The 55897-nt window shown below is 68.2% G+C and carries 55 protein-coding genes, 1 tRNA gene and 2 pseudogenes; 42 read left to right on the top strand and 16 right to left on the bottom strand.

Going from position 1 to position 55897, the window contains the following annotated elements:
- Positions 1-181: 181 nt before the first annotated feature.
- Positions 182-389: pseudogene (locus tag F572_RS15870) on the top strand (hypothetical protein).
- A gap of 261 nt (positions 390-650) precedes the next feature.
- Here F572_RS15870 and F572_RS0101775 read toward each other — a convergent pair.
- The 8 genes from F572_RS0101775 to F572_RS0101810 are packed head-to-tail and all read right to left on the bottom strand — an operon-like array spanning position 651 to position 9114.
- A complete protein-coding gene (locus F572_RS0101775) occupies positions 651-1484 on the bottom strand; it encodes a symmetrical bis(5'-nucleosyl)-tetraphosphatase (RefSeq protein ID WP_017940522.1) in 834 nt (277 codons plus the stop codon).
- 14 nt (positions 1485-1498) lie between these two features.
- Positions 1499-1897, bottom strand: coding sequence for a Co2+/Mg2+ efflux protein ApaG (gene apaG / locus F572_RS0101780; protein ID WP_017940523.1), 399 nt, complete (start codon positions 1895-1897; stop codon positions 1499-1501).
- A gap of 56 nt (positions 1898-1953) precedes the next feature.
- Positions 1954-2931 carry a glucokinase gene (locus tag F572_RS0101785; protein WP_017940524.1) on the bottom strand — a complete coding sequence of 326 codons (978 nt, stop codon included), beginning with the start codon at positions 2929-2931 and terminating at the stop codon, positions 1954-1956.
- A gap of 34 nt (positions 2932-2965) precedes the next feature.
- Positions 2966-3769 (bottom strand): 16S rRNA (adenine(1518)-N(6)/adenine(1519)-N(6))-dimethyltransferase RsmA, encoded by an 804-nt coding sequence (gene rsmA / locus F572_RS0101790; RefSeq protein ID WP_017940525.1) that lies wholly within the window; start codon positions 3767-3769, stop codon positions 2966-2968.
- The gene (gene pdxA / locus F572_RS0101795) at positions 3766-4824 is read right to left on the bottom strand and encodes a 4-hydroxythreonine-4-phosphate dehydrogenase PdxA (RefSeq protein ID WP_017940526.1); all 1059 of its coding nucleotides are present in this window, start codon (positions 4822-4824) and stop codon (positions 3766-3768) included. Before pdxA ends, rsmA begins: the two co-directional genes overlap by 4 nt.
- The gene (locus F572_RS0101800) at positions 4790-6232 is read right to left on the bottom strand and encodes a peptidylprolyl isomerase (protein ID WP_017940527.1); all 1443 of its coding nucleotides are present in this window, start codon (positions 6230-6232) and stop codon (positions 4790-4792) included. Before F572_RS0101800 ends, pdxA begins: the two co-directional genes overlap by 35 nt.
- A complete protein-coding gene (locus tag F572_RS0101805; protein WP_017940528.1) occupies positions 6216-8465 on the bottom strand; it encodes an LPS-assembly protein LptD in 2250 nt (749 codons plus the stop codon). The genes F572_RS0101800 and F572_RS0101805 overlap by 17 nt, the downstream gene beginning before the upstream one ends.
- A gap of 7 nt (positions 8466-8472) precedes the next feature.
- Positions 8473-9114 (bottom strand): adenylate kinase, encoded by a 642-nt coding sequence (locus tag F572_RS0101810; RefSeq protein ID WP_017940529.1) that lies wholly within the window; start codon positions 9112-9114, stop codon positions 8473-8475.
- Positions 9115-9378: 264 nt separating this feature from the next.
- Here F572_RS0101810 and ppa point away from each other — a divergent pair, with 264 nt between their 5' ends.
- The 10 genes from ppa (at position 9379) to F572_RS15875 (ending at position 18823) form a co-directional block, all read left to right on the top strand.
- Positions 9379-9915 (top strand): inorganic diphosphatase, encoded by a 537-nt coding sequence (gene ppa, locus F572_RS0101815; protein ID WP_017940530.1) that lies wholly within the window; start codon positions 9379-9381, stop codon positions 9913-9915.
- Positions 9916-10028: 113 nt separating this feature from the next.
- Positions 10029-11906, top strand: coding sequence for a penicillin-binding protein 2 (gene mrdA, locus F572_RS0101820; RefSeq protein WP_017940531.1), 1878 nt, complete (start codon positions 10029-10031; stop codon positions 11904-11906).
- A complete protein-coding gene (rodA, locus tag F572_RS0101825; protein ID WP_017940532.1) occupies positions 11903-13021 on the top strand; it encodes a rod shape-determining protein RodA in 1119 nt (372 codons plus the stop codon). The genes mrdA and rodA overlap by 4 nt, the downstream gene beginning before the upstream one ends.
- Positions 13018-14049 carry a lytic murein transglycosylase B gene (gene mltB / locus F572_RS0101830; protein ID WP_017940533.1) on the top strand — a complete coding sequence of 344 codons (1032 nt, stop codon included), beginning with the start codon at positions 13018-13020 and terminating at the stop codon, positions 14047-14049. Before rodA ends, mltB begins: the two co-directional genes overlap by 4 nt.
- Positions 14006-14998, top strand: coding sequence for a septal ring lytic transglycosylase RlpA family protein (locus F572_RS0101835; RefSeq protein ID WP_017940534.1), 993 nt, complete (start codon positions 14006-14008; stop codon positions 14996-14998). The genes mltB and F572_RS0101835 overlap by 44 nt, the downstream gene beginning before the upstream one ends.
- A gap of 86 nt (positions 14999-15084) precedes the next feature.
- Positions 15085-16344 (top strand): D-alanyl-D-alanine carboxypeptidase family protein, encoded by a 1260-nt coding sequence (locus tag F572_RS0101840; RefSeq protein WP_017940535.1) that lies wholly within the window; start codon positions 15085-15087, stop codon positions 16342-16344.
- A 14-nt stretch (positions 16345-16358) separates the two neighbouring features.
- Positions 16359-17255, top strand: a complete 897-nt coding sequence (locus F572_RS0101845) for a D-amino acid aminotransferase (RefSeq protein WP_017940536.1) — start codon at positions 16359-16361, stop codon at positions 17253-17255.
- On the top strand, positions 17252-17515 hold the full coding sequence (locus tag F572_RS0101850; RefSeq protein WP_017940537.1) for a YbeD family protein: 264 nt from the start codon (positions 17252-17254) through the stop codon (positions 17513-17515). The genes F572_RS0101845 and F572_RS0101850 overlap by 4 nt, the downstream gene beginning before the upstream one ends.
- Positions 17512-18216, top strand: coding sequence for a lipoyl(octanoyl) transferase LipB (lipB, locus tag F572_RS0101855; RefSeq protein ID WP_017940538.1), 705 nt, complete (start codon positions 17512-17514; stop codon positions 18214-18216). The genes F572_RS0101850 and lipB overlap by 4 nt, the downstream gene beginning before the upstream one ends.
- Positions 18217-18607: 391 nt before the next feature.
- The gene (locus F572_RS15875; RefSeq protein WP_081601993.1) at positions 18608-18823 is read left to right on the top strand and encodes a hypothetical protein; all 216 of its coding nucleotides are present in this window, start codon (positions 18608-18610) and stop codon (positions 18821-18823) included.
- Between the two features lie 351 nt (positions 18824-19174).
- Here F572_RS15875 and lipA read toward each other — a convergent pair whose 3' ends face one another.
- The 6 genes from lipA to F572_RS0101885 form a co-directional block, all read right to left on the bottom strand.
- Positions 19175-20131, bottom strand: coding sequence for a lipoyl synthase (gene lipA / locus F572_RS0101860; RefSeq protein ID WP_017940943.1), 957 nt, complete (start codon positions 20129-20131; stop codon positions 19175-19177).
- A 62-nt stretch (positions 20132-20193) separates the two neighbouring features.
- Positions 20194-21399 (bottom strand): HDOD domain-containing protein, encoded by a 1206-nt coding sequence (locus F572_RS0101865; protein WP_017940944.1) that lies wholly within the window; start codon positions 21397-21399, stop codon positions 20194-20196.
- Positions 21400-21405: 6 nt separating this feature from the next.
- Positions 21406-22617: an HDOD domain-containing protein gene (locus tag F572_RS0101870; protein ID WP_017940945.1), complete on the bottom strand. Its 1212-nt coding sequence runs from the start codon at positions 22615-22617 to the stop codon at positions 21406-21408.
- Positions 22618-22698: 81 nt separating this feature from the next.
- Positions 22699-23256 carry a hypothetical protein gene (locus F572_RS0101875; protein WP_017940946.1) on the bottom strand — a complete coding sequence of 186 codons (558 nt, stop codon included), beginning with the start codon at positions 23254-23256 and terminating at the stop codon, positions 22699-22701.
- A complete protein-coding gene (locus F572_RS0101880) occupies positions 23253-23657 on the bottom strand; it encodes a hypothetical protein (RefSeq protein WP_017940947.1) in 405 nt (134 codons plus the stop codon). The genes F572_RS0101875 and F572_RS0101880 overlap by 4 nt, the downstream gene beginning before the upstream one ends.
- A 20-nt stretch (positions 23658-23677) precedes the next feature.
- On the bottom strand, positions 23678-23917 hold the full coding sequence (locus F572_RS0101885) for a BolA family protein (RefSeq protein ID WP_017940948.1): 240 nt from the start codon (positions 23915-23917) through the stop codon (positions 23678-23680).
- A gap of 250 nt (positions 23918-24167) precedes the next feature.
- On the opposite strand from F572_RS0101885, the gene F572_RS0101890 reads away from it, so the two are divergent.
- Genes F572_RS0101890 through F572_RS0101900 form a run of 3 tightly spaced genes read left to right on the top strand, consistent with a single transcriptional unit; the run spans position 24168 to position 26621 of the window.
- Complete coding sequence (locus F572_RS0101890) at positions 24168-24920, top strand: MBL fold metallo-hydrolase (protein ID WP_018158334.1); 753 nt, start codon at positions 24168-24170, stop codon at positions 24918-24920.
- A gap of 43 nt (positions 24921-24963) precedes the next feature.
- Positions 24964-25896 (top strand): nucleoside triphosphate pyrophosphohydrolase, encoded by a 933-nt coding sequence (gene mazG / locus F572_RS0101895; RefSeq protein WP_026142911.1) that lies wholly within the window; start codon positions 24964-24966, stop codon positions 25894-25896.
- Complete coding sequence (locus F572_RS0101900) at positions 25893-26621, top strand: ferredoxin--NADP reductase (protein WP_017940951.1); 729 nt, start codon at positions 25893-25895, stop codon at positions 26619-26621. Before mazG ends, F572_RS0101900 begins: the two co-directional genes overlap by 4 nt.
- Before the next feature lie 204 nt (positions 26622-26825).
- On the opposite strand, the gene nadB is transcribed toward F572_RS0101900, so the two are convergent.
- Positions 26826-28466, bottom strand: a complete 1641-nt coding sequence (nadB, locus tag F572_RS0101905; RefSeq protein WP_017940952.1) for an L-aspartate oxidase — start codon at positions 28464-28466, stop codon at positions 26826-26828.
- A gap of 144 nt (positions 28467-28610) precedes the next feature.
- Between nadB and rpoE the strand changes: the two genes are divergently transcribed.
- The 18 genes from rpoE (at position 28611) to F572_RS0101995 (ending at position 44536) form a co-directional block, all read left to right on the top strand.
- A complete protein-coding gene (gene rpoE / locus F572_RS0101910; protein ID WP_017940953.1) occupies positions 28611-29192 on the top strand; it encodes an RNA polymerase sigma factor RpoE in 582 nt (193 codons plus the stop codon).
- Between the two features lie 12 nt (positions 29193-29204).
- A complete protein-coding gene (locus tag F572_RS0101915; RefSeq protein WP_017940954.1) occupies positions 29205-29768 on the top strand; it encodes a sigma-E factor negative regulatory protein in 564 nt (187 codons plus the stop codon).
- 6 nt (positions 29769-29774) lie between these two features.
- Positions 29775-30749, top strand: coding sequence for a MucB/RseB C-terminal domain-containing protein (locus F572_RS0101920; protein WP_017940955.1), 975 nt, complete (start codon positions 29775-29777; stop codon positions 30747-30749).
- Positions 30750-30769: 20 nt separating this feature from the next.
- Positions 30770-31258 carry a SoxR reducing system RseC family protein gene (locus F572_RS0101925; RefSeq protein ID WP_017940956.1) on the top strand — a complete coding sequence of 163 codons (489 nt, stop codon included), beginning with the start codon at positions 30770-30772 and terminating at the stop codon, positions 31256-31258.
- An 81-nt stretch (positions 31259-31339) separates the two neighbouring features.
- The gene (locus F572_RS0101930) at positions 31340-32764 is read left to right on the top strand and encodes a DegQ family serine endoprotease (RefSeq protein ID WP_017940957.1); all 1425 of its coding nucleotides are present in this window, start codon (positions 31340-31342) and stop codon (positions 32762-32764) included.
- Between the two features lie 85 nt (positions 32765-32849).
- Positions 32850-33089 (top strand): glutaredoxin family protein, encoded by a 240-nt coding sequence (locus F572_RS0101935; protein ID WP_017940958.1) that lies wholly within the window; start codon positions 32850-32852, stop codon positions 33087-33089.
- Positions 33086-34894: a translation elongation factor 4 gene (lepA, locus tag F572_RS0101940; RefSeq protein ID WP_017940959.1), complete on the top strand. Its 1809-nt coding sequence runs from the start codon at positions 33086-33088 to the stop codon at positions 34892-34894. Before F572_RS0101935 ends, lepA begins: the two co-directional genes overlap by 4 nt.
- Before the next feature lie 67 nt (positions 34895-34961).
- Complete coding sequence (lepB, locus tag F572_RS0101945) at positions 34962-35732, top strand: signal peptidase I (RefSeq protein WP_017940960.1); 771 nt, start codon at positions 34962-34964, stop codon at positions 35730-35732.
- 62 nt (positions 35733-35794) lie between these two features.
- Positions 35795-36151: a DUF4845 domain-containing protein gene (locus tag F572_RS0101950; RefSeq protein ID WP_017940961.1), complete on the top strand. Its 357-nt coding sequence runs from the start codon at positions 35795-35797 to the stop codon at positions 36149-36151.
- Positions 36152-36199: 48 nt separating this feature from the next.
- Positions 36200-36877, top strand: coding sequence for a ribonuclease III (rnc, locus tag F572_RS0101955; protein ID WP_017940962.1), 678 nt, complete (start codon positions 36200-36202; stop codon positions 36875-36877).
- Entirely contained in the window at positions 36874-37794 is a 921-nt protein-coding gene (gene era, locus F572_RS0101960) for a GTPase Era (protein WP_017940963.1), read from the top strand. The genes rnc and era overlap by 4 nt, the downstream gene beginning before the upstream one ends.
- 16 nt (positions 37795-37810) lie before the next feature.
- On the top strand, positions 37811-38470 hold the full coding sequence (locus F572_RS0101965) for a DNA repair protein RecO (protein WP_017940964.1): 660 nt from the start codon (positions 37811-37813) through the stop codon (positions 38468-38470).
- A gap of 36 nt (positions 38471-38506) precedes the next feature.
- Positions 38507-39274 carry a pyridoxine 5'-phosphate synthase gene (gene pdxJ, locus F572_RS0101970; RefSeq protein ID WP_017940965.1) on the top strand — a complete coding sequence of 256 codons (768 nt, stop codon included), beginning with the start codon at positions 38507-38509 and terminating at the stop codon, positions 39272-39274.
- 7 nt (positions 39275-39281) lie between these two features.
- Complete coding sequence (acpS, locus tag F572_RS0101975; RefSeq protein ID WP_017940966.1) at positions 39282-39674, top strand: holo-ACP synthase; 393 nt, start codon at positions 39282-39284, stop codon at positions 39672-39674.
- Between the two features lie 142 nt (positions 39675-39816).
- Positions 39817-41034, top strand: coding sequence for an FtsH protease activity modulator HflK (gene hflK, locus F572_RS0101980; protein ID WP_017940967.1), 1218 nt, complete (start codon positions 39817-39819; stop codon positions 41032-41034).
- Entirely contained in the window at positions 41034-41918 is an 885-nt protein-coding gene (gene hflC, locus F572_RS0101985) for a protease modulator HflC (protein ID WP_017940968.1), read from the top strand. The genes hflK and hflC overlap by 1 nt, the downstream gene beginning before the upstream one ends.
- Before the next feature lie 132 nt (positions 41919-42050).
- Positions 42051-43235 (top strand): ATP phosphoribosyltransferase regulatory subunit, encoded by a 1185-nt coding sequence (locus F572_RS0101990; protein WP_017940969.1) that lies wholly within the window; start codon positions 42051-42053, stop codon positions 43233-43235.
- Positions 43235-44536 carry an adenylosuccinate synthase gene (locus F572_RS0101995; RefSeq protein ID WP_017940970.1) on the top strand — a complete coding sequence of 434 codons (1302 nt, stop codon included), beginning with the start codon at positions 43235-43237 and terminating at the stop codon, positions 44534-44536. Before F572_RS0101990 ends, F572_RS0101995 begins: the two co-directional genes overlap by 1 nt.
- 164 nt (positions 44537-44700) lie before the next feature.
- Here F572_RS0101995 and F572_RS0102000 read toward each other — a convergent pair.
- Positions 44701-44787 (bottom strand) — tRNA-Leu (locus tag F572_RS0102000).
- Between the two features lie 244 nt (positions 44788-45031).
- On the opposite strand from F572_RS0102000, the gene rnr reads away from it, so the two are divergent.
- The 10 genes and pseudogenes from rnr to F572_RS14680 all read left to right on the top strand — a co-directional run.
- Positions 45032-47668 carry a ribonuclease R gene (rnr, locus tag F572_RS0102005; protein ID WP_017940971.1) on the top strand — a complete coding sequence of 879 codons (2637 nt, stop codon included), beginning with the start codon at positions 45032-45034 and terminating at the stop codon, positions 47666-47668.
- A gap of 109 nt (positions 47669-47777) precedes the next feature.
- Positions 47778-48554, top strand: a complete 777-nt coding sequence (gene rlmB, locus F572_RS0102010; RefSeq protein WP_017940972.1) for a 23S rRNA (guanosine(2251)-2'-O)-methyltransferase RlmB — start codon at positions 47778-47780, stop codon at positions 48552-48554.
- A 180-nt stretch (positions 48555-48734) separates the two neighbouring features.
- Positions 48735-49139, top strand: a complete 405-nt coding sequence (rpsF, locus tag F572_RS0102015) for a 30S ribosomal protein S6 (protein ID WP_017940973.1) — start codon at positions 48735-48737, stop codon at positions 49137-49139.
- 42 nt (positions 49140-49181) lie between these two features.
- Entirely contained in the window at positions 49182-49406 is a 225-nt protein-coding gene (gene rpsR / locus F572_RS0102020; protein ID WP_017940974.1) for a 30S ribosomal protein S18, read from the top strand.
- A gap of 31 nt (positions 49407-49437) precedes the next feature.
- On the top strand, positions 49438-50358 hold the full coding sequence (locus F572_RS0102025; protein WP_017940975.1) for a hypothetical protein: 921 nt from the start codon (positions 49438-49440) through the stop codon (positions 50356-50358).
- 69 nt (positions 50359-50427) lie between these two features.
- A complete protein-coding gene (rplI, locus tag F572_RS0102030; protein ID WP_017940976.1) occupies positions 50428-50877 on the top strand; it encodes a 50S ribosomal protein L9 in 450 nt (149 codons plus the stop codon).
- A gap of 79 nt (positions 50878-50956) precedes the next feature.
- A complete protein-coding gene (dnaB, locus tag F572_RS0102035) occupies positions 50957-52321 on the top strand; it encodes a replicative DNA helicase (RefSeq protein WP_017940977.1) in 1365 nt (454 codons plus the stop codon).
- 8 nt (positions 52322-52329) lie between these two features.
- The gene (alr, locus tag F572_RS0102040) at positions 52330-53439 is read left to right on the top strand and encodes an alanine racemase (RefSeq protein ID WP_017940978.1); all 1110 of its coding nucleotides are present in this window, start codon (positions 52330-52332) and stop codon (positions 53437-53439) included.
- A 348-nt stretch (positions 53440-53787) separates the two neighbouring features.
- A complete protein-coding gene (locus F572_RS0102045; RefSeq protein ID WP_017940979.1) occupies positions 53788-54978 on the top strand; it encodes an O-succinylhomoserine sulfhydrylase in 1191 nt (396 codons plus the stop codon).
- Positions 54979-55008: 30 nt separating this feature from the next.
- Positions 55009-55713 (top strand): annotated as a pseudogene (locus F572_RS14680) (cardiolipin synthase); the annotation flags it as partial.
- Positions 55714-55897: the final 184 nt, after the last annotated feature.

Consider the following 55897-nt stretch of genomic DNA (forward strand, 5'->3'; position numbering starts at 1 on the left):
GCTGCGCGGGCCGGGGTTTCCCTCGCTCCGAGGCTTTTCGCGGGCGGCGCTGAACTCGCTACGCCTTCGGCTCCGCTCAGACATCCAGCGCCTCTCCTCCCGCGAAAAGCCTCTCCACTCGGCGCGACGACAACGGGGAGGGAGGTCAAGACAACGGCTATCCCGTTGTTATTGCCAGTGGATGATGGCTAGGTCTTCGAACATCCTGGGCACGCTCGGCCTGCGGCCGTTGCGTGCCGCGCCCGCGTAGCGGGCGCCGGGGGCGTTCAGGTCGCGATGCCTGTGGTCAGGCAGCAGTGCGGGGATACCGCCTGTTTGGACCTGCCCATCCCGATATGAGCCCCTTGCGGAGGGCGTGCCAGGCCGGAGACAAGGCGCTGGATGTCTGAGCGAAGCGCAGCGTAGCGAGTTCAGCGCCGCCGGCCTGGTGCGTCCGGAGCAAGGTCCCCGGGCGAATTGCGGGTGTCCTTCTTTGGGTCCTTTCTTGGACAAGCAAGAAAGGACCTCGCGGCGCGCTGGCGAGTCAGCGCCTGGCAGGCGGCCGGACGAAGGCACGTAAACACCCGATGCGGAACCAGAACCAGCCACAACAAGGAAGACGGCCGGACGTAGGGCGAGTGCCCGGAGGGTGGCGCGCGGTAGCAGCCGGGTCAGGCGGGGCAGGGCGTCTGCCAGGTGGTGACGCGGGCCGGATCGCCCCCGGTGTCGTCCAGGCGCGCGAGAGTCATGCAGTTGCCCCAGACACAGCCACTGTCCAGCGCCAGCCAGTCCGCCCCCACCCGATGGCCGAGCGCCGCCCAGTGGCCAAACACGATCGGATGCCCGGCCGCCGCGCGGTCCGGCATCCGGAACCAGGGCGTAAGGTCGGGAGAGGCCTCCTCGGGCGGCCCGTTGCCGCTGAACTCCAGGGCCCCGTCCTCGGCGAGGTAGCGCATGCGGGTGAAGGCGTTGACGCTGTAGCGCAGGCGATCAAAGCCCTCGAGACCGCGGCTCCACTGCGCCGGCTCGTTGCCGAACATGACCTCCAGAAAGGCGCATCGGCGAGACGGGTCGCTCAGTTCGGCCTCGACCCGCCGCGCCTCGGCCTGCGCGGTATCCAGGTCCCAGGCGGGCGGGATCCCGGCGTGTACCATCGTCCAGCCGCTGGCCGCGTCGGAATGCATCAACGGGCGCCGCGCCAGCCAGTCCAGTAACTCGCCGGCGTCCGGGGCGTCCAGCACCGCGCGCAGGGTGTCCTTGCCGCCGGGCGTGCGTACGCCCTGGGCGGTGGCGAGCAGGTGGAGGTCATGGTTGCCGAGAACCGTCGTGGCGGCATCGCCCAGAGCCATGACCCGGCGCAGGCAGCCCAGCGAATCGGGCCCCCGGTTGACCAGGTCGCCGACCAGCCAGAGGTGATCCACTGCCGGGTCGAACCGGACCTGCTCCAGAAGCCGGTCCAGCGGGGCCAGGCAGCCCTGGAGATCGCCAACGGCGTACAGTGCCATCGTGTCCGTCCGACCTAGTGCAGGGTGCGCGGGACGGAGAGGGTGAACGGCGGGATCGGCGCGTCGAAGGTGTTGCCGCGTTCGTCGCGCATGCCGTAGGTGCCCTCCATGGTGCCCACCGGGGTCTCGATGACGGTGCCGCTGGTGTATTCGAAGCTGTCACCGGGCTCGATGCTCGGCTGTTCGCCGACTACGCCCTCGCCGCGGACCTCCTGGGTCTGGTCGCGTCCGTCGCGGATGATCCAGTGGCGGTTGAGCAGCTGTACGGTCAGCGCTCCCGCGTTGCGGATTACCACGTGATAGGCGAACACGTAGCGATCGTCATCCGGCTCGGACTGGTCTTCCACATAGGCGGTGGAGACCTCGATCTCGATGGTATGGGCTTCGGCGTCGTGCTCTTGGGGCTGATTCATGCGGTTGGGGCTCCGGGTTCGTGAGCGGGAAACGCCTGTGCGCGGGCCGCCCCGGCTCAGGGTTTCACGGACCGGCTGGCGCAGACGGCTGCGCCGAGCAGGCCCGGTTCGGGATGCATGATAAGGGCCACGGGCAATTGCTCAAGCAGGTGGGTCATCGGTGGGCGATTACGGAAGGCGCTGCGAAAGCGCGGCCCACGAAAGGTGTCGACCCAGCGTGGGGCGATGCCGCCGGCCAGGTACACCCCGCCGGTGGGCAGGGCGGTCAGGGCCATATCCGCCAGCTGGCCGGCATAGAGGCCCACGAAACGCTCGATTACGGCCGCGGCGGCGGGGTTGCCGGCGTGCGCCAGTTCGCCGATGGCGGCAGCGGGATCCGGGGTGCCCAGGGCCTTTGCCAGATCCGGGTCCGGCTGCCGGTCCAGTTCGAAGTGGCCGATACGGGCGATCCCGCGCCCGCTCAGCAGGTGCTCGCGCGTGCAGTATCCCAGTTCGCGGGCGACGAAGTCGGCCAGCGCGGCCTCTTCCGGCCCGCTGGGCGAGAAGCGGGCGTGGCCGCCTTCCCCGGGGTAGATGGTGGTGGCCCCGGGAGGCCCCACCAGGCAGGTGCCCAGGCCGGTGCCGGCCCCCACGACCAGGCGCAGCCCGGCCGGGTCGGGCGTGGCCGCCTGCAGGGTCTCGCAGTCGCCGGGCTGCAGGGCGTCGAGGCTGGCCCCGATGGCGGCGAAGTCGTTGACCAGGGTGACCGGCATGTCCAGGCGCTCGGCCAGGGCGGCCGCTTCCAGCGGTGGCCAGCTCAGGTTGGTGAGGCGTGCCCGGCCCTGATGCACGGGCCCGGCGACCGCGAGACCGGCGGCCGCGAAGGCATCCACCGTCGCAACCTCGGCACGCCATCGCTCGAGGATGCTGGCGAGGTCCGGATGCTCGCGGCTGGGGTAGCGCCGGGTGTCGTGCAGGGACCAGCCATCCGCTTCGCGGTGGGCGCGGGCGACGCGAGTATTGGTTCCGCCGACATCGGCAACGATCAGGTCCATGGGGTCATGGTAGCCGATCGGGGGCGCCGGCTGTTCAGTTGACCGCGTCGTGCAGGCGCCGGGCCAGGGCCTCGAACCCGCCGATGTCGATGTTCTCGGGGCGTTCTCCCGGATCCAGGCCGGCGGCCTCGAGGTCGGCGATCTCGGCCAGGCCGGAGAGTCCGCGGCGCAGCGTCTTGCGGCGGCTGGAGAACGCCTGGTTGACCACCCGGGCGAAGGTCGGGTACAGCGCGGGCGCGACCCGTGGCTCGGCCAGGGGCGTGATGCGCACCACGCTGGAGTAGACCTTGGGCGGGGGGTGGAAGGCCCCGGGCGGCACGGTGAACAGGGCCGTCGCCGAGGCGCGGGCGGCCAGCATCACGGTCAGGCGTCCGTAGCGCTTGCTGCCGGGCACGGCGGTCATGCGCTCGACGACCTCGCGTTGCAGCAGGAAGTGCATGTCGCGGATCGCGCCGACTTGCTCCAGAAGGTGGAACATCAGTGGCGTAGAGATGTTGTAGGGCAGGTTGCCGACCACGCGCCAGCCCCGCTCGGGCAGTGCGCCGAGTTCGGCCAGCTGCATGTCGAGGGCGTCGCCGACGTGCAGCTCCAGGCGCTCCGGCGGGAAACCGGCGCGCAGCCCGGCGGCCAGGTCGCGGTCGATCTCCACCGCCACCAGGTGGTCCAGGCGTTCCAGCAGCGCGGCGGTCAGGGCCCCGCGGCCGGGGCCGATCTCGAGCACTGCGTCCCCTGGCTGCGGGTCGATCGCCGCGACGATGCGCGCGAGGACGCCGGTATCGTGGAGAAAGTTCTGGCCGAAGCGCTTGCGGATCGGCGACGAGGTCTTGATGCGGGTCATGCCCTGGTGGTGCTCCGGCGGGCGGCGGCGCGGGCCGCAAGCGTCTCGGCCAGGCGCTCGGCGGCCTGGAAGCTGCCGACCTCGGCGCGCCCCGTGCCGGCCAGGTCGAGTGCCGTGCCGTGGTCCACCGAGGTGCGGATGAAGGGCAGGCCCAGGGTGACGTTGATCGCGCCGCCGAAGCCAGAGTGCTTGAGGACCGGAAGCCCCTGGTCGTGATACATGGCCAGTACCGCGTCGACGCCTTCGAGCGCGCGCGGGGTGAATGCGGTGTCGGCCGGGAGCGGGCCGCGCAGGTGCATGCCGGCCTCCCGCAGGCGATCCAGGGTGGGGCCGATGATCTCGATCTCCTCGTGTCCGAGGACGCCGTCCTCGCCGGCATGCGGGTTCAGGCCGCAGACCGCGATCACGGGTTCCGCGATGCCGAAGTCGCGCCGCAGGTCGTGGTGGAGGACGCGGGTCACGGCCTCCAGGCGTTCGGGCGTAATGGCGTCGGGGACCGCGCGCAGGGGCAGGTGAGTGGTGACCAGCGCGACCCGCAGGCCCTCGGTGGCCAGCATCATCACCGGCGTCAAAGCCCCGGCGCGTTCGGCCAGCCACTCGGTGTGCCCGCTGAACGCGATCCCGGCGCGGTTGATCACGCCCTTGTGGACCGGGCCGGTGACCATGGCCTCGAAGCGGCCGTCCAGACAGCCGTCGGCGGCCGTGGCCAGCAGGTCCAGCACGTGTTCGGCATTGGCGGGGTCCAGGGTGCCCGCGACCACCGGGGCCGCTACGGGCACCGGAAGGATCTCCAGGGTGTGGGCCGGAGTGGCCTCGCGCGGGCGTTCCGGGTCGAAGTGCACCAGGCGCAGGGACTCGCCGAGCTGGCGGGCACGGGCCTCCAGGACGCCGGGATCGGCGATCGCGACACGCTGGGCCTGGCCGCGCTGCCGGGCCATGGCGATCAGGAGATCGGGCCCGATCCCGGCGGGATCACCGGCGGTCAGGGCCAGGCGCGGGACCGGGTGGGCCCCGCGCGGATCAGGAGCCGAAGCCGTCAACCCGGTATTCGACATAGGCCTCGTCCCGCAGGCGGCGCAGCCACAGCTCGAGCTCTTCCTCGCGCTTGCGGTTCTGCAGGATCTCGCGGGCGCGGGCCCGGATCTGCTCGCGCGAGGTGTCCACCTCGCGGCGCTCCAGGACCTCGATGATGTGCCAGCCGAACTGGCTCTCTACCGGCTCGCTGACCACGCCCGGCTCCAGCGCCTGCATGGCCTCCTCGAAGGCGGGTACCAGCTCGCCCGGGCTGACCCAGCCGAGGGCGCCGCCCTGGGCGGCCGAGCCGGGATCGTCCGAGTTGGCGCGCGCCAGGTCCTCGAAGCTCGCGCCCTCGCGGATGCGGTTGTACAGGGACTGGGCCTGGCGGCGGGCGTCCTCGTCGCTGCGCACCTGGTCCGGACTGATCAGGATGTGGCGCACGCGGGTCTGCTGCACGCGGGTCTGGTCACCGCCCTCGCGGTCCAGCAGCTTCATGATGTGGAAACCGCTGGGCGAGCGCAGGACCTCGCTGACCTCGCCGGTGCGCATCAGCACGGCCTCGCGGGCGAATACCGTGGGGATCTCGCCGGCGGAGCGCCAGCCGAGATCGCCGCCTTCCAGGGCGTGGGGCCCTTCCGATTCGCTGATGGCAACGGTGGCGAAGTCCTCGCCCTCGCGCACCCGCTGGCGCAGTGCCTGAGCCTTTTCGCGGGCCTCGGCGATCTGCCCGGCATCGGCGCCCTGCGGCAGGGCCACCATGATCTGTGCGATGCGGTAGCGCACGCCGCGGTCGATGGCGCCGCTCTCGGAGGCGATCAGGTCGGCGATCTCCTGGTCGGAGACGCGGACGCGCTGGTCCACCTGGCGGCGCTGCAGCTGGTTAACGGTCAGCTCGTGGCGGATCTGCTCGCGAAAGGCATTGAAGTCCACGCCATCCTGCATCAGCGCCCGGCGCAGCTGCGGCAGGGTCATGCGGTTCTCGCGGGCGATGTTCTCCATCGCGCGGTTCAGGGTCATCTCGTCGATGTTGATGCCGACGCGCTCGGCCTCCTGCAGCTGCACGCGCTCGACGATCAGGCGCTCCATCACCTGGCGCGCGAGCGTGTCCTGATCCGGTGGGCGGTTGCCGCGCTCCATCATTTGCTGGGCGACCAGGTTCATGCGCTCCACCAGCTCGCGCTGGGTGATCACGTCGTCGCCGACGACCGCCAGGATGCGGTCGGTGAAGCGGTCGCCCTCGGGGGTAATGGGGGCGGCCGGGGCCCCGCTGTCGCGGGCGGCACCGGGCGTGACCGGGGCCTCGACCGCGCCCTGCGAGAGACCGCCAGTCGCGGGCCCGCTGGTCTGGGCCATGGCCGGCAGGCCGATGCCGTACAGCAGGACGGCCAGCAGCGGCAGCAAGGTGCGGGCCTTGCCGCGGCGGCGTTGTTCAGGGACGTGCGTCATATCCGGCAATACCCTCGCGCAATAGCGAATCCACACCGGAATCGAACCGTGCCAGGCCGTCCAGTGTGAGTTGGAAATAGATCGAGTTGTCGTAGGTCTCGTCGAAGGCGTACGCGCGGCGCGCCACCACGCGGATACCATAGCAGCAACTACGATACTGAAGCCCGGCCAGAAGTTCGAGGTCGCGCTCTTCCTGCAGGCTGTAGTTCCAGCGACCGATGGCGTCGATGCGCTCGGTGACCGGCCACATCACGGAGACATCGGTCTGGTCGATGGAGCGCGCGCCGGCCTCGCGCTGGCGATAGCCCAGGTTGATCCGGGCGCGTTCGCTGGGGCTGTAGCCGACCGAGACCGCCGCCAGGGTGGTCTCGCCGGCGTCCTGGTTGTAGAGGATGGAACCGCGCCCGCTCCAGGCGTCGCCGATGCGCACGCGTCCCTCCAGCGCGAGGTCCGATCGCGAGTCGGTCAGCGGGTCCTGTCCCGGGCTCCGGCGGACCTCGCGGTCCTCGAGGTAGTGGATCTGGCCGACGGACAGGCTCAGGCGTTCGCGGCCGGTCTGCTGGTCGAAGATGCGGGTGGTCAGGGCGGTGGTGACCTGGTGGGTGTCGCCCACGCGGTCGGCGCCGACGAAGCGGTCCAGGCTGAACAGGTTGTCGAAGCTGAAGTCGGCCTCGCCGGTATCGAAAATCGGGATGTCGTCCTGGTTCCGGTAGGGCACGTAGCCGTAAAAGATGCGTGGCTCCACGGTCTGCAGGCGGCCATTGGCGATGGAACGTTCGAAGATCAGCCCGGTGTCGATGGAGGCGCGCGGCACGGTGCGGCTGATCGATTCCGGACGGTCGTCCTGGGCGCGGCGGTCCAGTTCGTAGCGGGTATGGCGGACCCCGGCGGCGGGTTCGAAGAAGAAGCCGCCGGTGTCATGGCGCCAGCGCACCTCGGGATTCAGGTCGAGGCGGGTGCCCAGCGGGCGCCCGGACTGGTCCTCGCTGCGCTCGAAGCGCACCAGCTCGGTGTCGAGGTCCCAGGACAGGCCGTGGCCCAGGTATTCCCCCGCCTCCAGGGTGATCTGCGGCAGGCGCTGGTAGGGCTCGCCGGCGGCGCTCAGCTCGGGGTCGACGATCTGGTAGTCCTCGATGCGCGTGCGCAGGCGGTAGGCGGGCTGGTTCCAGGTCAGATCGGCGGAGCGCCGCAGGAAGGGCGTGGAGCCTCCATAGCGGTCCGAGTTGCCGAAATCGAAGAAATATTCGCGGTCGGAGACGTCCGCGGCGTCGAGGCGCAGGTTCAGGTTAGAGGTGATCCGGGTCTGGTGGCGCCACTGGGCGAAGTGCCGGTCCTCGCCGGTTTCGCGGTCGTCCGGCAGGTAGCGCACGTCGAGTACGCCATTGTGCCGCGGCTGGAGGTAGCGGAACTCGGTGCCGAGCATCACGCCGCGGTCCTGCATGATGCGCGGCGTGAAGGTGGCGTCGTAGTTGGGCGCGATGTTCCAGTACCAGGGCGTCGCGAAATCGAACCCGGTGCGTCCGCCGGTGCCTGCGCTGGGCAGCAGGAAGCCACTCTTGCGGCGGTCGTCCAGCGGGAAGTTGATGTACGGGGTGTAGGCGATGGGTACGCCCTTGAAGCGAATCGTCGCGTTGCGGGCCACGCCCACGCCGGTCTCGCGATTGAGTTCCAGATCGCGGGTGCGCAGCCACCAGGAGTCGTTGCCGACCGGGCAGGTGGTGTATTCGGCATCCTCGAAGTCGTGAAGGTGCGGGGCCTGCTGAACGCCCAGCGCCGCGCTGCCCCGGGCCGGGATGGACTGCACCAGGAAATCGATTCTCCGGAACTCGCCGGTCTCGGCATCCAGGCGATACTCGCCGCCCTGGGTGTGCAGCAGCAGGTCCCCGTCGAACAGCCGGGTGTCGCCCTCGGTGCGGGCGGTGCCGGAGGCGCGATCGTATTCGAGGAAGTCGGTGTCCAGGCGCTGTCCGCCTTCGAACAGCTGGACGTTGCCCGAGGCCGATACGCGTTCGCCTTCGCGGCGAACGTGATCGGCATCAATCTCGGTCAGGCCACCCTTCAGGGTGCGCAGTTCGGGCCATTCGACGTCCGGGGCGAACTCGCATCCCGAAGGGCGTTCTTCCGCGGACAGCGCCAGCGGGAGCAGTGCGGCGGTCACCAGGCCAAGGCCCACCGCGATCTGCCGCGCGATCAGGCGAGGCCGCGGCACGGGGCTTGCGGGGCGGCGGCTCATCCCGGGTTCAGGACAGCATTTGGCGGATCTCGTCGAAGATCAGCTCGATGTCGCGGGTGCCATTGACGTGCCTGAGCAGGCCGTGACGATCGTAGTATTCGATCAGCGGCTGGGTCTGTTCCTCGTAGACCTTGAGGCGATTGACCACGGTCTCTTCGTTGTCGTCCGCGCGGTGGATCAGTTCGCCGCCGCACAGGTCGCACACGCCTTCCTTCTGTGGCGGGAAGGTATGGGTGTTGAATACCGCGCCGCAGTCCCCGCAGGAGACGCGGCCGGTCAGGCGCTGCTTGAGCTCCTCGAACGGGACGTCGATCTGGATCGCGCGGTCCAGCGGCGATTCGATGTCGGCCAGCATGGTGTCCAGGGCCTCGGCCTGGGCGACATTGCGCGGGAAGCCGTCGAGGATGAAGCCCTTCTGCGCATCGGGCTCCTGCAGGCGGTCGCGAATCAGGCCCAGGACCAGGTCATCGGGTACCAGATTACCGGACTCCATGGCGTCCTCGACTTGCTTCCCGAGTTCGGTCTGGGCGGCGACCGCAGCGCGGAGCAGGTCACCGGTGGAGATCTGGGGGATACCGAAGGTGGCGACCATTTTCTTGGCCTGGGTGCCCTTGCCGGACCCCGGTGCACCCATCAGGACGATGCGCATGATTCACTCCTGCTGCCCGGTGCCGCGCGCGAACCGCGGCACAAGCCGGGTATCGAGCGGCACGGTGAATGGCTCCGGTGAACGGTTGGCAGAAAACCAGCACAAACCGTTTCCCGAGCGCGGTCTTATACCGCCTGAGGCCGATGCGCCGCAACCGCGCGATCCCGCCGGTGTCTCCTGGGTCGGTCGGACGACGGGTGCCATTGCGGGGGCTCTCCCCTGTATAATCCAGCGCTCTTCAAAGCAATCGGAAACTACTCAAGCATGGACCTTAACCAGATCGAAGCCGGCAAGGATCTCCCCAACGACATCAACGTGGTGATCGAGATCCCCACCCAGGGCCAGCCCGTCAAGTACGAGATGGACAAGGACAGCGGCGCCCTGGTGGTCGATCGCTTCATGGCGGTCGCGATGTTCTACCCGTGCAACTACGGATTCATTCCGAACACGGAGTCGGAAGACGATGACCCGGTGGACGTGCTGGTCATCACCCCGGTGCCGCTTCTGCCGGGCTCGGTCGTGCGCTCGCGTCCGATCGGCATGCTGAAGATGACCGACGAGGCCGGGGTGGACGCGAAGATCCTGGCGGTGCCGGTGGACAAGCTGTGCACGCAGTCCAAGAGGTTCCAGGGCCCGGAAGACGTGCCGCAGGAATTGCTCGACTCGATCAAGCACTTCTTCGAGCGTTACAAGGAGCTGGAGAAGGGCAAGTGGGTCAAAGTGGAAGGCTGGGTTGGCGCCGAGGAAGCCAAGGCGGAGATTGTTGCCAGCTACAAGCGTTACCAGAAGAGCAAGATCTGACGCCGCGACGCGCTGCATGCAGCGGTCGGCAGGTGCCGGGCCGTCCCTGTGGGACGGTTCGGCTTTCGCGTGGGCGCTCGCCGGGCCGGGTCGTGGCGTCGTGACCTCCTGAGATGGCCGAACGCGACGCCTACGGCGAGGAACAGCAGGATCGCGAGCGTTTCGTTGTGCGCATCCTGCTGGCGCTGGTGGTGCTGGCGGCCATCCTGCTGGCGCTGGGCTGGCGGCTGTCGGGGCTGCAGGTGGGCGCGCATTCGCACTTCACCACGCTGTCGGAGAACAACCGCCTGCGGGTGGAGCCGATCGCCCCCACGCGGGGGGTTATCCGCGACCGCAATGGTGTCCTGCTGGCGGGGAATCGCGCGTCCTATCAGCTGGAGATCACCGTCGAGCAGGCGGGCAATCTCGATTCCCTGCTGGCCCGGCTGCGGGGGTATCTGGAGCTGAGCGAGGCGGATGTCGAGCGCTTTCGCCGCGGCGTGCGCCAGCGCCGGCCGTTCCAGCCGGTGCTGCTGAAGGCCGGGCTGGACGACGAAACGGTGGCGCGCATTGCGGTCTCGCGCCACGAGCTGCCAGGGGTCGAAATCGAGGCGCGCCCGCTGCGTTTCTACCCGCTTGGCTCCAAGTTCTCGCACGCGGTCGGCTACGTCGGGCGCATCAATCGGCAGGATCTGCAGCGGGTGGACGGAAGCGCCTATGCCGGCACCTCGCATATCGGCAAGAGTGGCATCGAGCGCTATTACGAGGAACTGCTCCACGGTCGGCCAGGTTATCGCCAGGTGGAGGTGAACGCCCAGGGCCGGGTGATCCGCGAGCTGTCGGTGACGCCGCCGCAACCGGGTACGGACCTGACCCTGACCCTGGACGTGAATCTCCAGCAGGCGGCCTATCGTGCGCTGGCCGGGCGGGATGGCGCCATTGTGGCCATCGATCCGGACAACGGGGAGGTGCTGGCGCTGGTCAGTGCCCCCGGTTTCGATCCCGAGGCCTTTGTCCACGGGATCTCGCAGGCCGATTTTGCCGCAGTGCGCGATGACAAGCGCCGGCCGCTGTTCAATCGTGCCCTGAGCGGCCAGTATCCGCCGGGTTCGACCGTCAAGCCGCTGGTGGCGCTGGCGGCGCTTGACGAAGAAGTCACGACTGCCGAGCGCGAGATGTTCGCCCGTGGGTATTACCAGCTTCCGGGGCACGAGCGGCGCTATCGTGACTGGCGTCGCGAGGGCCATGGCAGGGTGGACATGTCCCGCGCCATCGCGGTGTCCTCGGACGTCTATTTCTACGATCTGGCCCATACCATGGGGATTGATCGCATGGTGCCGATCCTGGGCGCGTTCGGGGTAGGGCAGCGCACCGGGATCGACTCCACCGGGGAGCGCTCCGGGATTCTGCCCAGTCGCGACTGGAAACGGGCCACGCATAACGAGGTCTGGTTCCCCGGCGAGACCCTGATTACCGCGATCGGTCAGGGCTACATGCTGTCCACGCCCCTGCAGATGGCCGATTTCACCGCGGCGCTGGCCGCCCGTGGCGAGCGCTACCAGCCGCATCTGCTGCGCGCGATGGATAACGGGACCGGGGAGCCGGAATATCCGCTGCCGGTGACACGCGAGCCGGTTGTCGTCGAAGAAAAGCACTGGGACGCGATCCACGGTTCCCTGGTGGAGGCGGTCAATGCCCGTCACGGGACCGCGTGGGGCAGTGTCGGCAGCACCCGTCCGGAATACACCATTGCCGGCAAGACCGGCACCTCGCAGGTGTTCAGCCTGGGCGAGGACGAGGAGTACGACGAGGAGGAGCTGGCCCGGCGCCTGTGGGATCATGCCCTGTTCGTGGGCTACGCCCCGGCCGAGGATCCGCGGATCGCCGTCGCGGTGCTGGTCGAGCACGGGGGCTCCGGCGGCCGGGTGGCCGCGCCCGTGGCTCGCCAGGTGATGGATGCCTATCTGCTGGAGGGGGCGGGTATGACCCTCGAGGCCTCGGAGGACGAATGATCAGCGTGACCGGCCGCGAGATGTCGATCAGCCAGTGGGTCCTGCGCAGCCTGCGCCTGGACAGCGTGCTGCTGGTGCTGCTGTCCATCCTGCTGCTGCTGGGGCTGGCCGTGCTGTTCAGTGCGTCCGGGGAGAGCGTGGTGGCGGTCGAGCGTCAGCTGATGCGCATCGGCCTGGGGGTGGTTGCGATGCTGCTGGTGGCCCAGATATCGCTGCATGGCCTGCGCGCGATCTCGCCGTGGCTGTTCGTGGCCGGGGTTTTGCTGTTGCTGGCGGTGATGTGGGTCGGCGATGTCGGCAAGGGTGCGCAGCGCTGGCTGGACCTCGGCTTCATGCGCTTTCAGCCCTCGGAGATCATGAAGCTGGCCGTGCCGATGATGGTGGCCTGGTATCTGTCGCTGCGCAGTGGGCGGCCCCGTTTCCGCGATCTTGTGGTGACCGCCGCGCTGATCCTGGTTCCGGTCTACCTGATCATGCAGCAGCCGGATCTCGGGACCTCGATGCTGGTCGGGGCCGCGGGCTTTCTGGTGATCTTCCTCGCGGGGCTTGGCTGGCGCTGGTTTGTCGGGCTCGGGGTGGCGGTCGCGGGTGCGGTCCCCATCCTGTGGTCACAGATGCTGGACTATCAGCGCCAGCGGGTGCTGACCCTGTTCAACCCGGAGTCCGATCCGCTGGGGGCCGGCTATCACATCATCCAGTCGAAGATCGCGATCGGCTCCGGCGGTCTGTACGGCAAGGGCTGGCTGAACGGGACCCAGTCGCAGCTCGAGTTCCTGCCGGAGCGCTCCACCGACTTCATTTTTGCGGTCTACGCCGAGGAATTCGGCTTTATCGGTGTCGCGCTGTTGCTGCTGCTGTATTTTGCGATTGTTGCGCGCGGGCTGTGGATCGCCGCGCTGGCACAAGACCGCTATGCCCGGTTGCTGGGCGGGAGTATCAGCCTGACCTTTGCGGTCTACATGGTAGTCAATATCGGCATGGTGACCGGCCTGTTGCCGGTGGTCGGCGTGCCGCTGCCCCTCGTCAGTTACGGGGGAACGTCTCTGGTGACCCTGATGGTCGCCTTCGGTATTCTCATGAGCATAGCCTCCCAGAAACGCCTGGTGAATCGATGACTCTGACCCTGAGCCCCGTATGGACCCGCCTGGCCCGTCCGTTCCTGATGCCGGTCGGACTGGCGCTGTCCCTGGTGGCCGTGTCGCTTCCGGTGGCGGCGGAAAGTGAATTCCGCGCCGGCGATCCGCCGTATCTCGAGCGCGACGAGGTCCAGGCCTTCATTGACGAGCAGGTGGAGGCCGGCCGCGAGCGCGAGGCCCTGGAGGCGATGTTTGCCGCGGCCGACCCGCAGCAGCGCATCCTCGACCTGATCTCGAGCCCAGCCGAGGCCCGGCCGTGGAAGGATTACCGTCCGATCTTCATCACCGATGCGCGCATCGAGCGCGGGCGCGAGTTCATGCAGGAGCACGAACTCTGGCTCCAGCGGGCCGAGGACCGCTTTGACGTGGAGCCGAAGATCATTGCCGCGATCATCGGGGTCGAGACCTACTACGGCCGCAACACCGGCGGCTTCCGCGTGTTCGATGCCCTGGTGACCCTGGGCTTTGACTACCCGCCCCGGTCGGATTTCTTCCGCCGCGAGCTGGGCGAATTCCTGACGCTGGTGGACGAGGAAGGCCTCGATCCGCGCGAGACGCGCGGCTCCTACGCCGGCGCCATGGGGCGTGGCCAGTTCATCTCGTCCAGCTATCGCCACTATGCGGTGGACTTCGACGGCTCCGGCCAGCGCGACTTGCTGAATTCCTGGCCGGACGCGATCGGGTCGGTGGCCAACTACTTCCGCGAGCACCACTGGAACCACCGCGAGCCGGTGGTGGCGCAGGCCCGGGTCGAGGGCGATGCCCACGAGGCGCTGATCAGCCGCAACTACCAGGCCCGCTTCGGTCTGGACGAACTGGCCGAACACGGCATCTACCCGGACGAGGCCGTGGACGAGGATGGCCAGTACTCGTTCATCCGCCTCGAGGGTGAGGATGGCTACGAGTACTATCTGGGGTATCCCAATTTCTACGTGATTACCCGCTACAACCGGAGCCCGCTGTATGCAATGGCCGTCCATCAGCTGGCCGAGGCGCTGGCGGAATAACCCACGCCGGGCGGGTGCGGGCTGCGCCGCGTTCGCGGCTTCGCTGGCGCTGATTCTGGCGGGTTGTTCGTCCACGCCCGACCGCGAGGCCGACCCGGATCGCCCGCTGGGCGATGCCGCGTATGACAGCTACCCCGACCCTGCGGATGTGCCACAGGATCTGGCCCTGATCCCGGAACCGGAACCGCGCGACGAGCCGCCCAGCCGCTACGGCAATCCGCCCGAGTACGAGGTCTTCGGTCAGCGCTATCGCACCCTGCGGACGAGCGACGGCTTCGAGGAAGAGGGCTACGCGTCCTGGTATGGAACCAAGTTTCACGGGCGGCGCACTTCCAGCGGGGAACCGTATGACATGTACGCGATGACCGCGGCCCACAAGTCGCTGCCGCTGCCGAGCTACGTCGAGGTCACCAACCTGGACAACGACAAGCGGGTGGTCGTGCGGGTGAACGATCGCGGGCCGTTCGTCGACGGGCGCATCATCGATCTTTCCTACGCCGCCGCCCATCGCATCGACATGACCGATGCCGGGGTGGCGCGCGTGCGCATCCGGTCGGTGGGTCCGGGCGATACAGCACCGGCGCGGGTGGCGGAGGCACCGGAGCCTGCACCGCTCGAGGTGGCCGCAGCGCCCCGGCCGGAGGCCGCGGCCGAGCCGCAGGATGCCGCGCCGGCCGCGGCCCGTTCCAATGGCGAGGCGGCCGGGCCCGGGCGTTTCGTGCAGGTCGGTGCGTTTGCCGAACGCCATTCGGCCGAGCAGGTGCGCGAGGATCTGCGTGCGCTCGGGTTCGAGCCGGTGCGGATCTCCAGCGTCGAGCGCGACAACGGGGCGGAACTGCATCGCGTGCGCATCGGCCCGCTGCCCGACGGCGATGCGGTCCGCTCGATTACCGATCGTCTGCAAGGCGCGGCGCATGTGGATTACCGCGTGGTGAACGACGCGCCGTAGTCGCCCTTGTTCCCGTTGTTGTCCGGCCCGTTCCGGGCCCCAGTTCTGCTATCGTAGACCGGTCCTTCAGGAGGTCCTTCCCAATCATGAATTCGTCCGTCCGCACCCCGTTTCTGCCGCTGTTGATGGCCTGCCTGCCGGTGATCCTGGCGCTCGTGCTCGCGCTGGTTCCAGCGCAGGCGCAGGAGTCGGAGTTGCCCGTGGCCGGCACCGGCGCCAGCGTGCCTGGCGGCATCCCGCGGCCGCCCTCGGACGTGACGGCGGCGAGTTATGTGCTGATGGATTTCGACTCCGGCCTGTTGCTCGCCAGCCGGGACCCGCTGGTGGAACGCGAGCCGGCCAGCCTGACCAAGCTGATGACCGCGTACACGGTGTTCGGCGAGATCACCGACGGCCGCATGGCGCTGGATGACGTGGTCACGGTGAGTGAACGCGCCTGGCGGACCGGGATGACCGGGGCATCGCGCATGTTTATCGAGGTCGGCGAGGAGGTCGCGGTCGAGGACCTGCTGCGCGGGATGATCGTTCAGTCGGGCAACGATGCCTCCACCGCCCTGGCCGAGCATGTCGCCGGCTCCGAAGGGGCCTTCGTCGACATGATGAATTCCCAGGCCCGCGAACTGGGGATGCGCCAGTCCTACTTTGCCAACCCGCACGGGCTGCCCTCCGACGAGCGGCAGTACACCACCGCGCAGGACATGGCGCTGCTCGCTCGGGCCCTGATCCGGGACTTTCCGGATCTCTACGGCTACTACAGCGAACGCTCCTTCGAGTACAACGACATCTCGCAGAGCAATCGCAACATGCTGCTGTGGCGCGATGCCGGATTCGACGGCCTGAAGACCGGCTGGACCTCGAGCGCGGGCTACAATCTGGTCTCGTCCGCCAAGCGCAACGACCGCCGGCTGGTGGCAGTGGTCATGGGTATCGAGGCAGCCGATCATCAGCAGGGCGGCACGCGCCGTGCGAACGAATCCCAGGCGCTGGTGAACTGGGGCATGCGGTTTACCGCCACCCGCAAGGTATTTGATGGCGGGCACGAGCTGGGAACGCCACGGATCTACCGCGGGGCACAGACCGAGGTGGCCGTGGGCCTGGCCGAGGACTTCTGGGTCATGGTCCCGCCGGGGCGCGAGGAGGATCTGGATGCCTCGATGGAGGTGAACCAGCCCCTGGAGGCGCCGCTCGCCGCAGGCGATGCAGTGGGCGAGGTCGTGGTGCGCCTGAATGGCGAGGTCATCCGGACCCAGCCGCTGGTCGCGTTGCAGCCGGTGGAGCAGGGCGGTCTGGTCCGTCGCCTTTGGGATGGCGCGGCCCTGGGTATCCAGGCGGCCTGGCCGTTCTGAACTGCGGGTTACCCGTGAGCATTGCCTATTTCAACGGGGACTACCTGCCGCTGGAGCAGGTGCGGATCTCGCCGCTGGACCGCGGCTTCCTGTTCGGGGACTCGGTCTACGAGGTCATCCCCAGCTATGCCGGCGAGTTTTTCCTGCTGCCCGACCATCTCGAGCGGCTGGCGCGGTCCCTGGCGGCCATCCGCATCCCCAACCCGTTCGATCGTGAGGGGTGGAGCGCGGTGCTGGCGGAGCTGCTGGCGCGCAATGCCGATCCCGCGACACCCGATCTCGGGGTCTACCTGCAGGTGACTCGTGGCGTGGCCCCGCGCGACCATGCCTTCCCCTCGGATACACGGCCGACCGTCCTGGCGATGGTCAGCCCGATCCGTCCCCTCCCCGACACCATCCGCGCGGAGGGTGTGGCGGCCGTGACGGCCGAGGACCGCCGCTGGGGGCACTGCGACATCAAGGCCACCACGTTGCTGGCCAATGTCTTGAATCGCCAGGATGCGACCGAACAGGGCGCCGCCGAGGCCATCCTGTTGCGGGACGGCCAGCTGACCGAGGGCGCGGCAAGCAATGTCTTCGTGATCCTGGATGGACAGGTGCTGACCCCGCCGCTGGATACGTCGGTGCTGCCGGGCGTGACCCGCTTGCGGGTGCTCGACCTGGCGCGCGAGCTGGGTTATCCGGTAGAGGAGCGCGCGGTCAGCGCGGACGAGCTGGCCCGGGCCGGGGAGATATGGCTGACCAGTTCGACGCGCGAGATCCTCCCGGTCACGCGCCTGGATGACTGCGCCGTGGGCACGGGCCAACCCGGACCGGTATGGCGGGCCGTGCACGCTGCCTACCAGGCGGCCAAGCCCGGTGCGCATGGTGCGCATGTGCGTGAACCCCTGCAGTCCGGAGGTGCCGCATGAGCGATCGCGAGACCCTGATCGAGTTTCCCTGCCGTTTTCCGGTGAAGGTGATGGGTGACGCCCACCCGGAGCTGATGGAAGCGGTCGAGGGCTGTGTGGCGGAACATCTCGACGCCGAGGACGCGGTGATCCAGCAGCGCGCCTCGCGCGCCGGCCGCTTTGTCGGCATCACCATCACCTTCACCGCGACCAGCCAGGAACAACTGGACGCCTTCTACCGGTCCCTGGGCCGTTGCGACCGGGTGCGCATGATCCTGTGACGCCTGGGCGGGTCGAGGTACGCGAACTCGGGCTGCAGCCCTACGTCCCGGTATGGCAGGCGATGCAGCTCCACGGGCGCGAGCGCGGGGCCGCTGACCCCGACGCCCTGTGGTGCGTGCAGCACCCCCCGGTCTTCACCCAGGGGCGCAATGGCCGCCCCGAACACCTGCTCGATCCCGGGGCCGTGCCGGTGGTGGCGATCGACCGCGGCGGGCAGATCACCTATCACGGGCCCGGCCAACTCGTCATCTACACTCTGCTGGATCTCAGGCGGCTCGGGATTGGCGTGCGGCGTCTGGTCGAGTGCCTGGAACAGGCCATCATCGAGACGCTCGCCCAATGGGGTATCGCGGCCGAACGTCGGGCGAATGCGCCCGGCGTCTATGTCGGGCACGCAAAGATCGCGGCACTCGGCTTGCGGGTGCGGCATGCCCGCAGCATCCATGGCCTCGCCCTGAACGTTGCGCCGCTGCTGGCGCCGTTTGCGCGGATCAACCCCTGTGGCTATGCGGGCCTGGCGACCACTTCCATGCAGGCGCTCCTGGCCGGGCCGGTCGCAATCGACCGCGTTCGCGACGCGCTCCTGGCGAATCTCGCCGCACAGCTATTCCCGGACCGGGATTCTCCATTCCTGCATGAGCCGGCGCTGCCAGCCGAGCTGGTGCGGGTCCAGGCCCTGGGGCGTTGCCCGGCGCCGTAACACGTCGCCCGCGTTTCCGAAGGCTGGCCATGCCCTAGCCTTTGGAGCTTTTCGTGCCGCCTGCCTGGTTGTGGCTGGTCCCGGTTCGTCGTCCGGTGTTTACGGTGCCTTCGTCGAGCCGCCTGCCACGCGCTCTCTCGCGAGCGCACCGCGAGGCACTTCTTTGCTCGTGCAAAGAAGTGCCCAAGAAACACGCCCGACTGCCGCGACCCCGGCCCGCTGCGCGGGCCGGGGTTTCCCTCGCTCCGAGGCTTTTCGCGGGCGGCGCTGAACTCGCTACGCCTGCGGCTCCGCTCAGACATCCAGCGCCTCTCCTCCCGCGAAAAGCCTCTCCACTCGGCGCGACGACAATGGGGGGTTCAAGGTCAAAACAACGGCGATTCACACGTGCATGCCAATAGATGAAGGCTGGGTCTTCCGGCATCTGGGCACGCTCGGCCTGCGGCCGTTGCGTGCCGCGCCCGCGCTGCGGGCGCCGGGGGCTTTCGGGCGGCGATGCCTATGGTTAGGCGGAAGCGTGGGGATACGGTCGGTTTTGACCTTCGCCTCCCGTATGAAGCCCCTCGCGGAGGGCGTGATGGGCCGGAAGAAGGCGCTGGATGTCTGAGCGAAGCCGCAGGCGTAGCGAGTTCAGCGCCGCCGGCCCAGCACGTCCGGAGCGAGGTTCCCGGGCGGAATCCGGGTGTCCTTCTTTGGGTCCTTTCTTGGACAAGCAAGAAAGGACCTCGGGGCGCGCTGGCGAGTCAGCGCTCGGCAGTATGTGGACCGGAGCTACCGTAAACACCGAAGGACGAACCGGGACCAGCCACAACCAGGCAGACGGCGAGTCCAAGCCCCCAGAAACAACCGATGATCAACCCGGCCTGGTTACTGGGCGCCTTGGCGCGGACCCGTGAACGTCCGAAGCCACCCGGACGCGCAACGGACGCGTTGCCCGGCACGGCCTGCCCGGGGCGGGTCAGGCGGTTTCGAGGCCCTGGGCCTGGAGGTCGGCGTGATAGGACGAGCGGACCATCGGACCGCTGGCCACCTGCTTGAAGCCCATCTCGCGCGCCCGCTCGCCCAGCTCGTCGAACTCCTCGGGCGCGAGGAAGCGCGTGACCGGCAGGTGATGGCGCGACGGCTGCAGGTACTGCCCCAGGGTCAGCATGTCGCAACCGTGATCGCGCAGGTCCTGCAGGACCTCCAGCAACTCCTCGCGGGTCTCGCCCAGGCCCAGCATCAGGCCGGACTTCGTGGGGACGCCGGGATGCTGCTCGCGGAACTGCCGGAGGAGCTCCAGCGACCAGGCATAGTCGGCCCCGGGGCGCGCCTCGCGGTACAGCCGCGGGACGGTCTCCAGGTTGTGGTTGAAGACGTCCGGCGGCGCCTGGTGCATGATCTCCAGCGCGCGGTCCATGCGCCCGCGGAAATCGGGCACGAGGATCTCGACCCTGGTGTCCGGGTTCCGGCTGCGGACCTCGCGGATGCAGTCGACGAAATGACCGGCACCGCCATCGCGCAGGTCGTCGCGATCCACCGAGGTGATGACGACGTAGTTCAGTCCCAGGGCCTGGATGGTCTCGGCCAGGTGGCGCGGTTCGTCGGCGTCCAGGGCCTCGGGGCGGCCGTGGGCGACGTCACAGAACGGGCAGCGCCGGGTGCAGATGTCGCCCATGATCATGAAGGTGGCGGTGCCGTGGGCGAAGCATTCGCCCAGGTTGGGGCAGCTCGCTTCCTCGCAGACGGTGTGCAGCTTCTGTTCGCGCAGGATGCCCTTGATGCGCTGCACTTCGGGGCGCGCCTGGCTTTGGGCGCGAATCCACTTCGGCTTGCGCTGCGGGCGTTCGGTCGGGTTGATCTTGACCGGGATGCGGGCAACCTTGTCGGCGGCGCGCTGCTTCTCTCCGGGCTGGGGGCGGGTGCGTGTATCCATGGACCTTCCCTGAATCTCTCTGGCGGCCGGGGTACAGCCGGCCGGCGTGGGGCGATACCGGGTCAGGCGACCTGACGGATCAGTGCCTCGACTTCCTGCCGCGCGGTCTCGATGGACGGCAGGCTGCCATCCTCGTCGAGGATGAAGCCGAGCCGTTCCAAGGCGCGCAGATCGGCAAGCGGGATGCGGTCGGCGAGCGGGTCGTCCTCGGCATCCCGCGGGCACGCGGCACGGGCGATCCGCACGATGTCCGTCAGGACCGGGGCCTCGGGGTTTTCCGGGCCGCCGGAATCGCGAATAGCGTCGATGATATCGGATGCCAGATCCCATTGCTGAGCAACCAGTTCGCCGATCAGGCCTTCCAGCCGGAACAGTACGCGCTCGACCTCTTCCGGCGTACGCCCCGGATGGGAGCGGGCGATCTCGGCGATTACGGGCAGGGCCCCCACCCGATGCAGCAGGCCGGCGAGCAGGGCGGTCTGTGGATCGACCGCCTCGCACTGGTCGGCCAGCACGCAGCTGATCGCCGCGATGCGGGCAGAGCGGCGCCAGAGGCGTTCGAGCAGATCGTGGTAGGGACTGTCGCGATGAATGAAGACCTGGTGCATCGCCAGGGCCATCACCAGCTGGCGGGTGCGCTCGAGCCCCAGGCGCGCAACCGCGTCCTGCAGGCGGGCGACCTCGCGGCGGCTCCCCATGGCGGGACTGTTGGCCACGCTCAGCAGGCGCCCGGCAACGCTCGGGTCTTCCTCGATGATGCGGGTGGCCTCGGCGATCGAGACATCCGGATCCTTCAATGCCTGCTGCAGGTGCAGCGCGACCTCGGGGAGCTGGGGCAGAGCGAGTTCGCCCGAGTAGGCATGGGTGTAGATGCTGCCGAACAGCTCACCCTCGAGGTCGGACAGTTCGATCTCGCTGACTTCCACGCTGTCCTGTCCGCCGCCGTCCACCAGCGTCTCGAAGACCTTGCGGTCCAGCATTGCCAGGGTCGCGCGCGTCGCGGCGATTGCGTGGCTGTGGTAGTCGTGGGGTTCGAACAGCGGATTGAGGGCCTCGCTGGAGTCGCCTTTCAGCATGACCGAGTTGCGGCCGCTGGCCAGGATCATGCGGCCCTCTAGCAGGAAGATCATGCTGCGGAATTCGTCCCGCGCATGCAGCTTGAAGCCCGGGTCCACCGTCATGGTGCGGGCATGCTGCAGCAGCTTGTTGCGGGCGCGTTCGCTCAGCTCGGCGAACGGACGCAACTGGGGAAGGCGTTCCTCGATCACCGTGGTCTAGACGTTGAACATGGCACGGAGTTCCGCCAGGTCCCCGGCGCGTTCCTCGAGGAACGCGATCGGTTCGCCCGGGGGCGGCGGGTCGATCCCGAGGACGTCGAAGGCAGCGACATCGGCCGCATCGGGCACGGTCTCGCCTTCGGCGCGGCGTGCGGCCCATTCCCCCACGAGGGCGATGCTGGCGTAATCCGGCTCGCCGGCGCGATAGCCCCAGTCACCGGCGTGCTCGGCGACGGTGACCAGGTCACTTCCGAGGTCCCAGTAGTTGATGACCAGGACGCCGGCGAGGTTGCCCAGGCGCCGGACCAGCGACTGGACGCGTTCGGTGTCGGGGTGATCCTCGCGCAGCTCCGCGAACTGGATGATCGGGACCGCGCCGATGCCCGCGACCAGTCCGGCCAGCAGGGCCCGTTCGCGGTCCAGCTGCTTCAGCGAGTCCGCGATCAGGTAGCTGTAGGCGGACTGCAGGGCGCCATGTTTCCAGCTGGCCTCCATGGCGTCGCGAGTGGAGGCGTGCTTGGCCTTGAACGCCTGGCGCAGGGCCATGTTCATCGCCAGCATGCGGGTGTTGCGAAAGCCCAGGCGGTTGACCGCTTCGCGCACGGACTGGATCTGCTTGGCGGCGCGGAACAGTGGGCTGTTGGTGGCATGCAGCAGGGCGCCGGCAATGGTGCCGTCGCGTTGGATGACCTCGGTCAGCTTGTCCAGGTCCGCGTCCGGGTCGTTGGTCAGTTCCTGGATGCGCAGGGCGATCTCCGGCATGGTCGGCAGCTCCAGCCGGTTGCTGGTGATCAGGTCATAGAGTTCGGCGAAGAAGGCGCCCTCGGTATCGTCCAGATCGGTGTCGTGCACCACCAGCGAGGCGCTGTGGGCCTTTTCCAGCGCCGCTGTGGGGATCTCGAGCATCCGGCAGGCCTTCTCGGTAATCAGGAAGTCCTGCTGGCCGATGTTCTGGTCGAACATCTGCAGGGGGCTGTCGGGGTCGGCCGCATCCAGGGTGATACGGGCCGGAGCACCGCCGCTGACACGGACCAGCTGGCCACTCACCATGAACAGGTAGCGGTCCTCGACCTCCTGGGGGCGCAGGCGACGCCCGGCCTCCAACTCCCGAGCCTGGCAGGCCCCGGCCAGTTCGCGGCGGGCCTGCTCCGACAGACTGGAGGTCAGGTCCAGGTCCTGAAGCAGGGCGTCAATGCTGGTGCTATCCATGGGGCGGTTCCCGATCCGTGCTGTACCAATCCGTTCCCGCGCCGCTGCGCCGTGTGGCGGCCAGCGGGGGTTGCGCGCGGTCTACTCGACGGATGCCAGTGTAGCATCCGATCCGGTGACGGGAACCGGTGGCGTGGCCGCTTCGCGGCAGGTGAAGCGCGGCCGGTCGTCGTGGTCGATCAGGTCGTGGGATTGCAGGAAGCGGCGCGCGTCGGCGGCATCCTCGCGAAACCATGCGGTGGTGCTGCCCAGGCGGAAGCTGTAGCCCCAGGTGTCCATGTCCCGCATCAGCCGCTCGCGGCCGACGCCGGGCAGCTCGTCAGCCAGCAGGATCTGCAGGTAGCAGACACCGCATTCCTCGAGGTCGTCGCCCCCCGCGTTGGTGTGCAGGGTGGCGCGCCGCGCGGCGTCCATGCAGATGACGTGCCCGGCCTCGTGCAGGGCCGAGTGGATCGGCGTGTCGGGACGCACATGGATGTCCCGGCCGATGATGCCGGCCTCGGGCTCGCCCCACCAGGTGCCGGGCAGCGGGGCCTGTTCCGGGTGGGCCACCAGGCGCAGCCCGTAGCGCGCCAGCAGGTCCGCGAGGGCATCCCGCAGCCCGGGGTCGCCACAGCGCTGGATACCGGAGGCGTTCATGGTTCCTGTTGGCCGGGCAGGGCGGTGGTGCGTTTGCGGCTGCGTCGCGGGCACTCCTCGGGGTGTTCCCGGCACCAGGCGTCGACCCGCTCGGTGAGGTCGTCCTGAAAGCACAACAGGTAGAATCGGGCCTGTTCGCGGTTGGCGATGGCGGGGCGTCCCAGGGTGTCCACCACCCCGGTGCGCAGCGCCGCGATGATGGCATTGGCGGCCTTTTTCTGCGGCCAGGCGGTGATCTGCTCCCAGGCCTCGGGCGTGAAGTACAGCCGCAGGAGGTCCGGGCGGGTCGTCAGGAGCATGCGGGTTACGTTGCGCAGCGTCGTTTCGGCCTCGTCCCAGTCATGGACGAGCCCCCCTTCCAGCAGGCGCTCGATCTCCTCGCGGCCCTTGGGCGACAGCATGGGCAGGCGACGCGGACGCCTCAGGCGTCCGGGGCTTCCTCCGGCGTGAAGGCGCGGATGGACAGGGCGTGCACCTCGCCGGAGTCGATCTGGTCACGCACGGTGGCGTAGACGGTCTGGTGCTTCTTGACCGCGTTCATGCCGGCGAATTGCGGGCTCACGACCAGGGCCTCGAATTTGCCCTCGCCGCCGGTGACCTCGACCTTCTCGGCCTCCGGCAGGCCGGCGCGGATGAGTTCGGCCACTTGGCTGGCTTCCATAATGTATCCCCAGGTTGGTGCGAATGGACTCGCCGCGGATGATAGCCGGGCGCCTGGCTCGACAGAAGTGCCCCCACGCGGGGAACTCGTTCGCCGCGCAGGGCTCACACGGAAACACCTGCACGGAAAGTCGGGGTGGCTTGGGTTGGCCCGAGCCGTCTCGTTAGCGTAGAAGGCACTGCGCTACCATCATGTGATTAGCGTTTGGCATGATTACCGTTTGGCCCGCGGGCCCATGGAGGCGAAGGCAATGATCTTCAAGCAACTGTTCGAGGACGAGTCGTCCACCTACACCTATCTGCTGAGCTGCCCGGATACCGGGAAGACGGCCCTGATCGATCCGGTCATCGAGACCGTCGACCGCGACCTGCGCGTGCTGCAGGAGATGGGCCTGAGCCTCGACTACGTCATCGAGACCCATATCCACGCCGACCACATCACCGGTGCGCGGATGCTGCGCGAGAAGACCGGCTGCAAGCTGGGTGGGCCGGCGATGGACGAACTGCCCTGCCGCGACTTCGGTCTGCGCGAGGGCGAGCCCTTCCAGGTGGGCAACCTCGTCGTGAACCCTCTCTACACCCCGGGGCACACCGATGCGCACCACGCGTACCTGATGGACCACGTGGGCCTGAAGATGCTGTTCTCCGGCGACGCCCTGCTGATCGAGGCCTGCGGCCGCACCGACTTCCAGTCGGGGGATGCGAAGACCCTCTACCACTCGATCCAGGACAAGTTCTTCACCCTGCCGGACGAGACCCTGGTGTACCCCGCGCACGATTACGAGGAGCGCCAGATCACGACCATCGGTCAGGAGAAGATGCGCAACCCGCGCCTGGGCAAGGGCAAGCCGGAGGCGGAGTTCGTCAAGATCATGGACGAGATGGACCTGCCGTACCCGAAGAAGATCGACTGGGCCCTGCCCGGCAACGAGGGCTGCGGGATCTGCCCGGACAACCTGCCGGACGACAAGAAGCGCCTCTGCGAGACCGATCAGCAGGGCTAGTCCGCCGCTGCCCGGTGGCTCCGCCCGGAGCCACCGGGCCTGAATGTTCATCCGGTGGGCGGTTTTTCCCGTTCACCGGACCCCGTACACTCCCGCGATGACCGACCCCGCACCCGTCGACCCCCAGGGCCCGTTCGAGTCGCTTCGCCCGCTGGATCGCCTGCGGGCGATCATGGCGCGGCTGCGCGATCCCGAGTCCGGCTGCGCCTGGGACCGGGCACAGACTGCCGGGACCATCGTCCCGTTCACCCTGGAAGAGGCCTTCGAGCTGGCCGACGTGATCGCCCGCGATCAGGGCGAGCCGGCGGATACCCGGGAGCTGCGCGACGAACTTGGGGATCTGCTGTTCCAGGTGGTGTTCCAGGCGCGCATCGCCGAGGAAGCGGGTCGCTTCGACCTCGATGATGTTGCCCGGGCCATCGGTGACAAGCTGGTGCGCCGGCACCCGCACGTGTTCGCCGATGTCGAGCATGCCTCGGATGCGGCGCGCGAGGCGGCCTGGGAGGCGGAGAAGGCGAAGGAGCGTGCCGATCGCGCCCAGACCAGTGCCATGGACGACATCCCGCTGGCGCTGCCGGCGCTGGCGCGCGCGGTCAAGAGCCAGCGTCGCGCGGCCCGGCTCGGCTTCGACTGGGACGATCCGGCGCCGGTGGTCGACAAGATCCACGAGGAGCTGGCCGAGGTGCAGGCTGCCGTGGATGACGGCGAGCCGCCGGAGCGCATCGCCGAGGAGGTTGGCGACGTGCTGTTTGCCGTCAGCAACTGGGCGCGCCACCTGGGGGTGGACCCGGAGAGTGCGCTGCGCGGCAGTACCCGGAAGTTCGAGGCCCGCTTTCGGGACATGGAGGCCCTGGCGGCCGAGGGCGGGCAGGGGCTGGGTGAACTGGACTTCGATGCCCAGGAGGCCCTTTATCAGGAAGCCCGCCGCCGTGAGCGCGGTGGCCGCAAGGAAAACGAGACCAAGGATCCGACATGACCGATGCTGTCGAACTGCCCGACCACTTCCTGCCGGCCCGGATCGAGACGATCGAGCAGGTCACGCCGCTGATCAAGGTGTTCACCCTGGCGGCGGACCCGCAGCGCTTTACCAGCAAGGCGGGGCAGTGGCTGGACCTGGTGATCCCCCAGCCGGAAGGCAAGCCCTTCGTTGGCGGCTATTCGGTGGTCTCCGCGCCGCGCGCGGACGGCCGTCTGCAACTGGCCATCAAGTACGCCGACCACCACCATGCGACTCATTACCTGCACCGAGTCGCGCAGGAAGGCGACACCGTTTACATCACCCCGGGGCAGGGCAGCTTCTTTTTCGAGCCCGGCATGGCGAAGAACGTCGTGCTACTGGGCGCCGGGATCGGTGTGACGCCGCTGTTCGGCATTCTGCGCGCGATCCACGCCGACATGCCCGAGGTCTACGCGCATCTGGTGTACAGCGTGGCGCACCAGGACGAGGTGCTGTTCCCGCAGGAGCTTGCGGCCATGGCCGAGGCGCCGAATATCGATGTAAGCCTGACGGTGACCCGCGAGGCCGAGGACTGGCTGGGCCATACCGGGCGTATCAGCCATCGGTTGCTGGAGTCGCTCGATTTGCCGCGCGATGCGCTGTTCTACTTCTGTGGCTCGCGCGAGTTCATCGAGGACATGGCCACGCTGCTGGCGGAATGGGGCATCCCCGAGGCCCAGCTGAAATACGAGAAGTGGTGGTAGCGCGCAAGCGCCGCCCTGAATTCGTCATTGCGAGTCGCCGCAGGCGATGAAGCACAAAAGCAGCGAAGCTGCGTTGAACGGCCGCAGGCCGGCCCGAAGGGCGAGCGGAGCGAGTAATCCCCCAACGCTGGTAGTGCGTCGAGATCAGATGGCTTGCGGATGCCGATTGCTTCGTCCCGATGCTCCTCGCAATGACGGGACGGCTTACGGCCGGCGGGTGTCGCCCGGGCGCAGGGCGTTTTCGGGGGCGAGGATGGTCGGCTGGCCGTCCAGGGCCGGGTCGGTGTCCGGGTAGTCGCGGATGAAGTGCAGCCCGCGGCTTTCCTTGCGCGACAGGGCGCTCTTCACAATGATCTCGGCGACCATGGCCAGGTTGCGCAGCTCCAGCAGGTCCGGGGAGATGCGGAAGTGGCTGTAATACTCGTGGATCTCTTCCTGCAGGATGCGGATGCGTCGCTCGGCGCGGTGCAGGCGTTCGCGAGCGCGCACGATGCCCACGTAGTCCCACATCAGCCGGCGCAGCTCGTCCCAGTCGTGGGCGACCACCACCTCTTCCTGTGATTCGGTGACCCGCGATTCGTCCCAGGCCGGCGGTACCGGCAGCTGCTCGGGGGCGGGCAGATCGGTCTGCGAAAGGATGTGATCGGCGGCGGCGCGGGCGTAGACCAGGCACTCCAGAAGCGAGTTGCTGGCCATGCGGTTGGCCCCGTGCAGGCCGGTGTAGGAGACCTCGCCGGCGGCGTAGAGACCCGGCAGATCGGTCTGGCCGAAGTGGTTCACCATGACGCCGCCACAGGTGTAGTGCGCGGCCGGAACCACCGGCAGCGGTTCCCGGGTCATGTCGAAGCCGTACTCCAGGCAGCGCTCGTAAATCGTGGGGAAGTGCTCGCGGATGAACTCGGCCGGCTTGTGGCTGATGTCGAGGTTTACGTGGTCGATGCCGAGGCGCTTCATCTCGTGGTCGACCGCGCGGGCCACGATGTCGCGCGGGGCCAGTTCGGCGCGCTCGTCGAAACGCGGCATGAAGCGCTCGCCGTCAGGCAGGAGCAGCACCCCGCCTTCGCCGCGCACTGCCTCGGAGATCAGGAACGACTTCGCCTTCGGGTGGAACAGGCAGGTCGGGTGGAACTGCATGAACTCCATGTTCGCGATGCGGCAGCCGGCGCGCCAGGCCATGGCGATGCCGTCGCCGGTGGAGCCGTCCGGGTTGGAACTATAAAGGTAGACCTTGCTGGCGCCGCCGGTGGCGAGGATCACGGTGGGGGCGAGGATGGTCTCCACCTCGCGGGTCCTGGCGTCCTGTACGTAGGCCCCGACCACGCGGCGGGTGCCGTCCACCGGCTGGGTGATCAGGTCCACGGCGACGTGGCGTTCAAAGACCTCGATGCTGCCCTGGCCCGAGGCGTTACGTACCAGTGCCTCCTCGATCGCGCGGCCGGTGGCATCGGCGGCGTGCGCGACCCGGCGTGCGCTGTGCCCACCCTCGCGGGTCAAATGCAGGCGGCTGCGGCCCTCCAGGGGCTCGCGGGTGAAGGGGACGCCCAGGTTGAGCAGCCAGTGGATCGCTTCGGGGCCGGCCGCGACGGCGCGGCGCACGGCATCCGGGTCGCACAGGCCGGCGCCGGCATCGAGGGTGTCCTGGATGTGGGCGTCGAAGGAGTCGGTGCGGTCGAGGACAGCCGAGATACCGCCCTGGGCGTAGCGGGTGGAGCCCTCGTCCACCGGGCCCTTGCTGATTACGGTGACGCGGCGATGCGGGGCCAGGTGCAGGGCTGCGGAGAGCCCCGCCGCGCCGCTTCCGATCACGAGGACGTCCGCCAGGCGCGGTTGTTGTACTGTCCCCATGGGTCAGGTAACGTGCTGCGCTTGTTGCCAGAGCAAAATGTGGCCCTTGCGCAACACTGTTGTGCGCAAAGCGAACTTAATGCGAGTCAGGCGGTCCATGCACCATAGATTACCGGAGACCGGTGGGCTGGCGGGAGTCCCCGCATGAGCGAGAAGGCTTCCGACGAGGCCCTGGTCAAGCGAGTTCAGAAGGGCGACAAGGCGGCTTTCGACATTCTGGTGCTGAAGTATCAGCACAAGATCGTCAATCTGGTCGGGCGCTACGTCCACGACCACGCGGCGGCCCTGGACGTGTCCCAGGAGGCCTTTATCAAGGCCTACAAGGGGCTGGCGAACTTTCGCGGCGAGAGTGCGTTCTATACGTGGCTCTACCGCATCGCCATCAACACGGCCAAGAACCATCTTGTCTCCCAGGGACGACGTCGGCCCGAGGCCGAGGTTGATGCGCAGGACGCGGAACAGATGGGCGGCGACTCCGCCCTGAAGGACAGTGCAACCCCGGAGGGGGAGCTGTTGTCCGAAGAGATTGAAGGGGCGGTGCGAAGCACCATCGAGGAACTGCCCGACGACCTTCGGATGGCCATCACGCTGCGCGAGATCGAGGGACTGAGTTACGAGGAGATCGCGCAGACGATGGGATGCCCGATCGGCACGGTCCGGTCGCGTATCTTCCGGGCCCGCGAGGCCATCGACCGGACCCTGCGTCCGTTGTTAGACAACAACTGAATGAGTAGCGCCATGAAAGAACAAGTCTCCAAGAGCGAACGTCTGTCGGCCCTGGTGGACGGAGAAACGGATGACTTCGAGACGCGTCGCCTGATGGATGAACTGGTGAAGTCCGAAGAAGACCGCGCCCAGTGGGAGCGCTATCACCTGATCGGCGACAGTCTGCGTGGCGGGCTGCATCGTACCGCGCCCGCGAATTTCATGGACGGCCTTCACGCGGCCCTGGCGGACGAGGCACCGCTGTCGGTCGCCCGCAAGCCGGATCATCCGCGCTGGCTGAAGCCGGTGGCCGGGACCGGCGTGGCCGCCGCAGTGGCCATGGTCACCCTGGTCGGGATGCAGATGATCGGTCCCGACACGGGTGCCCCGGAGGCGACGCCAGTCGCCAGCGAGACCACCCCGGCACAGGTAGCGGACGGCGTCCAGCGCGTCAGCACCACGGGGGGCGAGACGCCGGCCGCCGAGCGGGAAGGGCTGGATCCACGCTTTGCCCGTTATCTCGAAAACCATGCGGAACTGACCGGGCCGGGCTCCACCGCCCTGGGACGCGTTCGCTATTCGGTGAGTGACGAGTAACGCGTGATGCGCCGCGGCCTGCCGTACGCCCTGGTTGCCGCCACTGCGCTCTGCTGCCTGCCGTTGCCGGCCCTGGCGGGGGATTCGTCCCCCGCCGACTGGCTGCAGCGCATGACCGGCAGCCTGCATTCGGAGAGCTACCAAGGGACCTTTGTGCTCCAGCGCGATGACCGGCTGGACGCGATCCGCGTGGTGCACGCCGCCGAAAACGGCGGCTACCGCGAACGCCTGGAGACCCTGACCGGTGCCCCGCGCGAGATCCTGCGCTCGGTCGACCGTCTGAGCGCCCTGAAGGGCGCGCGGGCGGCCGCTGGCGAGGCGCCGCACTGGCCGGCGGGTGCTCCGGTGTTTCTGCTCGAGCGCCATGATCACTATGAGCTCATGGACATGGGCGTGGACCGCGTCGCGGGCCTCGATTGCCGCATGATCCTTGCGCGGGCCCGGGATACCCTGCGCTACAGTCACCGCTACTGCCTGCACGCCACGACCGCGCTGCCCCTCCTTAGCGAGCTGTACGACGGGCATGGGAAGTTGCTCGAGCGCCTGGCCTTTACTGCTCTGGAACACCTGGACGAGGTCGCGGACGCGGCGCTCGAGCCCACTCGCGAGGACGCCGAGCATGTCGAGGTACGCGCCGATCATGGCCACAAAAAGCCGGAGTGGGACGAGCAGACCGGCATGGATGGCTGGAGCTTCGGGGATCTCCCGGAAGGCTTTACCGCAATCGCGGTGACCGAACGCCAGGTCGGGGATGACCAGGCGCGCCTGCGCCACTTTGTGCTGAGCGACGGTCTCGCCTCGGTCTCCGTGTACATCGAAAAGACCAGCGGCGAGCAGATGTTCGAGGGCACCACCCGCGCCGGTGCCACGCACGGCGCCGCGCGCTCGATCGCCGGGCATCAGGTCACCGCGGTGGGGGATGTCCCGCGCGCCACGGTACAGGGTGTGCTGGATGCGGTGGTGCATCATCCCGGTGACTGACCCGTACGTGGGGTGCCGACATGAGTGAATGGATCCGCGAACAGGGCACCGTGCTCTCGGTGGAGGGCTACGCGGCACGTGTGCGCATCGAGCGACAGTCCACCTGCGGCAGCTGTTCCGCCCGCACTGGCTGCGGCAGCGGGGTGCTTTCCGAGGTCCTGGGACGCAAGGCGGTGGAGGTGTCCATCGGTCATCCCGGGACGCTCCAGCCGGGCGATACTGTGACCCTGGGCATCCGTGACCAGGCCCTGGTATCGGGGGCGCTGGCGATGTACCTGCTCCCGCTGGCCGGCCTGGTGGCCGCGCCAGCCCTGCTGATGTGGGGTGCGCCCAGTCTGGGCGAGGGCCTGCACCTGCTGGCCGGTGCCGCCGGCTTTGCCGCGGGCCTTTTCGGGGTGCGTGTCTGGCTGCGCCGACGCGCCCCGGATCTGGCACCGGTACTGCTGGAGCGTCACCCGGCCGCGGGAACGCACACCCCTTCCGCGTCCGTGATCACGCCACGGACCTGACCGGTTGCCCTGCCTGCGGGAACTTGTGGGCGGGCCCGGGTTTCTAGAGCGATGAACCTACGACTTCCCAATGCGGGTTAGATGATGATGAAACCGATGCAATGGGCACTGGTGGCCCTGACCTTCCTGGCGCTGTCGTTGCCGGCTTCGGCACGCATGCTGCCGGACTTTGTGCCGCTGGCGGAGGAACACAGCCCGGCGGTGGTGAATATCGCCACGACCCGCGAGCGCGAGAATCCGCATCGCAGCCAGATGCCGGATTTCGAGGGCTCGCCCTTCGAGGACCTGTTCGAGCGCTTTTTCGGCGGGCCGGGCGGTGAGGGCCGGCGCGGACCGGAGAGCTTCGAGCGCAACTCCCTGGGTTCCGGCTTCATCTACACCGAGGACGGCTACATCATCACCGCGAACCACGTGGTGGATGGGGCCTCCGAGGTCGTGGTGCACCTGTCCGACCGCCGTGTGTTCGACGCCGAGATCGTCGGCAAGGACCCGCAAAGCGACGTCGCCCTGCTGAAGATCGACGCCGAGAACCTGCCGACCCTGAAGCTGGGCTCCTCGTCCGACCTGAAGGTCGGCGAGTGGGTGCTGGCGATCGGTTCGCCATTCGGCTTTGATCACTCGGTCACGGCCGGGATCGTGAGTGCCAAGGGGCGCAGCCTGCCGACCGAGAACTATGTCCCCTTTATCCAGACCGACGTGGCGATCAACCCGGGCAACTCGGGCGGACCGTTGCTGAACCTCGATGGCGAGGTGATCGGGATCAACGCCCAGATCTACAGCCGCACGGGCGGCTTCATGGGGTTGTCCTTCGCCGTGCCCATCGAGATGGTGGAAGACGTGGTGGAGCAGCTGCGCGAACACGGCGAGGTGACACGCGGCTGGCTGGGCGTGCTGATCCAGGAAGTCACGCGCGAGCTGGCCGACTCCTTTGGCATGGACAAGCCCGCGGGTGCGCTGGTGGCACGCGTGCAGGCCAACAGCCCGGCGCAGAAGGCCGGGTTCGAGACCGGTGACGTGATCCTGTCGTTCAACGGGATCGAGGTGCCCAACTCCTCCGCTCTGCCGCCGATTGTTGGACGCACGCCGGTGGGCACCGAGGCTGAGGTCGAGGTGCGCCGGGGTGACGAGACCCGCACCATCACAGTCGAGATCGAACGCCTCCCGGACGACATCTCCGCCCAGCGTGGCGGCCCGCAGCGGCAGGCACCGGAGCAGGCCGAGCCGCAAAGCCTGCTGGGGATGATTCTGGAACCGCTGGATCCCGAACGCGCCGCGGAACTGGACGTGGATGCCGGGCTGGTGGTGCAGGATGTCGTCGACAACCCCGCGCGCTCGGCCGGGGTGCGTGCCGGCGATGTGATCGTGCAGTTTGGCGGTCACGCGGTTGATTCGGTGGATACGCTGGAGCAGCTGATCGCCGAGGTCGGCGAGCGGCGCACGGTGCCGGTGCTGGTGTACCGCGGCGACAATCCGACCTACATCGCCCTGCGCGTCCCGCGGGACTGAATCCGCCACCGGGGGCGCCCCCCGGGGCTGCCATGGAGAAGGGAGGGCTGTCGGCCGGGCCGGCAGCCCTCCCGATTGTTTGTGGATGACCGAACTGACGCTTTATCACCGCGAGAGCTGCGGTCTCTGCCATGACATGCTGGCCGAGATCATGGCCCTCAAAAGCCGTTATACTTTCGCGCTTACGGTCGTCGACATCGACGAGGACCCGGAGCTGCAGGCGCGTTTCAACGTCAAGGTCCCGGTGCTTGCGGTCGACGGCGACATTCTCTGCTGCCATTTCCTCGACCGAAAGGCACTGCTGGACCAACTGGCCCCTGCATGACCGAAACCCGCCTTACCCGCAATTTCTCCATCATCGCGCACATCGATCACGGCAAGTCGACGCTGGCGGACCGCCTGATCCAGGGCTGCCACGGCCTGACCGAGCGCGAGATGTCGGAGCAGGTGCTCGACTCGATGGACCTGGAGCGCGAGCGCGGCATCACCATCAAGGCGCAGAGCGTGTCGCTGTACTACCACGCCCAGGACGGTGAGCGCTATCAGCTGAATCTCATCGACACCCCGGGGCATGTGGACTTCTCCTACGAGGTCTCGCGCTCGCTGTACGCCTGCGAGGGGGCGCTGCTGGTGGTGGATGCCTCGCAGGGCGTCGAGGCGCAGAGTGTCGCCAACTGCTACACCGCGATCGACCAGGGCCTGGAGGTCGTCCCGGTACTCAACAAGATCGACCTGCCGGCCGCCGAGCCCGACCGGGTCGCCGCCGAGATCGAGGATGTGATCGGCATCGAGGCGACCGACGCGCTGCGCGTGTCCGCCAAGACCGGCGAGGGCATCGCCGAGCTGCTGGAGGAGATCGTGCGTCGCATCCCGCCGCCGGAGGGCGATGCCGAGGCCGCGCCCAAGGCGCTGGTGATCGACTCCTGGTACGACAACTACCTGGGCGTGGTTGCGCTGGTGCGGGTCAAGGCCGGGCGCTTCCGTGCCGGGCAGAAGATCAAGGCGATGTCGGTGGGGCGCGCCCACGAGGTCAGCCGCGTCGGCGTGTTTACGCCCAAGCCGGTGGACCGGCAGACGCTCGAGGTGGGCGATGTCGGCTACCTGATTGCGACCATCAAGGACATCTCCGGGGCCAAGGTCGGTGACACGTTTACCGATTTCAACAACCCGGCCGACGAGCCGGTACCGGGCTTCCAGGAGATCCAGCCACGGGTGTTCGCCGGGCTGTTCCCGGTCAGCGCGGATGACTTCAACGACCTGCGCGAGGCGCTGGACAAGCTGCGCCTGAACGACGCAGCGCTGTCGTTCGAGCCGGAGACCTCGCAGGCGCTGGGCTTCGGCTTCCGCTGCGGCTTCCTCGGCATGCTGCACATGGAGATCGTGCAGGAACGCCTGGAACGGGAATACGACCTGGACCTGATTACCACGGCGCCCACCGTGGTCTACGAGGTCGAGCGCAACGACGGTGAAGTGATCACGGTCCACAATCCGTCCGAACTGCCGGCCAACAACGAGGTCGCGGAGATCCGCGAGCCGATCATCGAGGCGAACATCCTGGTCCCGCAGGAGTACGTGGGGGCGGTGATCACCCTGTGCGTGGAGAAGCGCGGGGTGCAGACGAAGATGCAGTACCTCGGCCGCCAGGTGCAGTTGTCCTACGAGTTGCCGATGTCGGAGGTGATGCTCGATTTCTTCGACCGGTTGAAGTCCGCCACACGCGGCTACGCCTCGTTCGACTATCAGCCCCTGCGCTTCCAGGCGGCCCCGCTGGTGCGCGTGGATATTCTGATCAACGGCGACCGCGTGGATTCACTCTCGGCGATCGTGCATCGCGATCATGCCGAGTCGCGCGGGCGCGAGATCATCGAGCGCATGGCCAAGATTATCCCGCGCCAGATGTACGAGGTCGCGATCCAGGCGGCGATCGGTTCCAAGATCATCGCCCGCGCCACGGTCAAGGCGATGCGCAAGAACGTGCTGGCCAAGTGCTATGGCGGTGACGTGACCCGCAAGCGCAAGCTGCTGGAGAAGCAGAAGGCCGGCAAGAAGCGCATGAAATCGATCGGCAAGGTGGATGTGCCGCAGGAGGCCTTCCTGGCGGTGCTGTCGGTGGACGACGACAAGAAATGACAATCAGGCCCGGGGCCCGGACGGGGCGCCGGGCAACCCCCGGGGGGCCGGGAACAGAGGACACGGCATGGCAAATCTCGAACTGATCCTGGTGCTGGCGACTGCCGTGACCGGCCTGATCTGGCTGGGCTGGGTGATCCTGCGGCGGCGCCGCAGCCCGGAGCGCCAGCGCGAGATGCCCTGGTTCGTGGACTACTCGCGCTCGTTTTTCCCGGTGCTGCTGATCGTACTGATCCTGCGCTCGTTCGTGGCCGAGCCCTTTCGCATCCCCTCCGGCTCGATGATGCCGACCCTGCTGGTGGGGGACTTCATCATGGTCAGCAAGTTCTCTTACGGGATCCGTCTGCCGGTCACGCGTACCAAGGTCTTCGACACCGGCGAGCCGGAGCGCGGCGAGGTGGCGGTGTTCAAGTACCCTCGCAACCCGCAGGAAGACTACATCAAGCGCGTGATCGGCCTGCCGGGCGACACCATCGCCTTCCGTGATCGGGTGCTGTACGTGAACGGCGAGCCGCAGCCGGCCGAGCGCGTGGGCACCTTCGAGGGCGAGGGCTCCGGGCAGGTGATGTCGGGGGCCTCGATCTTCGAGGAGACTCTGGACGACCGCACCTACAACACCCTGATGCGCGAGCAGCAGGCGAGCCTGGACGGCTCGGTGACGGTGCCCGACGGGCACTACTTCATGGTTGGCGACAACCGCGACAACTCCAACGACAGCCGCGTCTGGGGGTTCGTCGCCGAGGAGCACCTGGTGGGCCGGGCGCTCTTCATCTGGCTGCATTGGGATTACAATGAGGGCTACCGGGACTTTTCCCGGATCGGTCAGGCGATTCGCTAGGTCCGTTCCGCGGGCGCAGGCATACAGGGGGCAGGGCATTCATGCGACATTCCAGACACTCGATGCAGGGCGCGGGCGCGGTCACGATTCTTGCGCTGATCTTCCTGGCGTTGCTGGTCGGCACGTTCGTGATCAAGATGGGCACGCAGTACACCCAGTTCCTCACCGTGCGTTCGATCATGCAGGACGTGGCCACCCAGACGGGTGCCGCTGACAAGAGCGAGCGCGAGCTGTGGCGCGAGATCAATCGCCGCTTCCAGATCAATTCGGTGTATGACGGGATCGGGGAAGAAGACTTCAGCGTGACCGAGAGCGGCGACGGCCGCCGCCTGCACCTGGAGTACGAGGTCCGCCGCGAATTCCTCGGCAATGTGGACGTGGTCGCGCGCTTCTCGAACACCGAGACGCTTGCTCCCTGACGGGGGCGGTGTCGATTGCCTTCGTTGCATGCCGTGCAGGGAGTTTCCGTGAGTCGCGACTTTCGCAGCCTGCTGCCGCCGGCCGTGCGCGATGGCGAGGGTGTCGGTCAGGCGCTGACCCATCGCAGCGCCGGCGGTCGCAACAACGAGCGCCTGGAATTCCTCGGGGATGCCGTCCTCGGGCTGGTGATTGCCGACGCCCTGTACGAGAAGCTGCCGGATGCCCCGGAAGGCGATCTGACCCGCCTGCGCGCCGCGCTGGTCAACCGCGAATCGCTGGCGGCGCTGGCGCGCGAGACCGGTCTCGAGGGCACGCTGAACCTGGGCCAGGGCGAGCGCAAGAGCGGCGGCCAGCGGCGCGACTCCATCCTGGCCGACGCGGTCGAGGCCCTGATCGGGGTGACCTACCGCGAGGCGGGGATGCAGGCCGCGCGCGAGTTCACCCTGGCGCTGTACGCCGAACGCCTGAATGATCTGCCGTCGGCCGAATCGCTGAAGGACCCCAAGACCCGGCTGCAGGAGCAGTTGCAGGGGCGCAATGCGGAACTGCCCGTCTACGAGGTGCTCGAGGTGGCCGGCCCGGACCACAAGCGCCAGTTCACCGTCGCGGTGCATCTGCCCACCCAGGGCTGGGGTCAGCGCGGCCAGGGGTCCTCGCGGCGCCGCGCCGAGCAGGCCGCGGCCGAGGCTGCCCTGAAACGCCTGCAACAGGTACAGGAACAATGACCGAGATTGAAGACAGTGCGGGCGACGCCACGCGCTGTGGCCTGGTGGCGTTGATCGGCCGGCCCAACGTGGGCAAGACCACGCTGATGAACCGCCTGGTCGGCGAAAAGCTGGCGGCGACGACGCGCCGGCCCCATACCACGCGTCATCGCATCCTCGGGATCGTGACCGAGGGGCAGGATCAGGTCGTTCTGATGGATACCCCCGGCATCGATACCGAGCGTACCCAGCTGGTGAACCGGGTCCTGAATCGCACGGCCAGTCAGGCGCTGGCGGATGCCGACCTGGTCTGCTTCATCGTTGAGGCTGGCCAGTTCGGGCCCGGCGACGAGCGGATCGAGGAAAACATCCGCCATTCCGGGCGCCCGGCGCTCCTGGTCATCAACAAGGTCGACCAGCTGCGCGAGAAGGAGGAGTTGCTGCCGTTCATCGAGGCCCGTGCCGCGAGCTTCGACTACGCCGGCGTGGTCCCGCTTTCGGCGAAGACCGGCTCCAATCTGGAGGGGCTGATCGCGGAGATCCGGGCACATCTCCCGCAGGGGCCGTTCCTGTACGACCCCGACCAGCTGTCCGATCGCCCGCAGCGCTTTCGTGCCGAGGAGATGATCCGCGAGTCCATGCTCGAGCACCTGGGGCAGGAGGTCCCGTACTCGGTGGCGGTGCGCGTCGAGGACTGGTCCGACGAGCCGCGCACCACGCACATCGACGCCGTGATCCTGGTCGAGCGCGACAGCCAGAAGGGCATCGTGATCGGCAAGGGCGGGCAGCGCCTCAAGCGCATTGGTCAGGCCGCGCGGGTCCAGCTGGAAGAACTGCTGGAGCGCAAGGTGATGCTGCGCCTGACCGTGCGCGTGGAGGCCGACTGGACGCGCAGCCCGCGCGCCCTGCGCGAACTCGGCATCGAAGAACCGCGATGAGGGCCCCGCGACGGGCATGAGCGGCGCGGGGTCGGCGGTCACCCAGGGGGTGGTGCTGCACGCCCGCCCGCTGCGCGAGAACAGCCGCGTGCTGGATCTGCTGACCGCCGAGGCCGGCCGCGTGTCGGCGGTGGTGCGCGGAAAGGCCGGGTCCGTGCAGCCGTTCGTGCTGCTGGATCTGGCCTGGCGCGGTCGCGGCGAGCTGCCGACCCTCAGCGTGGCCGAGCAGCAGCGCGTCTTCCCGCTGACCGGGCGGTCCCTGGTCTGCGGGTTGTACCTCAACGAACTGATCCTGCGCCTGTATCCGCGCGAGGCCCCGATCCCCGAGGCCCTGCCCGCATTGTTGTCCGCCTATGCCCGGCTGGCCGCCGGCGAGCGCGCTGATACCGTTCTGCGCCGTGCCGAGTGGACCCTGCTCGCACCACTGGATTCCGGCCTGGAGCATGTGGACCCGGACGCGCTGGATCCCGACACCTGGTATCGCTACGACCCGGACGGGGGGGTGGAGCCGGTGGCCGCCGGCCGCGGCGAGGCAATCCCCGGTGCAGCGCTGCGGGCGCTGGCCAGCGGGCAGACTGTCCCGGATAATCAGGCCCGCGTCAGCCGCGACTTCATGCGTCGGCTGATCGACACCCACCTGGCCGGCCGGCCGCTGCGGACCCGGGGTCTGCTGTAGGCTTTCCGGACCCCACCCACACAAAGGCACCGCAACATGTCGCATCCTGCTCCGCTGAAGCTCGGGGTCAATCTCGATCACATCGCCACCATCCGCCAGGCGCGCCATACGCCGTATCCGGACCTGATGCAGGCGGTGCGCCTGGCCGAGGCCAGCGGGGCCGATTCCATCACCCTGCACCTGCGCGAGGATCGCCGCCACATCCAGGACGATGATGTGTTCGGGATCAAGCCGCGGCTGAAGGTCCCGATGAACCTGGAGATGGCGGCCACCGAGGGGATGCAGGCGATTGCCCTTAAGCTGCGCCCCGAAGCCTGCTGCATCGTGCCGGAGAAGCGTGAGGAGCTGACCACCGAGGGTGGGCTGGATGCCGTGGGACAGCGGGAACGCCTGCGCGAGTTCGTCGCGCCATTGACCGCCGCCGGGATCGAGGTCTCGCTGTTCGTGGAGCCGGACCCGCGCCAGCTGGAGGCCGCGGTGGCGATCGGCGCCCCGGTGGTCGAGCTGCACACCGGTGCCTACGCGAATGCCCGCGATGCAGCGGAGCGCGAGCGTCTGCTCGCCGGCATCAACGAGGCCGCCGCCGCCGGCCAGGCCATGGGGCTGGTGATCAACGCGGGCCACGGACTGGACTACGACAATGTGCGGCCGATTGCGGCCAACCCGGTCTTTCACGAGCTGAATATCGGGCACTCGATCGTGGCGCGGGCCCTGTTCACCGGCCTGCCCGAAGCCGTCAGCCACATGCGGGGCCTGATGGATGCCGCCCGCGAGGGGCTGCCGGCCGGGCAATATCCGGTCTGAGCCGGCCATGATCCTCGGTATCGGGACCGACCTGGTGCAGGTGGCGCGCATGCAGGGCATGTGGGAGCGCCACGGCCCGCGCCTGGCCGAACGGATCCTGCATCCGCTGGAACGCGCGGAGCTGCCGTCCGCGCACCCGGCCGGCTTTCTCGCCCGGCGTTTCGCGGCCAAGGAGGCCCTGTCCAAGGCCCTGGGCTGCGGGGTGGGCGCGGACATGGCGCTGGTCGAGGCGGCGGTGACGCACGACGCACGAGGTCGGCCCGAATTCCTGCTGGAGGGCCGCGTCCGCGCCACGGCCGCGCGCCTGGGGGCCGGAACCATTCACCTCAGCATCAGCGACGAGCGCGAATACGCCCAGGCCTTCGTGATCGTGGAGGCTGCCCACGCCGTTCGGCGCTGACCCGCTGCCGCCGATACCCCCAGTCCGGGCCGGGCGCGCTTGCCGGACCGGGGGTGGCTCCCTAGAATGATGCCCCTTATGCCTGCCGGTGTCCGCGGACGCCGTGTCGGGCCAGCCCTGAGCGAGCGACGGAGTCCAGTCAATGCCCTGGAACGAACCGGGAAACAACAACCGCGATCCCTGGAGTGGGGGTGGCGGCGGTCAGCGCGGTAGCGGTGGCGGCGGGGGCGGCAATCAGCCCCCCGACCTCGAGGAGATGATGCGCAAGCTGTCGCGTCAGCTGAACGGCATCTTCGGCGGAGGCGGCAGTGGCGGGTCGGGCGGTTCCGGCAGCGGCATGGGCCGTGGGGCCCAGGCGCTCGTCAGCCTGGGCCTGATCATCGCTGTCGTGGTCTGGCTGGCCTCCGGTTTTCATATCATCTCGGAAGGCGAACGCGGCGTGGTGCTGCGCTTCGGCGAGTTCCAGCAAGTGAAGAACCCGGGGCCGGGGTGGCACCTGCCGTACCCGATCGAGCGCGTCGAGATCGAGAATGTCGACAACGTGCGCACGCTGTCCCATCGCGCACTGATCGTGACCGGTGACGAGAACATCATCGATGTCGACGTCGCCGTGCAGTACCGCATCCTCGACCTGGTCGACTATCTGTTCAACGTGCGCGACCCCGACACTACCGTGAATCAGGTAATGGAGTCGGCGATCCGCGAACGTATTGGCAAGAACAACCTCGACTTTATTCTTGGCGAGGGCCGTGGCGAGATCGCCTCCTCCTCGCGTGTGGTGATGCAGGAGAATCTGGATGCCTATGGCGCCGGTATCATCGTGACCGCCGTTTCCATGCAGCAGGCGCAGCCGCCGGAGCCGGTGCAGGAGTCCTTCGCCGACGCCATCCGCGCCCGCGAGGACGAGGTGCGCTTCCGCAACGAGGCCGAGGCCTACGCCAACGGCGTGATCCCGCGGGCCCGTGGCCAGGCCGCCCGCATCATCGAGGAGGCCGAGGGCTATCGTGACCAGGTGATCGCCCGGGCTGACGGGGACGCCGCGCGCTTCGACCAGTTGCTGGTCGAATACCAGCAGGCACCTGAAGTGACCCGTGATCGTCTGTATCTGGAGGCCGTCGAGGCCGTGCTCGAGGATTCGCGCAAGCTGATGCTGGATGTCGGCAGCAGCAATAACCTGATGATGCTGCCGCTGGATCAGCTGTTCCAGGGGACGGCGCGCAGCGGGGGCAATTCCGGTGATACACCGACACCGCGACCGCTGGATACCAGTCGCAGTGTCTTCAGCAACAGTGGCTCGGGTACGAGCAGCCGGCTGGGTGACCGCGACCCCGCCGCCCAGCGTTCGCGGGAGGTGCGCTAATGCTCCGCATAGCCGGTATTGCCGTGGTCGTGCTCGGTATCGTCGTCGCCTTGTCGACCTACACGGTCGACGAGCGTGACCGTGTCATCAAGTTTGCCCTGGGCGAGATCCGCGAGGTCGACCCCGCCCCGGGGCTGCACTTCAAGTTTCCGCTGATTCAGAACGTCGAGAAGTTCGACGCCCGGATCATGACGCTGAACATCCCGCCGGATCGGTTCCTGACCTCCGAGGCGAAGAACATCATCGTCGATTTCTACGCCAAGTGGCGGATCGACGACGTCGGCCAGTTCTACCGTGCCACGCGCGGCGACGAACGCCTGGCCGAGGAGCGTCTGGCGCAGATCCTGCGCGATGGCATGCGTAACGAGTTCGCCCGTTTCGAGCTGCAGGACGTGGTCGCCGGCGAGCGCCTGACCATCATGGGGGCCGTGCGCCAGACGGCGCTGGAGACCGCACAGGAGCTGGGGATCAACCTGGTCGACGTGCGCATCCGCCGCATGGACCTGCCGGACGAGGTGTCCGAGTCGGTGTACGAGCGCATGCGCGCCGAGCGTCAGCGTGTGGCCCAGGACTTCCGTGCCCGCGGACAGGAAGAGGCCGAGCGCATCCGGTCGCGAGCCGACCGCGAACGCACCGTGATCCTGGCGAACGCCTATCGCGACTCGGAGGAAATCCGGGGTGCGGGCGATGCCCGGGCAACCGAGACTCTCGGGCGCTCGTTCGGCGAGGACCAGGAGTTCTTCCGGTTCTATCGCAGCCTGATCGCCTATCGCAACAGCATGAGTGGCGATAACAGCACCTTCATCCTGGAACCGAACTCCGAGTTCTTCCAGTATTTCAACGCCCCCGGGGGTGAACGGCCGGCCCCGCTTCAGGCTCGCTAGCGAGGCGGAAAGCCGGGCAGCCGCGGCTGCCTCGAAGGTGGCCGTATGCAGCGGGCCCGGTAGCTTCCGGGCCCGACTTTTGCCGGGCGGCTGCCCGGGTCGGCTGGGTTTCAGTACAAGGGCAGGGACGACATGACCGATATCAACCGCTGGTTGCTGCCGGATGGGCTGGAGGAGGCCCTGCCGGACGCCGCGCGCCGTCTGGAGGATCTCCGGCGGGGTGTGCTGGACCAGTTCGACACCTGGGGCTATGACCTGGTCATGCCGCCCCTGGCCGAATACCTGGAGTCGCTCCTGACCGGGGCCGGGCATGCCCTGGACCTGCAGACCTTCAAACTGACCGATCAGCTTACCGGCCGCATGATGGGGGTGCGCGCGGATCTGACCCCGCAGGTGGCGCGCATCGACGCGCATCGCCTGCGGGTGCAGGGCCCGAACCGCCTGTGCTACGTGGGCTCCGCGTTGCGGACCCGCGCCGACGAGTGGTCCGGCTCGCGCAGCCCGCTGCAGGCCGGGGCCGAGCTGTTCGGCCACGACGGGATTGACAGCGATCTCGAGATTATCCGTTTGATGCTCGCGACCCTGGCGGTCTGCGGTGTCGAGCGCCCGAGCATGGACCTGGGTCACGTTGGCATCTACCGCGCACTGGCGCGGGATGCCGGCCTCGATGCCAGCCAGGAACAGGACTTCTTCGACCAGCTGCAGCGCAAGAGCGTGCCCGAGATCGAGCAGACCCTGGCCGACTGGCAGGCCGCCGGGCTGGCTCCCGCCGCCTGCACCCGACTGCGTGCCCTGGTGGATCTGAACGGTGAAGTCTCCGTGCTGGAGGAGGCCCGCCGGGCCCTGGTCGGGGCGCCGGTCGAGGTCGTGGCGGCGCTGGATCATCTGGAGGCCGTGGCGGCCCGGCTCGAGGCCGGCCAACCGGGTCTGGACCTGCATCTGGACCTGGCCGAGTTGCGTGGCTATGCCTACCATACCGGGCTGGTGTTTGCGGCCTTTGTGCCGGGTTCGGGCCAGGCGATCGCGCGCGGCGGTCGGTATAACGATATCGGACGCGTATTCGGCCGGGCGCGGGCGGCGACCGGTTTCAGTACCGACCTGCGCGCCTTTGTGCGGCGCGATACCGGCGCCCCGCTTCCGGCTCGCGAGACGGTTCGGGCGCCGGCCGGCGACGACGCGGTGCTCGAGGCCGCGATCGCGGAGCTGCGCGCACGCGGCGTGCGTGTGGTGCGCGAGCTGGAAGGCCAGGAAAATGGATCAGCCGAGGGCGCGCGTCTGGAGCAGCGTGCCGGTGCATGGACAGTCGTGGAGCGTTGATGGCGATGGGACGTTTTGTAGTCGTGCTGGGCAGCCAGTGGGGTGACGAGGGCAAGGGCAAGATCGTCGATCGTCTGACCGAGGATGCCGCCGCCGTGGTGCGCTTCCAGGGCGGGCACAATGCCGGCCACACGCTCGTCATCGACGGCGAGAAGACCGTGCTCCACCTGATCCCGTCCGGCATCCTGCGCGAGGGCGTGGAGTGCATGATCGGCAACGGCGTGGTGCTCTCGCCGGAGGCCCTGATCACCGAGATGGAGGAGCTGGAGGCGAAGGGCGTCCCGGTCGCCGACCGCCTGCGCCTGTCGGATGCCTGCCAGTTGATCCTGCCCTATCACGTGGCCCTGGACCATGCGCGCGAGAAGGCCCGTGGCAAGGCCGCGATCGGCACCACCGGCCGCGGAATCGGGCCGGCCTACGAGGATAAGGTCGCCCGCCGCGGTCTGCGCCTGGACGACCTGTTCCATCGCGAGCGACTGGCCGCCAAGCTGGGCGAGGTGATGGACTATCACAACTTCGCGCTGAAGCATTACTTCAAGGCCCCGACCGTCGACCAGCAGGAGGTGCTGGAGCAGTGCCTGGCGCACGCCGAGCGTCTGCAGCCGATGGTGACCGACGTGGCCGGCCGCCTGCACACGCTGCGCGAGCAGGGCAAGGATGTGATGTTCGAGGGCGCTCAGGGCACGCTGCTGGACATCGACCACGGGACCTATCCGTTCGTGACCTCCTCCAACACCACGGCGGGCGGGGCCTCCACCGGATCCGGGGTTGGCCCGCGCGACATCGACTATGTGCTGGGGATCACCAAGGCCTATACCACGCGCGTGGGGGCGGGGCCGTTCCCGACCGAGCTGTTCGACAACATGGGCGAGCACCTGGCGCGCCAGGGCAACGAATTTGGTTCCACCACGGGCCGTGCCCGGCGCTGCGGCTGGTTTGACGCGGTCGCGCTGAAGCGGGCGGTCAAGGTGAACACGATCAGCGGGCTGTGCATGACCAAGCTGGACGTGCTGGACGGGCTGGAGAATGTCCAGATCTGCGTGGGCTACAGCTGCGATGGCGAGACCCGCGAGGCGCCGCCATCCGGGGCCGAGGCCTATGCCGCCTGCACCCCGATCTACGAGGAGATGCCCGGCTGGTCGGAGTCCACGGTCGGGATTCGCGAATACGACAAGCTGCCGGCGAACGCGCGCGCCTATCTCGAGCGTCTGAGCGAGGTGGTCGGGGTGCCGGTGGACATGGTCTCCACCGGCCCGGATCGCGACGAGACCCTGGTGCTGCGCGACCCGTTCGATACCTGATCCGTCGGCGAACGCCGGGGCGCTCCAACGGGCCGGGCCCGCAAAGGGGCGCGGCGGGCCGGGGGCACGCAGGCGACCGCGATGCGCACACGCAAGAAGGCGCACCCCATCCATCCGGATGTTGCGTCATCAAATGAATCAGGGAGTCGGGAGAAGCCTGAAAATGGTGCCGAGGAGAGGACTTGAACCTCCACGGGGTTACCCCCACTAGCACCTGAAGCTAGCGCGTCTACCAATTCCGCCACCTCGGCACGAGGGACGACACACCGGTAAAACCGTGTGTCCTGCGCTTCAGGAGCGCGCAATATAGTGCGCGCCCGGGAAGCTGTCAACGCCCCGGGGCCGGAAAGTCGGCGCTCGGGACGACGTGCCGGCGGCGCGGGCGAACGCCGCGCTGCGCAACAAAATTCCGCATGCCTCATAATGGGCGCTTTGCGCGCCCGGCCGGATCCCCGGCGAGGGGCTGCCCATAGCAACATCCACAGAGTTCACTGAATGCCAAGACAACGCCGCAAGACCGCCGCCGATCCCAATTTCGAGCGCGAGGCGCAGAAATACGACAACCCCATTCCCAGCCGCGAGTTCATCCTCGGGCTCCTGCAGGAAGCCGACAATCCACTGTCCTACGACGAGATTGCCGAGCGCCTGGAGATCAGCGATGACGATCGCCTGGAGGCCCTGCGCCGCCGCCTGAAGGCGATGGAGCGCGATGGCCAGGCCCTGTGCAACCGCCGCGGCGCCTACCTGCCGGTCAATCAGGAAGATCTGATCCGCGGTCGCGTGATCGGCCATCCGGATGGCTTCGGTTTCCTGGTGCCGGACGAGCAGGACGACGACCTGTTCCTTTCACCCAAGCAGATGCGCGGCGTCTTTCATGGCGACCGCGTGCTGGCGCGCGTCATGGGCGTGGATCGCCGTGGACGCCGCGAAGGCGGGATCGTGGAAGTCCTGGAGCGCAATACCACGCAGGTGGTCGGTCGCCTCAAGATCGAGGACGGCGTCGGCGTCCTGACCCCGGACAACAAGCGCATCACCCACGACATCCTGGTGCCGCCGGATGGCCTGGGCGAGGCGGAGGACGACCAGATCGTGGTCGTGCGCATCCGCGAGTCGGCCTCGCGCACCGCGCGCCTGCGCGGCGACGTCCAGGAGGTCCTCGGCGAACACATGGCGCCGGGCATGGAGATCGATATCGCGATCCGTGCCCATGGCCTGCCGCACGAGTGGCCGGACGAGGTCACGGCCGCCGCCGACGAACTGGGTGCCGAGGTGGCCGAGGCGGACAAGAAGGGCCGCCTCGACCTGCGCGAGAAGCCGTTTGTCACCATCGACGGTGACGACGCCCGCGACTTCGACGACGCCCTGTATTGCGAGCCGGAAGGCAAGGGCTGGCGCCTGTGGGTCGCGATTGCCGATGTGTCGCATTACGTCGAGCGCAACGCGGCACTGGACCGCGAGGCGAGCACCCGCGGCACCTCGGTGTACTTCCCGAACAACGTCATCCCGATGCTCCCCGAGGCCCTGTCCAACGGTCTGTGTTCGCTGAACCCGAACGTGGACCGCCTGAGCATGATCTGCGAGATGGAGATCGGTGCGCGCGGGGCCCTGAAGAGCTACCGCTTCCACGAGGGCCTGATCCGTTCGCATGCACGCCTGATCTATGAAGACGTCGCCGCGATGCTCGATGGCGATGCGGCCCTGCGCGAGAAGAACGCGCATGTGATGCCCCACCTCGAGACCCTGCACAAGGTCTTCAAGTCGCTGCACGCGGCGCGCAATCGCCGCGGCGCGATCGACTTCGATACCACCGAGACGAAGATCGTCTTCGGCGAGGACCGCAAGATCGAGAAGATCGTCCCGACCGAGCGCAACGATGCCCATCGCCTGGTCGAGGAGTGCATGATCATGGCGAACGTGGCCGCTGCGCGCTTCCTCAAGAAGCACAAGGTGCCGGCGCTGTACCGCATCCATGACCAGCCACCGGCGGACAAGGTCGAGGAACTGCGCGAATTTCTCAACGGCGCGGGCCTGAGTCTCGGGGGTGGGGCGGAACCCACTCCGGCCGACTACACCGCGGTCCTGAAGGCCGCGCGCCAGCGCACGGACCAGCAGCTGATCCAGACGGTGCTGCTGCGTTCGCTGAGCCAGGCGGTGTACGCCCCGGAACTGGATGGCCACTTCGGTCTGGCGCTGGACGACTACGCCCACTTCACCTCGCCGATCCGACGCTATCCGGATCTGCTCGTGCACCGTGGCATCCGTCACGTGCTGCGTAAGGGGGGCGCCAAGGCCTTCCCGTATTCGCACGGGGACATGGAACAGCTGGGCGAGCACTGCTCGATGGCGGAACGCCGGGCCGACGACGCCACCCGCGACGCTGTGGCCTGGCTGAAGGCCGAGTACATGCAGGACAAGGTGGGCGAGACCTTCGTCGGCGTGGTTTCCGGTGTCACCGGCTTTGGCCTGTTCGTGGAGATCAAGGACGTCTACATCGAGGGCCTGGTACATGTCACCAGCCTGGATAACGACTTCTATCACTTTGATCCGGCGCGCCACAGCCTGACCGGCGAGCGCGGAGGCCGGGTGTTCCGCATTGGCGACGAGCTCAAGGTCCAGGTCGCGCGGGTCAGCCTCGATGATCGCAAGATCGACCTTGCCCTGGCCGAGGAGCCGGGCAAGCCCAAGCCCACGGATGCGCCGCCCAAGAAGCGCAGCCGCCGCAGCAAGCGCCGCAAGGATGCGGACGCCGCCCCGGTGGAGGCCGCTGCCGAGCCGGCAACGCCCGAACCGGAGGCGCCCGCTGGCGACGACGAGGCCCCGGCGCCGAAGAAAAAGCGCCGCCGTCGCGGCGGGCGTCGCCGTGGCGCCGCGTCCGGTGAGTCGAATCCGGCCAGCGAACCGGCAGGCCCGGATGCCGGGCCCGAGCCGGGGAACGAGGCAAGCCCGCCGAGCGAGCCGCACGACGACACCCCGGATGCCCCGGAACCCGGCAACGAGGCGGTTCCGCCGCCGCGGCCCGAGGCCGACAAGGACGGGAACACCATTGCCGAGCCCGAGGCGCAGCCGGCGGACAAGAAACCCGCGGGCTCCGGCCGTCGCCGCAGTCGCCGTCGGCGTCCGTCCTCGTCCTGAGGCGACCGGTGCGCCCGCATCCGTCCGCACGGTCATGCGCGGCCCCGGCATCCCCGGGCGTCGACTCGGGGTTCCTGACCGGTGAGCGCCGGGCGCTCGGAGCCGGGCGATGAGCAAGGGGGGCAAGGGCAGCCGCGCGGAGACCTTCGGCGGGATCCATGCGGTGGCGGCCGTTCTGGAGCACGCCCCGGAAAGGGTCAAGCGCCTGCAGCTGGCCACCGATCCGGTGGAGCCCGCCCTGGAGCGCCTGCTGCAGCGGGCCCGGGACTGCGGCCTGTCGGTCGAACGGGTCGGTCGCGAGCGCCTCGACCAGCAACACCCCGGCTTCCAGAACCAGGGCGTGATCGTGCACTGCACCCCGCGTCCGGTCGTGGATGAAAAGGCCCTGATCCGGCGGGTCCGCGACGGCCTGGACCTGCTACTGGTGCTCGACGAGGTGACCGATCCGCACAATCTCGGCGCCTGCCTGCGCACCGCCGATGCGGCCGGCGCCGGCGCGGTGGTCATGCCGCGCCACCACAGTGCGGCCCTGACCCCTGCGGCCATCAAGGTGGCCTCCGGCGCGGCCGAGACCGTTCCGGTCGTGACGGTGGGCAATCTCGCGCGCACGCTGGCCTCGCTGAAGGACGCCGGCATGTGGACCGTGGGTCTGGCGGGCGAGGCGGGGGAGAGCCTCTACCGGGTGGACCTGCGCCTGCCGACCGCGATCGTGATGGGGGCCGAGGGCGAGGGCCTGCGCCGCCTGACCCGGGAGGCCTGCGATCATCTGGTCGCGCTGCCGATGCGGGGCACGGTGGAGAGCCTCAATGTCTCCGTCGCCACGGGGGTCACCCTGTTCGAGGCCGTGCGTCAACGCCAGGCCGGGCCGGAGCCGAGCTCGAGCTGAGGAAAGCCTTCCCTTCGGGCCTCCCGGTGTGGCGTCCCCGTCGGTTTCCCCGGCTTTGGCTTGTTGTTGCCGCCCGCTTCGGTTATCGTATCGCGCCTTTCTGCCCCGCGGGTGCGCCCGCGGAGTCGAACCCTTGCCTCACCGCGTGGACGGGAGGCTGATACCCGCAAGGAGTTCCCGATGCGTCACTACGAAGTTGTATTCCTGGTCCACCCGGACCAGAGCGAGCAGGTCCCGGCGATGATCGAGCGCTACAAGGGCCTGGTCGAAGGCCACGAAGGCAAGATCCACCGCCTGGAAGACTGGGGCCGCCGTCAGCTGGCCTACCCGATCCAGAAGCTGGTGAAGGCCCACTACGTGCTCATGAACATCGAGGCCTCGGAAGAGGCGATGGAAGAGCTGGCCAGTGCCTTCCGGTTCAACGATGCCGTGCTGCGCCACCTGGCGATGCGCATGGAAGAGGCCGTGACCGAGACCTCCCCGCTGGCCAAGGGCCAGGAAGAGGAAGGTGCCAAGGGCCGTCGCCGCGAGCGCGACGACGAGGGTGGCGAAGCCGCCTCCGACGACTCGGCCGCCGCCGAGTAAGTCCCGCCCGTTCGTTGACCGATTGATTGAAGGAGATCTGACATGGCCCGTTTTCCGCGTCGCCGCAAGTACTGCAAGTTCACCGCCGAAGGCATCGATTACATCGATTACAAGGACCTGAACCTGCTCAAGGGTTTCGTCACCGAGACCGGCAAGATTGTGCCCAGCCGCGTCACCGGCACCAGTGCGAAGTACCAGCGTCAGCTGGCTACCGCCGTGAAGCGTGCGCGCTTCCTCGCCCTGCTGCCGTACAGCGACAACCACTAAGACACGTACCGGTTCGCCGGGGGCCGTCGCCATGCGCGTACTGGCCGAATTCGCGATGAAAAGCCGGGGCCGCGCCGTGGGCGCGGTCGCCGGCTTTGGCGTGGCAGGATTGTTCCTGCCGCCGGTGGCCCTGCTCAGCAGTGCGCTGATCGCGCTGGTGGGCCTGCGCATCGGGCTCGGGCAGGCGCTGCTGGTGATGGCGCTGTCCGCGGTCGTGCTCGGGGTGGCGATGTTTGCCCTGATGCCCGAGGCCCCGCTGTTCGCGGGTCTCGTCGCCGGAGTGGTGCAGTGGGCCCCGGTCGCGCTGCTCGCCGAGCTGCTGCGGCGTACGGTCTCGTGGCGCATGACGCTGCAGGCCGCGGCCGGGGTCGCCGGTCTCGGGGTGCTGGCGGTGCACATGCTGGTCCCGGATCTCGAGTCCACCTGGGCCGAGACCGGCATGGCGCTGCTGGGGCCGCTGGTCGAGGGCAGCGAAACCGGCCCGCAGGAACTGGAGGCGGGGCTGCGTCGCGCCGCCCCGTATCTGACCGGGCTGTTTGCCGGGATCCTGCTGCTGAGCCTGACGCTGGCGGTGCTGCTGGGCCGCTACTGGCAGGCCCTGCTGTACAACCCGGGGGCGTTCGGCGAAGAGTTCCGGGCGCTGCAGTTCGGACGCGCGATGAGCGCGGCCACGCTGCTGCTGGCAGGGGTCGGGCATCTGGGCCCGGTCCCGCTGGCCACCGAGCTGGCGTTCATCCTGGCGGTGCTGTTCTTCCTGCAAGGGATCGCGCTGATGCACGCGCTGACCCTACGCCAGGGGATGAGCAGTTTCTGGCTGGTGGGGATGTATGTCCTGCTGGCCCTGGCGCTGCCGCAGATGTTTCTGCTGCTCGCGACCATCGGGGTCATCGATGCCTGGGCGGATATCCGCTCGCGGCTGGGGCCGGGCCAGGCGGACAACAGTGATTCGTGAGACCGACCGCGGGTCGGTGTAGAATGCGGCCCCTTCGGGGTCTGATCAAACGTTACAGGAATACCAAAGATGGAAGTCATTCTGCTGGAAAAGATCGACAACCTCGGCACCCTGGGTGACCGCGTCAACGTGCGCCCGGGCTTTGCGCGCAACTATCTCCTGCCGCAGGGCAAGGCCACGTTCGCCACCGCCGAGAACATTGCCGAGTTCGAGGCGCGCCGCGCCGAACTGGAGAAGGCAGCCGCCGAGGCCCTGGCTGCGGCCGAGGCACGCAAGGAAAAGCTGGATGGCACCGTGCTCGAGATCACCGCGAAGTCCGGTGGCGAAGGCAAGCTGTTCGGCTCCATCGGTCCGGCCGACATCGCCGACGCCCTCACCGCCAAGGGCACCGAAGTCGAGAAGAAGGAAGTGCGCATGCCGGAAGGCCCGCTGCGTACCACCGGCGAGTTCGAGGTCGGTCTTCACCTGTACTCGGACGTGGATGTCGATATCCGCGTCGTCGTGATCGGCGAAGAGTGAGCCAAAGGATGTCGGGAGGGTGGCCCCACCGGGTCGCTGATACCCGGCAGATGGGCGGGTTCGCTGCATGAACTCGCCCATGACCCCGAATCCGCGGGTTCCCCCGCACTCCGAAGAGGCCGAGCAGGCCGTCCTCGGAGGCCTGATGCTGGATAACGCCGCCTGGGACCGGGTGGCGGACCGCATCACCGCAGAAGACTTCTATCGCCACGATCACCGCCTGATCTTCCGGGCGGTGTCCACGCTGGCGGATCGCAATGCCCCGTTCGACATGGTGACCGTGTCGGAGCAGCTGGACCGCACGGCGGAACTGGAATCCGCCGGCGGCATGGCCTATCTCGGGCGCCTCGCTTCCGAAACCCCCAGTGCCGCGAACATCGTGGCCTATGCCGATATCGTCCGCGAGCGCTCCATCCTGCGCTCGCTGATCTCGGTGGGGACCGAGATCGCCGATTCCGCCTATACCCCCGACGGCCGTGACTCCAAGGAACTGCTGGACGTGGCGGAACAGAAGGTGTTCCGTATTGCCGAGCAGGGCGCTCGGGGTGCCCAGGGCTTTCGCGGGATGAAGCCGCTGCTGACGGCGGCGGTGAACCAGATTGAAGAGCTCTACGAGACCAAAAACCCCATCACGGGGATCGCCACGGGCTATGAGGACCTGGACGCCCTGACCTCCGGGCTGAATCCGGGCGATCTGGTGATCGTGGCCGGGCGCCCGTCCATGGGCAAGACCTCGTTCGCGATGAATATCGCCGAGTACGTGGCGATGAAGAACGCCGAACCGGTCGCGATCTTCTCCATGGAGATGCCGGGCGAGCAGCTGGCCATGCGCCTGCTCTCGTCGATGGGCCGGATCAACCAGCAGAAGCTGCGCTCCGGCCGGCTGGAGGATGGCGACTGGCCGCGCCTGACCAGTGCGGTGCAGATGCTCTCCGAAGCGCCGCTGTACATCGACGACACCCCGGCGCTGTCGCCCACCGAGCTGCGCGCCCGCACGCGCCGCCTGATGCGCGAGCACAAGGGGCTCAAGCTGATCGTGGTCGACTACCTGCAGCTGATGCAGTTTCCCGGGGCCGGCGAGAGCCGCGCCCACGAGATCTCCGAGATCTCGCGCGGCCTGAAGGCCCTGGCCAAGGAGCTGAGCGTGCCGATGATCGCGCTGTCGCAGCTCAACCGTTCGCTGGAACAGCGGCCGAACAAGCGTCCGGTAATGTCGGACCTGCGCGAGTCCGGGGCCATCGAGCAGGACGCCGACATCATCGCCTTTGTCTATCGCGACGAGGTCTACAACGAGGAATCCCCCGATAAGGGCACGGCGGAGATCATCATCGCCAAACAGCGTAACGGCCCCATCGGCACCGTGCGCCTGACCTTCCGCGGGCAGTTCACGCGCTTCGAGAACTATGCCCCCGACGTCTACGGCGAGATGGGCCACCAGGCCTGACCAGCGGCGTGAAACGCGCGGCCACCCTCCAGCTCCATCCCGAGGCCCTGCGGCACAACCTGGCCGTGGCGCGCCGCCTGGCCCCCGGTGCCCCCATGTGGTCGGTGATCAAGGCCGAGGGTTACGGCCACGGTCTGCTGTGGGCCGCCGAGGTGCTGGGGGCGGACAGCGACGGCCTGGCGGTTTCGCAGGTCGGCGAGGCGCGTGCGCTGCGCGCTGCCGGCTTCGGCGGGCCACTGCTGGTCCTGCAGGGGCCGCGGGACGTCACCGAGGCGCATGCCTGCATCGAATTCGCCCTGCAGCCCGTTGTGCACGACCCCGCGCAACTCGAGCTTCTCGATGTCGCCGGAGTCACGCTCCCCGAGGTCTGGGTCAAGGTCAACACCGGCATGAACCGCCTGGGCTTCGAGGCGCGTCGAGCGGGTGAGGTCGCCGCCCGCCTGCAGGCCACCGGGCACGGGCACGCGGGTCTGCACTGGATGACCCACCTCGCCTGCGCCGATGCGCCCGACCACCCGCAGAATGCCCGGCAGCTGGCCTGCTTTGCCGACACCGTGGCAGCGTTCCCGGGATACCGCAGTGTGGCCAACTCGGCTTCCCTGTTCGCGGGCTGGGGCCGCGGCGGCGACGCGGCCCCAGCCGGTGACTACTGGGCACGCCCCGGCATCATGCTCTACGGCGCACATCCGGCCTCGGTCCCGGAGGCGCGCCCGCCCGAGGGGCCCGAGGGGGACCTGCGCCCGGCGATGACCGTTCGCGCCCCGATCATCGCGACCCAGTCGCTGGAGCCCGGCGAGTCGGTCGGTTATGGCGCGACCTGGACGGCCAGCGGACCCGGCCGGGCCGGGATCGTCGCGATGGGCTATGCCGACGGTTATCCGCGCCACGCCCCGTCGGGTACCCCGGTCCGTGTGCAGGACCGGATTTGCCCGCTGATCGGGCGCGTCTCCATGGACATGCTGGCGGTGGACCTGAGCGGGGTGCCCGAGGCGCAGGTCGGCGACATGGCGACGCTGTGGGGCGAGGGGTTGCCGGTGGAACGCGTCGCGCGCGCGGCGGGCACGATCAGCTACGAGCTCCTGACCCGCGTGGCGGACCGTCTGCAGCCGGCACGCTGATACACTGTCGCATCCCGCATTCTAGGGAAACGCTGATTAATGTATACACTCGCGTTGGCACCCCAGGTTTTCCGAGACAAGGCGCGTCGAGTAGCGGGTAGTGGTTCTACCCGCCCGTTTTTGATTGCTTCGGGGCGCAACGCAGGATCGGGGAACCTGGGGTGCCAACCCCACAAGCTATTGAGAACAGGGGCTCGGCCGCCCGTTAGTGACGAAAACGGGCGCGCGCACGGCGTTGCGCCTCCCTTGTGCAGAATGACTGCAAGGCGGTCACCGCGCCTTGTTCGCACGCAAAAGCGACTCGAGCGCGAGCGTGTACATTAATCAGTGTTTCCCTAGGATGCCGCGATGACCGACTTCGACCCCACCGATTACGACCCGCAGACTGTCGCCATCCGCCATGGCTACCGGCGCACGCCCGAGGGCGAGCACTCCGAGGCGATCTTCCCGACCTCGAGCTTCGTGTTCGGCTCGGCCGCGGAGGCCGCGGCGCGCTTTGGCGGCGAGAGCCCGGGTAACATCTATTCGCGCTTCACCAACCCCACCGTGCGCACCTTCCAGGACCGCCTGGCGGCGCTGGAGGGTGGGGAGGCCTGTGTCGCCACCGCCTCCGGCATGTCCGCGATCCTCGCGACCATGATGGGGCTGCTGAAGGCCGGCGATCACGTGGTCTGCTCGCGTTCGGTGTTCGGCACCACCACCGTGCTGTTCAACAACTACCTCGGGCGCTTCGGCGTGGAAGTCACCTACGTCGAGCTGTCGAATCTGGAGGCCTGGGAGGCCGCCACACAACCCAATACCCGGCTGTACTTCTGCGAGACGCCGTCCAACCCGCTGGGCGAGGTGGTGGACATCGCCGCGCTGGCGGAGATCGCGCACCGCCACGATGTGCTGCTGGCCGTGGACAACTGCTTCTGCACGCCGGCCCTGCAGCGCCCGCTGGATCTGGGGGCCGACATCATTATCCACTCGGCGACCAAGTTCCTCGACGGCCAGGGCCGTTGTCTGGGCGGCGCGGTGGTGGGCGACGCCGAGCACGTCGGCAAGGACGTCTATGGCTTCCTGCGCACCGCGGGTCCGACGCTGTCGCCGTTCAACGCCTGGGTGTTCCTGAAGGGGCTGGAGACCCTCGCCTTGCGCATGCGCGCTCACAGCGACAACGCGCTGGCCCTGGCGCAGTGGCTGCAGGCCCATCCGAAGGTCACGGCGGTGCATTACCCGGGCCTGCCGGATCACCCGCAGCACGCGATCGCGAAGCAGCAGCAAAGCGGATTTGGCGGGGTGCTGAGCTTCGAGGTCGCCGGCGGGCGCGAGGCTGCCTGGTCGGTGATCGACGCCACCCGGTTCCTGTCGATCACCGCCAATCTCGGCGATGCCAAGACCACGATCACCCATCCGGCGACCACTACCCACGGTCGCGTCGACCCGGACAAGCGCGAGGCACAGGGCATTACCGAGGCCCTGGTGCGCGTGGCGGTGGGGCTGGAGGCGGTTGGCGACATCGAGCGCGATCTGGCGCACGGCCTGGACGCGCTCTGACGCGACCGGCCGACGGGCGCCAGAAACGCTATGTCGACCTCCATGCCAGGTGGTGCCCCAACGCAACCCCGCCGGCGTCCGCGCTGGCGTGTCCTGCTGACGGTCGTCATCGGGTTTCACCTACTGGGGTTCCTGTCTTCGCTGGACGCGCTGATGTCCACCCGGACGCCGCAGGGCGCCGTAGCCTGGATCGTCTCGCTCAACACCGTGCCGTATGTGGCCGTGCCGGCCTACTGGGTGTTCGGCGCCAGCGAGTTTCGCGGCTATGTGGTCGCGCGCCGTGACGAGGACTCCAGTCTCGCCCGCGCGCTGCAGCCGAAGACCGAGGAGCTGTGGTCGCACCAGTACATCGCCGAGGAACCCAGCAAGCACCTGGACGGGGTGCAGCGGCTTGCGCGCTGGCCGTTCCTCCACGGCAATGAGGTCGAACTGCTGGTGGACGGCAAGGCGACCTTCGACAGTATCTTCCGCGGGATCGAGCAGGCCGAGCGCTACCTGTTGGTGCAGTTCTACATCGTGCGCGACGACGATCTCGGGCGGGAATTCCAGCGACGGCTGGTGGAACGTGCCGAGGCCGGGGTCGAGGTCTATTTCCTGTACGACGAGATCGGCAGCTACCGCTTGCCCGGGAGCTACCTGGACACCCTGCGCGAGGCGGGCGTCCATGTGCAGCATTTTCACTCTACCCGCGGGCGGGGTAATCGCTTCCAGCTGAACTTCCGCAACCATCGCAAGACCTGATTAGCGACGAGAGTCAGCCAGGCTCACTGGGTGAGCCACCCCCGGGCGTACGCTGAGGCTACACAGCGAGCGGAGGGTGCCACCATGGCGCAGAATCGGATTCAGTTTCAGCCGGGGATGTCGTTGCCGGCATTCATCGCCCAGTACGGCACCGAGGCCCAGTGCGAGGCGGCGCTGG

It is taken from the genome of Thioalkalivibrio sp. ALE14, assembly GCF_000376845.1.
Lineage (GTDB): Bacteria > Pseudomonadota > Gammaproteobacteria > Ectothiorhodospirales > Ectothiorhodospiraceae > Thioalkalivibrio.

Coding starts and splice junctions, on each gene's coding strand:
- lepA (WP_017940959.1), top strand. CDS start 33,086: ATGACCGAAACCCGCCTTACCCGCAATTTCTCCATCATCGCGCACATC.
- ppa (WP_017940530.1), top strand. CDS start 9,379: ATGGACCTTAACCAGATCGAAGCCGGCAAGGATCTCCCCAACGACATC.
- apaG (WP_017940523.1), bottom strand. CDS start 1,897: ATGAATCAGCCCCAAGAGCACGACGCCGAAGCCCATACCATCGAGATC.
- F572_RS0101925 (WP_017940956.1), top strand. CDS start 30,770: ATGAGTGAATGGATCCGCGAACAGGGCACCGTGCTCTCGGTGGAGGGC.
- F572_RS0101920 (WP_017940955.1), top strand. CDS start 29,775: ATGCGCCGCGGCCTGCCGTACGCCCTGGTTGCCGCCACTGCGCTCTGC.
- F572_RS0101850 (WP_017940537.1), top strand. CDS start 17,252: ATGAGCGATCGCGAGACCCTGATCGAGTTTCCCTGCCGTTTTCCGGTG.
- rpoE (WP_017940953.1), top strand. CDS start 28,611: ATGAGCGAGAAGGCTTCCGACGAGGCCCTGGTCAAGCGAGTTCAGAAG.
- dnaB (WP_017940977.1), top strand. CDS start 50,957: ATGACCCCGAATCCGCGGGTTCCCCCGCACTCCGAAGAGGCCGAGCAG.
- mazG (WP_026142911.1), top strand. CDS start 24,964: ATGTTCATCCGGTGGGCGGTTTTTCCCGTTCACCGGACCCCGTACACT.
- pdxJ (WP_017940965.1), top strand. CDS start 38,507: ATGTCGCATCCTGCTCCGCTGAAGCTCGGGGTCAATCTCGATCACATC.
- F572_RS0101800 (WP_017940527.1), bottom strand. CDS start 6,232: ATGACGCACGTCCCTGAACAACGCCGCCGCGGCAAGGCCCGCACCTTG.
- F572_RS0101840 (WP_017940535.1), top strand. CDS start 15,085: ATGAATTCGTCCGTCCGCACCCCGTTTCTGCCGCTGTTGATGGCCTGC.
- rpsR (WP_017940974.1), top strand. CDS start 49,182: ATGGCCCGTTTTCCGCGTCGCCGCAAGTACTGCAAGTTCACCGCCGAA.
- acpS (WP_017940966.1), top strand. CDS start 39,282: ATGATCCTCGGTATCGGGACCGACCTGGTGCAGGTGGCGCGCATGCAG.
- F572_RS0101965 (WP_017940964.1), top strand. CDS start 37,811: ATGAGCGGCGCGGGGTCGGCGGTCACCCAGGGGGTGGTGCTGCACGCC.
- F572_RS0101880 (WP_017940947.1), bottom strand. CDS start 23,657: ATGCTGTCGCCCAAGGGCCGCGAGGAGATCGAGCGCCTGCTGGAAGGG.
- F572_RS0101885 (WP_017940948.1), bottom strand. CDS start 23,917: ATGGAAGCCAGCCAAGTGGCCGAACTCATCCGCGCCGGCCTGCCGGAG.
- F572_RS0101875 (WP_017940946.1), bottom strand. CDS start 23,256: ATGAACGCCTCCGGTATCCAGCGCTGTGGCGACCCCGGGCTGCGGGAT.
- rlmB (WP_017940972.1), top strand. CDS start 47,778: ATGAGCAAGGGGGGCAAGGGCAGCCGCGCGGAGACCTTCGGCGGGATC.
- F572_RS0101900 (WP_017940951.1), top strand. CDS start 25,893: ATGACCGATGCTGTCGAACTGCCCGACCACTTCCTGCCGGCCCGGATC.
- F572_RS0101810 (WP_017940529.1), bottom strand. CDS start 9,114: ATGCGCATCGTCCTGATGGGTGCACCGGGGTCCGGCAAGGGCACCCAG.
- mltB (WP_017940533.1), top strand. CDS start 13,018: ATGACTCTGACCCTGAGCCCCGTATGGACCCGCCTGGCCCGTCCGTTC.
- F572_RS0102025 (WP_017940975.1), top strand. CDS start 49,438: ATGCGCGTACTGGCCGAATTCGCGATGAAAAGCCGGGGCCGCGCCGTG.
- era (WP_017940963.1), top strand. CDS start 36,874: ATGACCGAGATTGAAGACAGTGCGGGCGACGCCACGCGCTGTGGCCTG.
- F572_RS0102045 (WP_017940979.1), top strand. CDS start 53,788: ATGACCGACTTCGACCCCACCGATTACGACCCGCAGACTGTCGCCATC.
- F572_RS0101805 (WP_017940528.1), bottom strand. CDS start 8,465: ATGAGCCGCCGCCCCGCAAGCCCCGTGCCGCGGCCTCGCCTGATCGCG.
- F572_RS0101930 (WP_017940957.1), top strand. CDS start 31,340: ATGATGATGAAACCGATGCAATGGGCACTGGTGGCCCTGACCTTCCTG.
- lipA (WP_017940943.1), bottom strand. CDS start 20,131: ATGGATACACGCACCCGCCCCCAGCCCGGAGAGAAGCAGCGCGCCGCC.
- rplI (WP_017940976.1), top strand. CDS start 50,428: ATGGAAGTCATTCTGCTGGAAAAGATCGACAACCTCGGCACCCTGGGT.
- F572_RS0101990 (WP_017940969.1), top strand. CDS start 42,051: ATGACCGATATCAACCGCTGGTTGCTGCCGGATGGGCTGGAGGAGGCC.
- pdxA (WP_017940526.1), bottom strand. CDS start 4,824: ATGTCGAATACCGGGTTGACGGCTTCGGCTCCTGATCCGCGCGGGGCC.
- nadB (WP_017940952.1), bottom strand. CDS start 28,466: ATGGGGACAGTACAACAACCGCGCCTGGCGGACGTCCTCGTGATCGGA.
- F572_RS0101935 (WP_017940958.1), top strand. CDS start 32,850: ATGACCGAACTGACGCTTTATCACCGCGAGAGCTGCGGTCTCTGCCAT.
- rpsF (WP_017940973.1), top strand. CDS start 48,735: ATGCGTCACTACGAAGTTGTATTCCTGGTCCACCCGGACCAGAGCGAG.
- F572_RS15875 (WP_081601993.1), top strand. CDS start 18,608: ATGCCAATAGATGAAGGCTGGGTCTTCCGGCATCTGGGCACGCTCGGC.
- rodA (WP_017940532.1), top strand. CDS start 11,903: ATGATCAGCGTGACCGGCCGCGAGATGTCGATCAGCCAGTGGGTCCTG.
- F572_RS0101835 (WP_017940534.1), top strand. CDS start 14,006: ATGCAATGGCCGTCCATCAGCTGGCCGAGGCGCTGGCGGAATAACCCA.
- F572_RS0101890 (WP_018158334.1), top strand. CDS start 24,168: ATGATCTTCAAGCAACTGTTCGAGGACGAGTCGTCCACCTACACCTAT.
- hflC (WP_017940968.1), top strand. CDS start 41,034: ATGCTCCGCATAGCCGGTATTGCCGTGGTCGTGCTCGGTATCGTCGTC.
- F572_RS0101950 (WP_017940961.1), top strand. CDS start 35,795: ATGCAGGGCGCGGGCGCGGTCACGATTCTTGCGCTGATCTTCCTGGCG.
- rnr (WP_017940971.1), top strand. CDS start 45,032: ATGCCAAGACAACGCCGCAAGACCGCCGCCGATCCCAATTTCGAGCGC.
- hflK (WP_017940967.1), top strand. CDS start 39,817: ATGCCCTGGAACGAACCGGGAAACAACAACCGCGATCCCTGGAGTGGG.
- mrdA (WP_017940531.1), top strand. CDS start 10,029: ATGGCCGAACGCGACGCCTACGGCGAGGAACAGCAGGATCGCGAGCGT.
- F572_RS0101775 (WP_017940522.1), bottom strand. CDS start 1,484: ATGGCACTGTACGCCGTTGGCGATCTCCAGGGCTGCCTGGCCCCGCTG.
- lepB (WP_017940960.1), top strand. CDS start 34,962: ATGGCAAATCTCGAACTGATCCTGGTGCTGGCGACTGCCGTGACCGGC.
- F572_RS0101785 (WP_017940524.1), bottom strand. CDS start 2,931: ATGGACCTGATCGTTGCCGATGTCGGCGGAACCAATACTCGCGTCGCC.
- F572_RS0101870 (WP_017940945.1), bottom strand. CDS start 22,617: ATGGATAGCACCAGCATTGACGCCCTGCTTCAGGACCTGGACCTGACC.
- F572_RS0101915 (WP_017940954.1), top strand. CDS start 29,205: ATGAAAGAACAAGTCTCCAAGAGCGAACGTCTGTCGGCCCTGGTGGAC.
- F572_RS0101995 (WP_017940970.1), top strand. CDS start 43,235: ATGGCGATGGGACGTTTTGTAGTCGTGCTGGGCAGCCAGTGGGGTGAC.
- rsmA (WP_017940525.1), bottom strand. CDS start 3,769: ATGACCCGCATCAAGACCTCGTCGCCGATCCGCAAGCGCTTCGGCCAG.